50 protein-coding genes, 1 tRNA gene and 2 pseudogenes (1 of these 53 running past the window's edge) are annotated in these 57671 nt (G+C 62.2%); 26 read left to right on the top strand and 27 right to left on the bottom strand.

The window, feature by feature from the left end; translation table 11 throughout:
• From nirB to NKH01_RS11585, 7 genes are all read right to left on the bottom strand, one after another.
• Positions 1-229, bottom strand: partial view of a nitrite reductase large subunit NirB gene (nirB, locus tag NKH01_RS11615; protein ID WP_023718002.1) — the 5' portion only. The gene continues 2222 nt to the left of window position 1, outside the view; the window shows 229 of its 2451 coding nt (coding positions 1-229); its start codon is at positions 227-229; the stop codon falls past the left edge of the window.
• Between the two features lie 19 nt (positions 230-248).
• Positions 249-1550, bottom strand: coding sequence for an MFS transporter (locus NKH01_RS11610; RefSeq protein ID WP_352483961.1), 1302 nt, complete (start codon positions 1548-1550; stop codon positions 249-251).
• A gap of 543 nt (positions 1551-2093) precedes the next feature.
• Entirely contained in the window at positions 2094-2891 is a 798-nt protein-coding gene (locus NKH01_RS11605) for an ABC transporter ATP-binding protein (RefSeq protein WP_352918860.1), read from the bottom strand.
• Positions 2892-2902: 11 nt separating this feature from the next.
• Positions 2903-3799, bottom strand: a complete 897-nt coding sequence (ntrB, locus tag NKH01_RS11600; protein WP_352483959.1) for a nitrate ABC transporter permease — start codon at positions 3797-3799, stop codon at positions 2903-2905.
• Between the two features lie 74 nt (positions 3800-3873).
• Positions 3874-5190, bottom strand: a complete 1317-nt coding sequence (locus NKH01_RS11595) for a CmpA/NrtA family ABC transporter substrate-binding protein (RefSeq protein WP_352717849.1) — start codon at positions 5188-5190, stop codon at positions 3874-3876.
• Between the two features lie 357 nt (positions 5191-5547).
• Complete coding sequence (locus NKH01_RS11590) at positions 5548-6786, bottom strand: CmpA/NrtA family ABC transporter substrate-binding protein (protein ID WP_352483957.1); 1239 nt, start codon at positions 6784-6786, stop codon at positions 5548-5550.
• 2 nt (positions 6787-6788) lie between these two features.
• Positions 6789-7388, bottom strand: a complete 600-nt coding sequence (locus NKH01_RS11585; protein WP_353020257.1) for an ANTAR domain-containing response regulator — start codon at positions 7386-7388, stop codon at positions 6789-6791.
• Between the two features lie 147 nt (positions 7389-7535).
• Between NKH01_RS11585 and NKH01_RS11580 the strand changes: the two genes are divergently transcribed.
• The gene (locus tag NKH01_RS11580; RefSeq protein WP_353020256.1) at positions 7536-7682 is read left to right on the top strand and encodes a hypothetical protein; all 147 of its coding nucleotides are present in this window, start codon (positions 7536-7538) and stop codon (positions 7680-7682) included.
• Between the two features lie 407 nt (positions 7683-8089).
• Positions 8090-8929: a hypothetical protein gene (locus NKH01_RS11575; protein ID WP_023718009.1), complete on the top strand. Its 840-nt coding sequence runs from the start codon at positions 8090-8092 to the stop codon at positions 8927-8929.
• A 289-nt stretch (positions 8930-9218) separates the two neighbouring features.
• Here NKH01_RS11575 and NKH01_RS11570 read toward each other — a convergent pair.
• From NKH01_RS11570 to NKH01_RS11540, 7 genes and pseudogenes are all read right to left on the bottom strand, one after another.
• Positions 9219-9695, bottom strand: a pseudogene (locus NKH01_RS11570) (ATP-binding protein); the annotation flags it as partial.
• Between the two features lie 267 nt (positions 9696-9962).
• Entirely contained in the window at positions 9963-11093 is a 1131-nt protein-coding gene (gene ampH / locus NKH01_RS11565; protein ID WP_352847805.1) for a D-alanyl-D-alanine-carboxypeptidase/endopeptidase AmpH, read from the bottom strand.
• A 379-nt stretch (positions 11094-11472) separates the two neighbouring features.
• The gene (locus NKH01_RS11560; RefSeq protein ID WP_353020255.1) at positions 11473-12972 is read right to left on the bottom strand and encodes a helicase HerA domain-containing protein; all 1500 of its coding nucleotides are present in this window, start codon (positions 12970-12972) and stop codon (positions 11473-11475) included.
• Between the two features lie 203 nt (positions 12973-13175).
• Entirely contained in the window at positions 13176-13790 is a 615-nt protein-coding gene (locus NKH01_RS11555) for an alpha/beta fold hydrolase (protein WP_353020378.1), read from the bottom strand.
• Positions 13694-14062 carry an alpha/beta hydrolase gene (locus NKH01_RS11550; RefSeq protein ID WP_353020253.1) on the bottom strand — a complete coding sequence of 123 codons (369 nt, stop codon included), beginning with the start codon at positions 14060-14062 and terminating at the stop codon, positions 13694-13696. The genes NKH01_RS11555 and NKH01_RS11550 overlap by 97 nt, the downstream gene beginning before the upstream one ends.
• Before the next feature lie 78 nt (positions 14063-14140).
• On the bottom strand, positions 14141-16180 hold the full coding sequence (locus tag NKH01_RS11545; protein WP_353020252.1) for a PAS domain-containing hybrid sensor histidine kinase/response regulator: 2040 nt from the start codon (positions 16178-16180) through the stop codon (positions 14141-14143).
• 52 nt (positions 16181-16232) lie between these two features.
• Positions 16233-21938, bottom strand: coding sequence for a HAMP domain-containing protein (locus NKH01_RS11540; RefSeq protein WP_352483997.1), 5706 nt, complete (start codon positions 21936-21938; stop codon positions 16233-16235).
• A gap of 288 nt (positions 21939-22226) precedes the next feature.
• Here NKH01_RS11540 and NKH01_RS11535 point away from each other — a divergent pair, with 288 nt between their 5' ends.
• Positions 22227-22532: a hypothetical protein gene (locus NKH01_RS11535; protein WP_031193686.1), complete on the top strand. Its 306-nt coding sequence runs from the start codon at positions 22227-22229 to the stop codon at positions 22530-22532.
• Positions 22533-23778: 1246 nt separating this feature from the next.
• Positions 23779-25086, top strand: a complete 1308-nt coding sequence (locus tag NKH01_RS11530) for an aspartyl protease family protein (protein WP_353020250.1) — start codon at positions 23779-23781, stop codon at positions 25084-25086.
• Positions 25087-25259: 173 nt separating this feature from the next.
• Here the strand turns inward: NKH01_RS11530 and NKH01_RS11525 are convergent, their stop codons facing one another.
• Positions 25260-25739, bottom strand: a complete 480-nt coding sequence (locus NKH01_RS11525; RefSeq protein ID WP_353020249.1) for a hypothetical protein — start codon at positions 25737-25739, stop codon at positions 25260-25262.
• A gap of 296 nt (positions 25740-26035) precedes the next feature.
• Here NKH01_RS11525 and NKH01_RS11520 point away from each other — a divergent pair, with 296 nt between their 5' ends.
• Together NKH01_RS11520 and NKH01_RS11515 are read left to right on the top strand one after the other, a co-directional pair.
• Positions 26036-26260, top strand: coding sequence for a hypothetical protein (locus tag NKH01_RS11520; RefSeq protein WP_127807885.1), 225 nt, complete (start codon positions 26036-26038; stop codon positions 26258-26260).
• Between the two features lie 190 nt (positions 26261-26450).
• Positions 26451-26708: a hypothetical protein gene (locus tag NKH01_RS11515; RefSeq protein ID WP_353020248.1), complete on the top strand. Its 258-nt coding sequence runs from the start codon at positions 26451-26453 to the stop codon at positions 26706-26708.
• A 164-nt stretch (positions 26709-26872) separates the two neighbouring features.
• On the opposite strand, the gene NKH01_RS11505 is transcribed toward NKH01_RS11515, so the two are convergent.
• The 4 genes from NKH01_RS11505 to NKH01_RS11490 form a co-directional block, all read right to left on the bottom strand.
• Positions 26873-27196 carry a c-type cytochrome gene (locus NKH01_RS11505; protein WP_353020247.1) on the bottom strand — a complete coding sequence of 108 codons (324 nt, stop codon included), beginning with the start codon at positions 27194-27196 and terminating at the stop codon, positions 26873-26875.
• Positions 27197-27531: 335 nt separating this feature from the next.
• Entirely contained in the window at positions 27532-27822 is a 291-nt protein-coding gene (locus tag NKH01_RS11500; protein WP_352620563.1) for a hypothetical protein, read from the bottom strand.
• A 143-nt stretch (positions 27823-27965) separates the two neighbouring features.
• Complete coding sequence (locus NKH01_RS11495) at positions 27966-28193, bottom strand: hypothetical protein (RefSeq protein ID WP_353020246.1); 228 nt, start codon at positions 28191-28193, stop codon at positions 27966-27968.
• A 480-nt stretch (positions 28194-28673) separates the two neighbouring features.
• Entirely contained in the window at positions 28674-29429 is a 756-nt protein-coding gene (locus NKH01_RS11490) for an SDR family NAD(P)-dependent oxidoreductase (RefSeq protein ID WP_352938540.1), read from the bottom strand.
• A gap of 266 nt (positions 29430-29695) precedes the next feature.
• Between NKH01_RS11490 and NKH01_RS11485 the strand changes: the two genes are divergently transcribed.
• From NKH01_RS11485 to NKH01_RS11455, 7 genes are all read left to right on the top strand, one after another.
• Positions 29696-30292, top strand: coding sequence for a L,D-transpeptidase (locus tag NKH01_RS11485; RefSeq protein ID WP_352959637.1), 597 nt, complete (start codon positions 29696-29698; stop codon positions 30290-30292).
• A gap of 203 nt (positions 30293-30495) precedes the next feature.
• A complete protein-coding gene (locus NKH01_RS11480) occupies positions 30496-30636 on the top strand; it encodes an ABC transporter (RefSeq protein WP_352938545.1) in 141 nt (46 codons plus the stop codon).
• Between the two features lie 142 nt (positions 30637-30778).
• Positions 30779-31378, top strand: coding sequence for a hypothetical protein (locus NKH01_RS11475; RefSeq protein WP_352959639.1), 600 nt, complete (start codon positions 30779-30781; stop codon positions 31376-31378).
• A 161-nt stretch (positions 31379-31539) separates the two neighbouring features.
• Positions 31540-32127 (top strand): protein-S-isoprenylcysteine O-methyltransferase, encoded by a 588-nt coding sequence (locus tag NKH01_RS11470; RefSeq protein ID WP_353020376.1) that lies wholly within the window; start codon positions 31540-31542, stop codon positions 32125-32127.
• A 10-nt stretch (positions 32128-32137) separates the two neighbouring features.
• Positions 32138-32917, top strand: coding sequence for a hypothetical protein (locus NKH01_RS11465; RefSeq protein WP_352938550.1), 780 nt, complete (start codon positions 32138-32140; stop codon positions 32915-32917).
• Positions 32914-33804, top strand: a complete 891-nt coding sequence (locus NKH01_RS11460) for an SDR family NAD(P)-dependent oxidoreductase (RefSeq protein WP_353020245.1) — start codon at positions 32914-32916, stop codon at positions 33802-33804. The genes NKH01_RS11465 and NKH01_RS11460 overlap by 4 nt, the downstream gene beginning before the upstream one ends.
• 570 nt (positions 33805-34374) lie before the next feature.
• The gene (locus NKH01_RS11455; RefSeq protein ID WP_353020243.1) at positions 34375-34842 is read left to right on the top strand and encodes a hypothetical protein; all 468 of its coding nucleotides are present in this window, start codon (positions 34375-34377) and stop codon (positions 34840-34842) included.
• Positions 34843-35048: 206 nt separating this feature from the next.
• Here NKH01_RS11455 and NKH01_RS11450 read toward each other — a convergent pair whose 3' ends face one another.
• The 3 genes from NKH01_RS11450 to NKH01_RS11440 all read right to left on the bottom strand — a co-directional run bounded on the left by NKH01_RS11450 (position 35049) and on the right by NKH01_RS11440 (position 36216).
• Entirely contained in the window at positions 35049-35375 is a 327-nt protein-coding gene (locus tag NKH01_RS11450; protein WP_353020242.1) for a hypothetical protein, read from the bottom strand.
• A gap of 213 nt (positions 35376-35588) precedes the next feature.
• A tRNA-Ala gene (locus NKH01_RS11445) sits at positions 35589-35664 on the bottom strand.
• A 162-nt stretch (positions 35665-35826) separates the two neighbouring features.
• Positions 35827-36216, bottom strand: coding sequence for a TIGR02300 family protein (locus NKH01_RS11440; RefSeq protein ID WP_023676282.1), 390 nt, complete (start codon positions 36214-36216; stop codon positions 35827-35829).
• Between the two features lie 194 nt (positions 36217-36410).
• Here NKH01_RS11440 and aroA point away from each other — a divergent pair, with 194 nt between their 5' ends.
• The 4 genes and pseudogenes from aroA (at position 36411) to rpsA (ending at position 40627) form a co-directional block, all read left to right on the top strand.
• Positions 36411-37769 (top strand): 3-phosphoshikimate 1-carboxyvinyltransferase, encoded by a 1359-nt coding sequence (gene aroA, locus NKH01_RS11435; RefSeq protein ID WP_353020240.1) that lies wholly within the window; start codon positions 36411-36413, stop codon positions 37767-37769.
• Positions 37766-38044 (top strand): annotated as a pseudogene (locus NKH01_RS11430) (DUF6881 domain-containing protein); the annotation flags it as partial. The gene aroA and the pseudogene NKH01_RS11430, both read left to right, overlap by 4 nt.
• A gap of 30 nt (positions 38045-38074) precedes the next feature.
• Positions 38075-38725, top strand: a complete 651-nt coding sequence (gene cmk / locus NKH01_RS11425; RefSeq protein ID WP_023718022.1) for a (d)CMP kinase — start codon at positions 38075-38077, stop codon at positions 38723-38725.
• A 204-nt stretch (positions 38726-38929) separates the two neighbouring features.
• A complete protein-coding gene (rpsA, locus tag NKH01_RS11420) occupies positions 38930-40627 on the top strand; it encodes a 30S ribosomal protein S1 (protein WP_023676278.1) in 1698 nt (565 codons plus the stop codon).
• A gap of 90 nt (positions 40628-40717) precedes the next feature.
• On the opposite strand, the gene NKH01_RS11415 is transcribed toward rpsA, so the two are convergent.
• Genes NKH01_RS11415 through NKH01_RS11405 form a run of 3 tightly spaced genes read right to left on the bottom strand, consistent with a single transcriptional unit; the run spans position 40718 to position 43908 of the window.
• Positions 40718-41425, bottom strand: coding sequence for an SDR family NAD(P)-dependent oxidoreductase (locus tag NKH01_RS11415; RefSeq protein WP_023718023.1), 708 nt, complete (start codon positions 41423-41425; stop codon positions 40718-40720).
• A gap of 57 nt (positions 41426-41482) precedes the next feature.
• Positions 41483-43063: a 5-guanidino-2-oxopentanoate decarboxylase gene (locus NKH01_RS11410; RefSeq protein WP_023718024.1), complete on the bottom strand. Its 1581-nt coding sequence runs from the start codon at positions 43061-43063 to the stop codon at positions 41483-41485.
• Positions 43060-43908 (bottom strand): dimethylarginine dimethylaminohydrolase family protein, encoded by an 849-nt coding sequence (locus NKH01_RS11405; protein ID WP_031193690.1) that lies wholly within the window; start codon positions 43906-43908, stop codon positions 43060-43062. Before NKH01_RS11405 ends, NKH01_RS11410 begins: the two co-directional genes overlap by 4 nt.
• Before the next feature lie 218 nt (positions 43909-44126).
• On the opposite strand from NKH01_RS11405, the gene NKH01_RS11400 reads away from it, so the two are divergent.
• The 5 genes from NKH01_RS11400 (at position 44127) to NKH01_RS11380 (ending at position 48487) form a co-directional block, all read left to right on the top strand.
• Positions 44127-44936, top strand: coding sequence for an ABC transporter ATP-binding protein (locus tag NKH01_RS11400; protein WP_023718026.1), 810 nt, complete (start codon positions 44127-44129; stop codon positions 44934-44936).
• A gap of 54 nt (positions 44937-44990) precedes the next feature.
• Positions 44991-45785 (top strand): transporter substrate-binding domain-containing protein, encoded by a 795-nt coding sequence (locus tag NKH01_RS11395; protein WP_352483947.1) that lies wholly within the window; start codon positions 44991-44993, stop codon positions 45783-45785.
• Between the two features lie 126 nt (positions 45786-45911).
• On the top strand, positions 45912-46643 hold the full coding sequence (locus NKH01_RS11390; protein ID WP_036244431.1) for an ABC transporter permease: 732 nt from the start codon (positions 45912-45914) through the stop codon (positions 46641-46643).
• Positions 46643-47452 (top strand): ABC transporter permease, encoded by an 810-nt coding sequence (locus tag NKH01_RS11385; RefSeq protein WP_353020239.1) that lies wholly within the window; start codon positions 46643-46645, stop codon positions 47450-47452. Before NKH01_RS11390 ends, NKH01_RS11385 begins: the two co-directional genes overlap by 1 nt.
• Positions 47453-47485: 33 nt before the next feature.
• Positions 47486-48487 carry an Ldh family oxidoreductase gene (locus NKH01_RS11380; protein ID WP_023718030.1) on the top strand — a complete coding sequence of 334 codons (1002 nt, stop codon included), beginning with the start codon at positions 47486-47488 and terminating at the stop codon, positions 48485-48487.
• Positions 48488-48544: 57 nt separating this feature from the next.
• On the opposite strand, the gene NKH01_RS11375 is transcribed toward NKH01_RS11380, so the two are convergent.
• Positions 48545-48814: a hypothetical protein gene (locus NKH01_RS11375; RefSeq protein WP_353020238.1), complete on the bottom strand. Its 270-nt coding sequence runs from the start codon at positions 48812-48814 to the stop codon at positions 48545-48547.
• Between the two features lie 243 nt (positions 48815-49057).
• Between NKH01_RS11375 and NKH01_RS11370 the strand changes: the two genes are divergently transcribed.
• Positions 49058-50032 carry a complex I NDUFA9 subunit family protein gene (locus tag NKH01_RS11370; protein ID WP_353020236.1) on the top strand — a complete coding sequence of 325 codons (975 nt, stop codon included), beginning with the start codon at positions 49058-49060 and terminating at the stop codon, positions 50030-50032.
• Positions 50033-50059: 27 nt separating this feature from the next.
• Here the strand turns inward: NKH01_RS11370 and NKH01_RS11365 are convergent, their stop codons facing one another.
• Positions 50060-51433 carry a cytochrome P450 gene (locus NKH01_RS11365; protein ID WP_353020235.1) on the bottom strand — a complete coding sequence of 458 codons (1374 nt, stop codon included), beginning with the start codon at positions 51431-51433 and terminating at the stop codon, positions 50060-50062.
• 184 nt (positions 51434-51617) lie between these two features.
• On the opposite strand from NKH01_RS11365, the gene NKH01_RS11360 reads away from it, so the two are divergent.
• The 3 genes from NKH01_RS11360 to gyrB all read left to right on the top strand — a co-directional run bounded on the left by NKH01_RS11360 (position 51618) and on the right by gyrB (position 57530).
• Complete coding sequence (locus NKH01_RS11360) at positions 51618-52187, top strand: NADPH-dependent FMN reductase (protein ID WP_023718034.1); 570 nt, start codon at positions 51618-51620, stop codon at positions 52185-52187.
• A gap of 58 nt (positions 52188-52245) precedes the next feature.
• Entirely contained in the window at positions 52246-54912 is a 2667-nt protein-coding gene (locus NKH01_RS11355) for a caspase family protein (RefSeq protein ID WP_353020233.1), read from the top strand.
• A 146-nt stretch (positions 54913-55058) separates the two neighbouring features.
• Positions 55059-57530: a DNA topoisomerase (ATP-hydrolyzing) subunit B gene (gene gyrB, locus NKH01_RS11350; protein ID WP_352849160.1), complete on the top strand. Its 2472-nt coding sequence runs from the start codon at positions 55059-55061 to the stop codon at positions 57528-57530.
• The last annotated feature ends 141 nt before the right edge of the window (positions 57531-57671 follow it).

Genomic DNA, 57671 nt, shown 5'->3' with positions numbered 1-57671 from the left:
TGTAGAGGGTGATGCCGTGCTTGATGTACCAGCCGTCGCCATGGATGATGATCTCTTCATAGGCCTTTTCGCCCGACAGAACCGGCGACAGCATGATGCGGTCGTAGTTCACGCGCGGCTCGGCGTTGAAGATGGTGACCTGGTAGCGCCCAGGCGCCTTTTCCAGGAGGTGCTCCAGCATGCGCCCGGGGGCCATGCCGTTGCCAATGATAACGAGTTTCTCGGTCATATCCTGATCCACTCCGGTCTCACTCAGCCGCGTAGGAAAGGCCTGAAGCTTCGTCAGACGCCGTGCGCTCCATCCGCCGGATGGAAAAATGCATCCAGGCAAAGCAGGTGGCGACGATGACGAAGAGCAGCATGAAGCAGCTCGACCAGACGCCGGTGAGGTCGTTGAGCGCGCCGAAGACGATTGGCAGGATAAAGCCGCCGAGCCCGCCAATCATGCCGACAACGCCGCCGACCGCGCCGACACTCTGCGGATAGTAAGCCGGGATGTGCTTGTAGACGGCAGCCTTGCCAAGGCTCATGAAGAAGCCGAGCACACAGGCAACGGCTATGAAGGCGAGCGGGCCGACCTCGAAATGGAAGGCGATCGGCCCGCTGACACCGCGCACGACGTAGTCTGCCGAGGGGAGAGACAGAACGAGAGTCGCGGCGGCACTGACAGCGAAGGTCCAGTAGAGCACGGTGCGGGCGCCGATCCGGTCGGAAAGCACGCCGCCATAGGCGCGGAAAATACTTGCCGGAATTGAATAGGCCGCGCCGATCATACCGGCGGTCGCAAGCCCGAAGCCGTAGACGCCGATCAGGTAGCGGGGCAGCCATAGCGAGAGCGCCACGAATGCACCGAAGGCGAAGAAATAATAGAAGGCGAAGCGCCAGACCTGCAGGTTCTTGAGCGGCGCGAACTCCTGCCAGAAGCTTCTCGAGGGCGCGGCCTTGCCGGCGCGGCGCTCGCGGATGACCGGATCGTCGCCGGTCGTGAACCAGAAGACGGCGGCCATGACGACGAGTGCTGCCGCCCAGATCAGCGCGACCGACTGCCAGCCCCAGGAGAGAAGCACGAACGGTGCCAGGAACTTGGTGACCGCGGCGCCGACATTGCCGACACCGAAAATGCCAAGCGCCGTGCCCTGCTTGCCGGCCGGGAAGAAGCGCGAGACATAGGCGACACCGACGGCGAAGGAACCGCCAGCGAGCCCGACGCCCAGCGCAGCGACCAGCATCTGCCCGTAGGTGTGCGCAAAAGCGAGCAGAAAGGTCGCGACCGCCGCCGCAAGCATGGTCGCGGTGTATACCAGCCGTCCGCCAAAACGGTCGGTCCAGACACCGAGCACCATACGCACGAGCGAGCCGGTGAGGATCGGCGTGCCGACGAGCAGGCCGAACTCCGTCTCGTTCAGCCCCAGCTCCTGCTTTATGCGCACGCCGATGATTGAAAAGATCGTCCACACCGCGAAGCAGACGGTGAAGGCGATGGTGGACATGACAAGCGCCTGCCGGGGAGCACTGTCCTGGCTGGGCGCGGCTGGGAGATTTGCGGTCATTTTCTGGCTCCGGTTTGCGGCGTGGGAAGCACCGCCCTTGTGCTGTTCGTTCGCGACTGTCAGCGGCGCGGCATCGCCCTCAGCGCGCTGACGGCCAGAAAATCGCGGCGCGTGAAGTCCGCGAGGGACGCGCCAGTTCCGATCCGTTTCATCATCGTCGTCTCCGGTTGGGCGCTTGGGACCAGCGCCGTCGATTGCGTCAAAACAAAAAAGCCGCCGGCCAGGTCTTCGCGTCCGGGTTCCGGGAGCGCGTGTGGACCTGAGCGGCAGCTTTGCCTGTGGCGCCCGCCATTGGACGCCGTGTCACTTGGCCCTTGCGGACCTACATGTTGAAAAGCAGGAAGCGTGCCAATTCGACAGCGCTCTGAATTATCGAATGAAACCAATGTGAACCGCAGCCGCGCGACTTTTGACCAAGCTCGGCAGCGGATCAAAGATTAGTCAGAATGCCTTGCACAGCAGCATAATATTTGTGCAATGCGGTAGATTGCCCATTGCCGATGCAGATTGCCAATGATGATGACGAGTTTTCCGGTTATTGCCTTACTCCGCGGCTTCGACGAAGCGGTGGCGTTCGTAGAGGAATTTCAGCACCGCCTCGCGGCAGCGCAGGAAGGTGCGGTCGGAGGAAAGCTCGATGCGCCGACGCGGCCGGGCCAGCGGCACGGGAAGAACCTCGCCGATGGTGGCCGCCGGGCCGTTGGTCATCATGACGATGCGATCGGACAACAGCACCGCCTCGTCGACATCGTGGGTGATCATGACGGTCGTCGAGCCGAGCCTCGAATGGATATCCATCACCGCGTCCTGAAGATGGGCGCGCGTCAGCGCGTCGAGCGCGCCGAAGGGCTCGTCGAGCAGCAGGATCTTCGGCTCCATGGCCAGCGCCCGGGCGATGCCGACGCGCTGCTTCATGCCACCCGAAATCTCGGCCGGACGTTTGTCCTTGGCATGCGCCATCTGCACGAGATCGAGATTGCGCATGATCCATTCATGCCGCTGGGCCCGGCTCTTGCTCCGGCCAAAGACCTTCGTGACTGCCAAATTGATGTTCTCGTAGACGGTGAGCCAGGGCAGCAGCGAGTGATTCTGGAACACCACGGCGCGTTCCGGGCCAGGGCTGTCGACTTCCGTGTCCTCGAGCAGCACGGCGCCGGCCGAGACCTTGGTCAGGCCGGCGATCAGGTTGAGCAAGGTCGACTTGCCGCAGCCTGAATGGCCGATGATCGAGACGAATTCACCTTTGTCGATGGTCAGCCGGATGTCCTTCAGCACGTCGCTGACCTGGCTGCCGCGGGCGAAGGATTTGTCGATGTGGTCGAGTTTCAGATAGGCCGTCATCGTCCCTCTCCTCACTTTGCCGTTGTGCCGCGGGTGACGAAGACGCCGACCGCCGCGACCAGGCGGTCGAGGCAGAAGCCGGTGACGCCGATATAGGCGAGCGCGACGATGATGTCGGGCAGCCGCGATGAGTTCCACGCGTCCCAGATGAAGAAGCCGATGCCGACGCCGCCGGTCAGCATTTCGGCGGCGACGATGGCGAGCCAGGACAGACCGATGCCGATGCGCAGGCCGGTGAAAATGTAAGGTGCAGCTGCCGGCACCATGATCTTCACGAAGAATTCGAACTGGTTGAGCCTGAGGATGCGGGAGACGTTGCGGTAGTCCTCAGGGATGTTGCGGACGCCGACCGCGGTGTTGATGATGATGGGCCAGATCGAGGTGATGAAGATGACGAAGATCGCCGACGGGCTGGAATCGCGGAACGCCGCCAGCGACAGCGGCAGCCAGGCGAGCGGCGGCACCGTGCGCAGGATCTGGAACACCGGATCGAGGCCGCGCATCGCCCAGATCGACTGACCGACAAGCGCGCCGAGCGCAACGCCGACGATCGCCGCAAGGCCGAAGCCGACGGCGACGCGCTGCAGCGAGATCAGCACCCGCCAGGCGAGCCCGATATCCTGCGGGCCGTTGTCGAAGAACGGATGGGCGATCAGGTCATAGGCCTCGTTCCACACCTGGCTTGGCGGTGGCAGGCTGGCTGTGGGCGACGAACAGGCGACCTGCCAGACGACGAGCATGATGGTGATGACAATGACCGGCGGCACCAGCGTGCTGGCCAGCTTGCCGGCGATCGCGGCCGGGTCGAAGCGGCGCCGCGCCCTGGCGGTGAAAGCGATGACCTCGGCGGGCTTGGCCGGCGCGGGGAACGGCTTCACCTTGCTGTCCTCGATGGCTTGGATAGACATTTCTCGAAAACTCCTTGGCAGCACATGCACAACGGGCGGCGTTGCCAACGCACTGTCGCGCATCTATGTCGGGCTCAGGCCGACGCCTTGATCTTCAGGCTGTCGAGATAGGCCGACGGATTCTCCGGATCGAAGATCTTGCCGTCGAAGAAGGTTTCGGTGCCGCGCGACGAAGACGCCGGAATATCGGCCGCGGCGACACCAAGATCCTTGGCCGCCTCGCGCCACAGATCCTCACGGTTGACCTGGCCGACCAGTGCTTTGATGTCGGTGGTCGGCGCGAACTTGCCCCAGCGGATGTTCTCGGCGAGGAACCAGCTGTCGTGGCTCTTGAAGGGATAGGACACGCCGCCCTGCCAGAACTTCATGTAGAGATCGGTGCCGTTGGCGACGCGGCCATTGCCGTAGTTGATGTCGCCCTTGAGGCGGCCGATGATGTCGGCGGTCGGCACGTTCATCCACTGCCGCTTGCCGATGATGGCGGCCATCTCGTCCTTGTTTTCTTTTGCCTCGCACCATTGCTGGGCCTCCATGACGGCCATCAGGATCGCCTTGGTGGCGTTCGGATATTTGTCGATGAAGGCGGCGCGCAGGCCGAGCGCCTTTTCCGGATGGCCCTTCCACAGTTCGCCGGTGGTGGCGGCGGTGAAGCCGACGCCCTGATGGACGAGCTGCTCGTTCCATGGCTCGCCGACGCAGAACACGTCCATGTTGCCGACCTTCATGTTGGCGACCATCTGCGGCGGCGGCACGACGATGGTCGAGACATCCTTGTCGGGATCGATGCCGCCGGCAGCCAGCCAGTAGCGCAGCCAGAGGTCGTGCGTTCCGCCCGGGAAGGTCATGGCGGCCTTGACCTCCTTGCCCGCGGCCTTCTTGGCGGCGAAGGCTTCCTTCAGCTTTGAGGCATCGAGGCCGACGCCGGTGGCGGCATATTCCTGGGCGACGGAAATGCCCTGGCAGTCGTAGTTGAGCCGGGCCACGATCGCCATCGGCAGCGGCTGTTTGTTCTGCGTCACCTTGCCGGTGTGCATCAAATAGGGCATCGGCGTCAGGATATGGGCACCGTCAATGCCGTTGGCTTCGCCGCCGAGCACCAGATTGTCGCGCGTTGCGCCCCACGAGGCCTGCTTGAGCACCTCGACATCGGGCATGCCGAATTTCTCGAACAGGCCTTTTTCCTTGGCAATCATCAGCGGTGCCGCATCGGTCAGCGCAATGAAGCCGAGCTTGGCGCCGGTGACTTCCGGCGCGGCGGGTGCCGCATAGGCGCCGGAGGGCAGCAGCGCACGCGCCGCCGCCAGCGTTGCCGCGGTGGCCGCGCTGATCCTCAGGAAATCGCGGCGGCTGATCGCCGGTTGGGCGGAATGGCTATTGGTGCGTTTCGTCATCGTCATCTCCGGTTGGGCGCGGCTTGGGATCGGCGCCGTCGATTGCGTGTTCGACCAAAACAAAAAGCCGCCAGCCAGGCCGCGCGCGTCCGTCATCCGGGATCGCGTGTTGACCTGAGCGGCAGCTTTGCCTGTAGCGCCCGCCATTGGACGCGTATTCCGTGACCCCGAGAAGAGTCTGCCTATTGCAATGCAGGAACCGTGCCAGTTTCGGAATGGATGGCAAACATCAATTAGATCAATGACATACCACAATCGTCGGCGCGCCGGCCCGCTGGGCGCGCAAGCTAAGAATTGTTCATTAGCGCAGTTGCACGCACATTTTTTGTGCAGTGCACAAGAATGGCGCGGAAATGATCAGGCTTCGGCGCGCGCCAATTTCTGGCCGGCAATGTAGGCGTCGATCTCGTCGGGATCGAAGATCTGGCCATCGAAGAACCCGTCGGGACCGAGCACCAGGCTTGCCCCCGCCGAACCAACTGGAGTCGCGGCCTTCAGCGCGCCCTCGACCTTGGCATTGGCACCGGGAAGCGCCACGCCAAGCGGCTTCAACGCCGAGCGGTAGAGATCGGGGCGGTAGCAGTCGCGGGCAACAGCGAGGTTTTCCGGCGTGTGCGCGACATGCCCCCAGCGCACCATCTGCGTGTAGAACCACAGCGCATGGCTCTTCCACGGGAAGTTTGCCGCCTTGTCGAAGGGCAGAAAGAAGTCGCCGACGCTCAGTTCGGCGCCGCCGCCGAGCGCAAGATGACCGCTGAGGATTGGCATCTGCAGCGCCGGCGCCAGGCCGAGGAGGGCCGGCTGCGCCATCAGGGCCGTGAGTTCGCCGCGGTTTGCCGGATCCTGGCACCAGCGCGCCGCATGATGCAGCGCGCGCAGCAGGGCCGAAAGCGCGTCCGGCTGTTTTTCCGCCCATGCCTTGCGCACGCCGATGACTTTCTCCGGGCTGGTCTTCCAGATGGCCGCCTTGACCGTGGCGATATGGCCGGTGCCGGCGACGACAGAGGCGCTGTTCCAGGGTTCGCCGACGCAGTAGCCGTCGATCCTGCCGGCGGCGAGCGCGTCCGCCATGAAGGGGGGCGGCACGATGACGATTTCGATCTCATGCGACGGGTCGATGCCGCAGGCGGCGAGCCAGTAGCGCAGTTCGTAATTGTGCCCGGAGTGCGGATGGACGACGGCGAAGCGAAGCGGATCGCCGCCGGCATTCGCCCGTTTGCGGATCAGCGCCCCCAACGCCCTGCCGGCCCGCGCCGGATCGAGGTCGGGTCGGGCGCCGTGCGCGGCCATGCCCGCCCAGACCGCGTTCGAAACCGTGACGCAATTCCCGCCAAGGCCGAGCGAGAACGGCACGACCGTGTCGGAGGCGAGCGGCGTCAGCCCCAGATTGCAGGCGATCGGCATCGGCCCCAGCATATGCGCGAGATCGAAATGGCCGATGGCGATGCGGTCACGGATGTTGGCCCAGGATGTTTCCCGGTTGAGCGTCAGATCGATGCCTTCGCGCAGCGCGAAGCCGATTTCCTTTGCCGCAACGAGGACAGCGCTGTCGAAGAGCGGCATGAAGCCAGCATTGATCCGGTGCTCGGCCGCCATCGTCAACTCTCCTCGGAATCCAGAAGGCCTGCCGCCGTCACCAGGCTCTGGGCGATTTCGCCGATCTTGCGGTTCTGGTTCATGGCGGTCTTGCGCAGCAGCGTATAGGCCGCGTCCTCCGACAAGCCGCGCGACTTCATCAATATGCCCTTGGCGCGATCGATCACCTTGCGGCTTTCCAATTCGCTGCGGGCCTCTTCCAGTTCGCGCGCCATGCGCGAAAACGCGTTAAAGCGGCTGATCGCCATGTCGAGGATCGGCTTGACCCGCTCCTGACGCAGGCCGTCGACGACATAGGCTGAGACCCCCGCCTCCACCGCTGCCTCGATCGAAGCCTGATCCGAGCGATCGACGAACATGGCGATCGGCCGCTTCACCACGCGCGAAAGCTGGAACATGTTTTCGAGCATGTCGCGGTTGGGATTTTCGAGGTCGATGACGATTACGTCGGGTTCGATCTCGGCGATCCGCCGTGCTATGCCGGCGACGTCATGGATGACCGTGACCTGCCGATGCCCGGCCTCCCGCAGTCCTGCTTCGATTATCGAAGCGCGGATGTGGTTTTCATCGATCACCAGGACAGTGAGGGATTTGCGGATCATGCCGCATTTTGCGCAGGCGACGCGATTGTGCAATGCGGCATGGCGAGATTCACGCAAACAAAGCCGGTGTCCAGGCGCCGCCTGAGGCATTAGAGGCAACGGCCGCAGCGACCAACTTGACGCCGGGCGCCGGCACCAGCCTTCACCTTGAGCCGCACCGGCTTTGACCGCCTTCTCTATGCCGTCGGCGACAACGAAGCGGATTTTGTTGGGCTGATCGTGCTGTTTGTGGCGGCGGCTGTTTGCGGATTGTGGAGGAGAGATAGGGGGCGCGACACCACCAGCTGCTTTTGACCCGAAGCCGACCGTCGCAGACCAAATCCTGAATGGCTGCTTTTCACGTAAGCGGACTGGCCGCTTTTAGGTCCTTGACCATCGATCCGGCCTCAGTTCGGATCTGCCGACGTTGCTTTCGACCGGTCCTGTGATTACCGCGGCTTCTACCGGATCGCCAGGGAAGCGAGGCAAGCGAGGGAAGGCAGCGTCACGTCGAGCCAGAGATTAAGAAGAACGGAGCCATCGCCGCATAGGCGTCTGCCTCCGTGGGTATGGACGGATTCACTCATGCGCAATATGGATGGGGAGGCCTGCCGTGGCGTTCACATTTTCGCCGCGTCGCTAAGGCAGGTGACGATCGTTCAATGACGCTACGCAGGGCGGGTTGCCGCCCGCAGAAGTGTCGATATCAGGGGATCTGGTCGATGACCGACAACAAGCCAGACGTTACCAAGGATTGGCAAGCGACGCAGGGCCAGAAGTCCTCCGCCACGCGTCTTCGCCTTTTCGCCGCACTCTCGTGGATCGTCGCCATTGGCGGCGAGATCTACGGGGTTATTCTGCTTCGCCAGAACAAGTTCGACCAGGGACACCTGCCGCTGATCATCGGCCTTCTGGTCGGCATCGCGATTTTCGCAATCGCCGGCAACTTGCTGTGGAAGGCGGCCAACAGGCACGATCCGGCCCGTGCATCCGACGCGGCCAGGTTCTTCTTCCAAAACCAGCTCGGCGCAATCATCACGCTGATTGCCTTCCTTCCGCTGGTTTTCCTGATCCTCACCGACAAAAACATGGATCCGCAGACCAAGAAGGTTGCCGGCGGCCTCGGCGCTGCGCTGGCCGTGCTCGCGACGGTCATGGGGATCAGTTTCAAACCCCCATCGGTCGAACAGTACACCCAGGATATGAACGCATGCGCAGCTCAGATCAAGTCGGGGCAGCCCACCACCGCCTGTTCGCCCGACGTCGCCGCTCAGGCGCAGGCGATCGCGACGGACACCGCCGCGGTGGCGGCGGCGACGCGGGACGCGAGCCACCCCGCCGGTCAGGATGTCGTCTACTGGATCGCGCCCGAAAACGGAGCCGCGAAGTCCACCGAGCCGCATGTTTTCCACCTCTGCGCAGGCGTGAGTCCGCTGAAGGACAAGACCGTGAATAGTGGCTCCGTGACGGAGGCCTACGCACAGAACGCCGTCCGCATCACGAAGCAGATCGATATGGAACAGAAGCAGTGCGGGTTCACCCCCACAACCAGCACCAACTGAACCCGCCTGCGCTCGATCGCGTCCAGCCGTTGGTCTTGTCGAGAGGGATGACGCGTAAGCGCAGGCTCAGTATTGACTCGCCGAAGCAACGCTAAATACCGGGATCGCCCCGGCTGGCCATTATTGTCCAGCTGCAAACTTATCCGCTGCGGGCAATGACTGGGCGTCCTTCCGCACGGCAGCTTCCGGCCTGAGCGCTTCGAATGGAGAATGACGTTAATGCGGCGCAAAGCAGACTTCACCCCGGCCTGATCCAGCGGCGCTTTCTCAGCGCGCCTGCCCCGCCGCTTCACCCCACGGCACGCCCCTGCTCCGCCTCCGCCGCATTCGGATCGCCCGGTGCCGTCGCCCAGGCGAGCTCCACCAGCGTCACCGTCCGCCGCCCGACCCCGTCGAGCTGGCACACGATCAGCCCCTGCTCCTCGATGTAGGTCAGCAGGCGCCGGGCGCGGCGTAGCGAGTGCGAGCCGTAGGCACGGGCGATCGCGGCATCGCTTGGGCAGGGCCAGCCCTCCTTGGCGGCGCGGGCGATCATCATGAACACGCCTTGCATGTCCTCGGGCAGCAGCGAGGCGCGCGCCGAGACGTCCTGCCAGGCGTCGTTGCCTGCCATGTCGGAGCCGAGCCCGGCGCGGGCGCGGGTCAGCATGCGGCGAAACTCCGGCAGGTCCGGCACGACCGCGGCGAGGCCCTCGATGCGGCAGCGGACCACGAACTCCTGATAGAGCACGCCGATGACGCGGAAGCCGGCATCGGGTTGCGCCAAGAGGCGGCTGATGGTGTCGGGACTGCGAGCAGCGCGGCATTCGCGGTCGGCTACGAAAGCGGGATGCCGAAGAGGCGAGAGGCAGAACCTTGGCCGCAGCATGAGCAGGCCGTGAGCAGCGATGAAGCCGGCAAAGGTCATCCTCAGGAGGCTAAGCGGTCGGCCGGAAATAGCCGATGTCGCGCTTGCCTTGCCGGGAAATATACCGTCCGTCAGGTCCCTCCATAGCGCCAATCATCGCGCACGTCCTCCCGATCAGCGCGAAAATCAGCGTGGAGCGATCTCTGCGACGAGATCGTTCGTCGTCTTGACCCCAGCCATGAAGCCGGCGGCATTGAATTCGTTCATGACGAAGAAAGCGCCGACGCCGCGTGTCGGTGCAATCGCAACATAGAGAAACATCCCTTGCAGGCCGCCGCTCTTCTGGAGGATGAGCGGGCGATGCTCGTTAGGGAGCATGATGACCCATCCGAGACCCATGGCGTCCATCGGCCCGCCGTCATCCAGCCCCATCACCGACGCGAGCCCGTCCCGGTACAAAAAAGCCGCGTGGTTCAAAAGGCGCAACTCGGCGTCGGCCGCGGAAGGCTTGTTGTCGACATGCCAGTTCATCCAGCGCAGCAGGTCGTCCGCGGTCGAGTACAATCCACCGGCGCACTCCATGGCTGTGCTCGTCGGCACGATTGGCATGGGGCTGCCGTCGAAGTTATGGCCCTGCATCAGGCGCGGCTCGTCCTCCGGTCTTGGGTTGAAAACCGTGTCTTTCATGCCGAGGGGATCGAGGACACGCTCTCGAAGGACCTCGGCATAAGGCTTTCCAGAGACATTAGCGAGCGCCGCTCCGAGGAGGTCGTATCCGAAGTTCGAATAGAGAACGGCGGTGCCCGGCGCGAACAGCAGCGGATTGTCCTTGAGGGCGGCAATCTGCGCCTCTTTGGTGTTCGTAGAGAAAGGGTCTGAGGGGGGCGCCTCGGCCACTGGCACCTCCCGCGGAAGGCCGGAAGCTTGCGCGACGAGATCGATCAGGCGGAGGGCGCGGCCGTCCTTCTCCGGGAGCGTGACGTCCCAGCCAAGGCGATCCTGCAGCCGGTCGGTGAGTTGTACCTTGCCGTCGATCGCCAGCGAGGAAAGCACACCGCCGCAGAACACTTTGCTCACGGACGCGATGCGGAACATTGTGTCGCCGTCGGGCACTTTTTCACTCCCGTCGGCAATCTTGCCGAAACCGGCCAAGGCCGTCTCGCCGTTGCGCACGGCGCCGAAGATCAGGCCAGGCACCTTGGTGGAGAGATACAGGATCGTACCGTTGAACTGCACCGCTTCCGTCAGCAGCTTGTCCTCGGCATGTCCATAAGAGGGAAGCGTGACGGCTGCGATTGCCGTCAAAGCGATGGCCATAAGTCGGCGCGATCGAGACAAACGCATTGCCAAAATCCTTTGATAAAGCTGCAGAATAAAATCTTCGGAAAAAGGGCCGCCGCGTAGTATCTTACCATCTCTCCAGAAGCAGGAGATGTCAACAGAATGAACCGAAGGGGTAATCGGCGGAGGTAGCGTAGGTTCGGCGGATATTTGCGCTACAGTCCTGCCGTATTTCTTGTCTTCGTCAGTTGATCGCGGCTGATCTCTTCATTGGCAAACCGACCCGCTGGTAATTTAGAAGATATGTAAAGCGCCGTCGGCAAGAGGGAGTGCTGTAGCGTCGAACAACTTACAATAGCGGATCTGCGTCGCGCCAATCGTCGTCGTATGATGAAGACCGCGCTCGGCCGCCGCCTCACCCCACCGCACTCCGCTGCTCCGCCTCCACCGCATTCGGATCGCCCGGCGCCGTCGCCCAGGCCAGCTCCACGAGCGTCACCGTCCGCCGTCCGCCCCCGTCAAGCTGACACACAATCAGCCTCTGCTCCTCGATATAGGTCAGCAGGCGCCGTGCGCGGCGTAGCGAGTGCGAGCCGTAGGCGCGGGCGATCGCGGCGTCGCTCGGGCAGGGCCAGCCTTCCTTCGCCGCGCGGGCGATCATCATGAAGACGCCTTGCATGTCCTCGGGCAGCAGCGAGGCGCGCGCCGAGACGTCCTGCCAGGCATCGTCGCCTATCATGTCGGAGCCGAGCCCGGCGCGGGCGCGCGTCAGCATGCGGCGGAACTCCGGCAGGTCCGGCACGACCGAGGCGAGGCCTTCTATGCGGCAGCGGACGACGAACTCCTGATAGAGCACGCCGATGACGCGGAAGCCGGCATCGGGCTGCGCCAGCACGGCGCGCAGCACCCGGTCGACGCGCTCGCGCCGCTCCGCCAGATCCTCGGCGCTGATCGGCGGCTCCACCGGTTCGGGGCGGATTTCCAGCGCCGCCGATTTCGCCGCCATCAGCTGATCGAGCAGGTCCGGCGAGGAGCGGCGCTGCGGCCGGACGGTTTCCGGCGGCGGGGCCGCCAGGATGATCGCGCGGGCATCCTCCAGCGCCGATTCCGGCAGCGGCATCAGGCGCGGGGTCGCGTTGCGCGGACTCGTATCGGTCGGGCCGATGCGCAGACCGAGCGGACGGCGCGACAGCGCCGGGCCGAGCGCCATGAACTGCCCGCGCTCGAGGTCGCGAAAAGCCTCCGCCTGGCGCCGCTCCATGCCGAGAAGATCGGCGGCGCGCGCCATGTCGATGTCCAGAAAAGTCCGGCCCATGAGGAAATTGGAAGCCTCGGCGGCGACGTTCTTGGCGAGCTTGGCCAGCCGCTGGGTGGCGATGATGCCGGCCAGCCCGCGCTTGCGGCCACGGCACATCAAATTGGTCATGGCGCCGAGCGAGAGTTTGCGCGCCTCGTCGGAAACCTCGCCGGCAACCGCCGGCGCGAACAGCTGCGCCTCGTCTACCACCACCAGCATCGGATACCAGTGGTCGCGGGCGACCTCGAACAGCCCGCCGAGAAAGGCGGCGGCGCGCCGCATCGGGTTCTCGGCGTCGAGCCCTTCGAGATTGAGCACCGTGGAGACGCGGTGGATGCGCGCCCGCTCGCCGGCGCTCTGCAGGCCGCGCTCGGTATGCTCCTCGGCATCGATCACCAGATGGCCGAAACGGTCGCCAAGCGTGACGAAGTCGCCTTCGGGATCGATGATGGTCTGCTGTACCCAGGGCGCACTCTGCTCCAAGAGCCGGCGCAGCAGATGGGATTTGCCGGAACCCGAATTGCCCTGCACCAGAAGCCGCGTCGCCAGCAGTTCCTCAAGATCCAGCGCCGCCGGGGCGCCCGCGCTCGTCTGGCCCATCTCGATCGCAACGGTCATGTCCGACTCTCCTTGGGGAGAGGGCTTATCAACCGCATCACAGCCCGTCGAGCGCGCCATGGCCGGCGCTCCGTGTTGCGCACAGGCTGGATGCTGCTAGGGTCAAAGATACGAAACGTACCGTTTCGATTCGAGACTGCCGCTAAGGGGTGGATTCCTGTCCTTGGCATCGGCAACCGGATCAAACCGATCGCCCAAAGCCTTCATTGACGCGATGGAGATCGAGCGGCCGAAGCCGGTTTTTTGCGGACATTTGCCCGCTCCTCCAGGTCTCGCCAGAAGCCAAGCACTGTCGCCACGATCGCTTCCGGCGCGTCCTCCTGCATAAGATGCTTCGCGTTCGGCACGACATGGAAGGAAGCACTCGAAATGCGGCGCGCGAGCTCGCGACCGTCATCGATGGGAATCCACTGGTCGTCCTCGCCCCACAGGATGGCAACGGGGCAACGAATCTCGCCGTAGCGCCACTCGACCTCTTGCGAGTATTTGTCATCCATCTGAGCGACCTGGCGCCAGAAAGCTTTTTGACCTTCGGCTCCCAGCCACGGCGCGAGGTAGAGCGCCATCTCTTCCTCGCGCAGCGCATTCGCTACGGCGGCGCCGATGTAGGCGCGCAGGATTGCTTCATGAATGTAGTGCGGAAGGCCGGAAAAGACCGCCTCGTGTTTCTTGGCGGCCTGAACAAGTGGTGAGCCTTGCGGGCTGATTGCGACCGGATCGATCAGCACCAGCGACCGATAGTCGAGCCCATTGAGCAAATGACCGCGTAACGCTGTTGAGCCGCCGAAATCATGCGCGACGACATCGGGGGCACGCAGGCCCCAATGATCGTAAAGGGCCGCGAAAAGCTCTTCTGAATGCCACGAGACACGTCGCTATCGGGTTTATCAGATCGACCATAGCCGAGCATGTCAAAGCAATAGATTCGCCTCTGTTGGCCGAGCAAAGGCGCAATTCTACGCCATGCCGACGATGAGAAAGGCGTGCCATGCAGCAATACCGCGGGTGAGCCCTCGCCCATCGCGCCCCAGGCGATCGAGTTCCCTTGAAAAGTGAAGCGTTCAGGAAGAGGCCAGTCCGCTGTCGCCATCAGTCTCTCCTCCGATCCTAGCGCAGCCAGAGACCTACCCAACGGCAACCCATGGATCAGGTTCCAATGGTCCGCCTTTCACCGGCTGGCCTGCTTGGTCCTCGGCGATCCGGCGCGCGCAGCCGCTGCAAGAATGCTCTCCATCAGGTCCTTTTCGCGCAGCGGTTTGCCGAGCAGCGGCACGTCGGGGGGCCGGTCGGCGATCGCGTCGGCGTCGGCATATCCGGTTATCATCACCGCCGGCCAATCGGACCGCAGATTGCGGGCGAACCGGATGACCTCGAGCCCCGAGACGAGCGGCATGGCAAAATCGGTGACGATGACATCGAAATCGTACGGCGCCCGCTCGATCATCGCCAGCGCTTCCGCACCGCCCCCGGCGCAGGTAACCGCAAAGCCATGTTGGCGAAGCGATTGCGCCGTCAGTTCCCGCAGTACATTGCTGTCGTCAATCAGCAGGACCGACGGATAGTCCTCGCCGGCATTCACGACGGTGTTGTCGGCATCGGACTTGTCGGCGATTTCCACCGGGCGCTCGATTGAACGCGGCAGCCAGAGCTGGACGGATGTTCCACTGCCGACGGTGCTCTCAATGCGGAGCGTGCCGCCCGATTGCTTGACGAAGCCATGCACCGTGCTCAGACCGAGGCCAGTGCCCTTGCCGACCGGTTTTGTGGTGAAGAACGGTTCGACGACCTTGGCGAGAATGTCGGCCGGTATGCCCGACCCCGTATCCTTGACGGTGACCACGACATAGTCGCCCGCCGAAATATCCTCGGCTGCACTGCCTAGCGTTCGATTTTGCGCCTCCACGATTATCGTGCCGCCGGACGGCATGGCATCGCGCGCGTTGAAAACCAGGTTCATCAGCGCCAGCTCCAGCTGGCCGGCATCGACATGCGCCGGCCACACCGTGTCGTCGACAAGCCAATCGAAACGGATCAGGCCGCCCAGAACCGGGGCCACCAACCCGTTCATGGTGCCGCCAAGCGCAGCGAGGCGCACGGCCTGCGGCCTCAGTGTCTGGCGGCGCGAGAACGCAAGCATGCGGTTGACGAGCTCGGCGCCTTGTTTTGCCGACCGGCGCGTCAGTTCCAGAACTTGCCTGGCCTGTCCATCGAACTCGGCGTGGCGCTCGAGCAATCCCAATCCGCTGAGAATTGCGGCAAGCAGATTGTTGAAATCATGCGCCAGGCCGCCGGTAAGCTTGCCAATCGCGTCGAGGCGCTGCGATTGCAGCAGCTGGTTCTCAAGCTCGCGCCGCTCGGTAACGTCCAGCAATGTGCCGAGGATCTCGGGCCTCTGGCCATCGGAACCGTTCGACAGGACGCCCTGGTCGAGGAAAATCCGGTAATTGCCGTCGGCGCATTGCCAGCGGAATTCGCAGGTGTAGGAGCCGATGGCCTTGGCTGCGAGCAGGGCTTGCCTCACTCTCGGCAGATCGTCGGGATGAACCCGGCTTAGGCCGAAGCCTGGATCGGAGGTCAGCCGTTCGGCAGGAAAGCCGGTCAAGCGTTCGACCCCTTCGGTGACAAAGCTGGCGCCGAACGGCGGCTCCGCCGCCCTTGCGTGGAAGCAGACCGGAAGAGAGCTCAAAATGGCATGCTGCCGCTCCTGGGCGCTACGCAGCGCCCGCTCGGCCTCGAGTTTTTCCTGCTGCGCCTGCAGTGCCTGGGCCAGCAGCCGTTGCTCGGCAGCCGCCTTTTGCTGGATTTCGAGCGTCTTCTCATGAAGTTCGACGAACACGGCTACCTTGGAACGCAGCATGGCCGGGTCGAAGGGCTTGAACACGTAATCCACCGCGCCGGCGTCATAGCCGCGCAGCATGTGGGCGTCTTCCTTGTTGATGGCGGTGAGAAAGATTATCGGCGTTCGCCTGGATTGCTCGCGCTGGCGAATCAATCCAGCGGTCTCGTAGCCGTCCAGCCGAGGCATCAGCACATCCAGCAGGATGACTGCGAAATCCTCTTTCAGCAGAGCGCGCAGCGCCTCTTCGCCCGACTGCACGCAGACGACTTCGCCGACAGGGGCCAGAACCTCGCCGATCGCCAGCAGATTGCGCTCGTCGTCATCCACGGCCAGGATGCGCGCCTTTGCCGGCCCTGTCGCCGGGGCCATAACCTCCAGCTTCCTCGCTCCGTTTCTCGACAGTTTCTGCATCGAGCGGCCGTCAGTTCACTGCCATGAGCGTCTTTTCCGGACGATGGACACGGGATCGCGAGCGGCCGATCCAGACACGCAGCAAGGCCAGCAGCAGGTCGAGGTCGACCGGCTTGGCGATATAGTCAGAGGCGCCGGCGTCGAGGCACTTCTGCCGGTCGCCCTTCATTGCCTTGGCGGTAACCGAGATCAACGGGATATGGGCGATTGCCGGCATGCCGCGGATCTGCCGCATCGTCTCGTAGCCGTCCATCTCCGGCATCATGATATCGATCAATGCGGCGTCGATATCCGGGCTCTGCTCCAGAAGCGCAATACCTTCCCTACCGCGCTCCGCGTGCAGCACCTGGATGTCATAGGTCTCAAGAACGCTGGTGAGCGAATAGATGTTGCGGATGTCGTCGTCGACGATGAGGACCTTTGCGCCGGCGAGGTCGAATTTATCCGGCTGTTCGGCTGCCGAACTGTCGTGGCCTCGCCCCGGGAGCGTTGCGGATATCAGGAGAGCCAGCTGCGCGAAATTCTCCGCCCGCGGAACGTCCGCCAATGCCGGATGCAAGGCGAGCGACTGTTGCAGCGCTTCCGGATGCGGCGCGAAGAACAACAGTCGCGACACGGACTGCCCGAACAGGACGGCAATCTCATCCAGCATCTGGGCGTTGTCCTTGGCCGAGCGGCCAAGGCCGAGCACAACGGCATCATAGCCGGCGATGCCGATGTCGTCGGCATTGGCCGCGACGCGGCCGATCGCGGTGACCGAGGTGACGCCGTCGCGGATCGCCTCGATCAACGAGAGACGGCGCTCGGGATCGGTATCGGCAATCAGAACGCGGCGCTGGACGCGGAGCTTTCTGGAGTGAATGTCCTGGAAGACCTTCATCAGTTCGTCCGCCGACACGGGCTTGGTTGAAATGGTGGATGCGCCCTTGCGGGCAAGCACCTCGATATCTTCGGCACCCGAGATGACATGGACGGGAATGTCCTTGGTTTTCGGGTCATGGCGAAGCAGATCGAACAACACCCAGCCGTCGATATCCGATAGTCCGAGATCCAGCGTGATCGCATCGGGAACCAGCTTGCGGGCCAAAGCCAGCGTGCCAGAGCCCGCGGTCGACAGGACGCCCTTCAGCCGGGCCGAACGCGCCAGGCCGAGCAGCAAACCGCCAAAGGTCGGGTCGTCCTCGACGATCAGCACGACCCTATCTTCCGGTGAGATCGTATCGCGGTCATCAAGCAATTCGGAGGATGGCGGGCTCGGCTGCGCCGTCGTCGCGACCACCTCCATCGCCGGCAGCAAGGCCGCTTGCGGGGCCAAGGCCATCCGAGGTCCGTCGAACGGGATGACCAGCGTGAACGTCGAACCCTTGCCCGGCGTGCTCTCGACCCGCAATTCGCCGCCGATCAGCCGGGCGATCTCCCGGCTGATCGAGAGCCCAAGCCCGGTGCCGCCATATTTGCGACTGGTGGTGCCGTCGGCCTGCTGGAAGGCCTCGAAAATCAGCTTCTGCTTGTCCTGCGGAATACCGATGCCCGTATCGGTGACCGCGATAGCGAGCGCTTCCATCGGTTGCACCGAGCCGTTGTGACGGCCAGTCTTTTCGGCCCGGAAATTCAAGCTGACTTCGCCCTCGGAGGTGAACTTGAACGCGTTCGACAAGAGGTTGAGCACAATCTGCTGCAAGCGCTTCTCGTCGGTGCGGACGGTCTCCGGAAGCTCGGGATCGACGTTGATGGCGAAGCCAAGCCCCTTGTCGGTCGCCAGCTGCCGGAAGGTTCGCTCCATATGCTGGCGAAGATGCACCACCGGCATGTCGTTGATATCGATCGAGACGGTACCCGATTCGATCTTCGACAGATCGAGGATATCGTTGATGAGGCTCAAAAGGTCGGTGCCGGCCGAGTTGATGGTGCGCGCGAACTCGACCTGCTTGTCGTTGAGATTGCCTTGCTGGTTGGTTGCGAGCAGGTTTGAAAGGATGAGCAGCGAGTTCAGCGGCGTACGCAGTTCGTGGCTCATATTGGCGAGGAATTCCGACTTGTATTTCGAGGTAAGCGCCAGCTGCTCGGCCTTCTCCTCCAGCGCACGGCGCGCCATCTCGATTTCGAGGTTCTTGTTCTCCACCTGCTTCTTTTCGTTCTCGAGCAGCTGCGCCTTTTCCTGCAGCTCCTCGTTGGTGGCGTGCAGCTCTTCCTGCTTTTTGGTCAGCTCGGTCTGACGCGCCTGCAGCTCCGAGGTCAGCAGCTGCGACTGCTTGAGCAGGCCTTCGGTGCGCATGGTGGCGGCGATGGTGTTGAGAACGATGCCGACGGATTCCATCAGCTGGTTGAGGAATGACTGGTGCGTGTCGCGGAATTCGCTGAACGAGGCGAGTTCGATGACGGCCTTCACCTCGTCCTCGAACAGAGCCGGAAGAATGATCACGTTGGCCGGCGCGGCATTGCCAAGGCCCGACGTGACGCGCAGGAAATTCGGCGGCACATTGTCCAGCATGATGGCGCGCTTGTCGGCGGCACTTTGCCCGACAAGGCCTTCGCGCAGATCGAGGCGTTGCTTGATCTCCGCCTTGCTTTCGGCGCCATAGGAGGCGGCGAGTTCCAGATAGAATTCATCCTCGTCGCGGTTGGTCACGTAGAACACGCCATATTGCGCATTCACCAGCGGCGCGAGTTCGGACATGATGAGACGCGAGACCGTTGCCAGGTCGCGCTCGCCCTGCAGCATGCGCGAGAACCGGGCGAGATTGGTCTTCAGCCAGTCCTGCTCGGCATTCTTCAGCGTCTGGTCCTTCAGATTGCGGATCATCTCGTTGATGTTGTCCTTCAGCGCCGCGACCTCGCCGGAGGCCTGGACGCTGATCGAGCGGGTCAGATCGCCCTTGGTCACCGCAGTCGACACTTCGGCGATGGCGCGCACCTGGGTGGTCAGGTTGGCCGCAAGCTGATTGACGTTGTCGGTCAGGTCGCGCCAAAGGCCGGCGGCGCCGGGCACGCGGGCCTGGCCGCCGAGCTTGCCTTCGATGCCCACCTCGCGGGCGACGTTGGTCACCTGATCGGCGAAGGTCGCCAACGTCTCGATCATGCCGTTGATGGTGTCGGCGAGCGAGGCGATCTCGCCCTTGGCATCGACCGTCAGCTTGCGCTTGAGATTGCCTTGCGCGACCGCGGTCACGACATCGGCGATGCCGCGCACCTGGTTGGTCAGGTTCGTCGCCATCAGGTTGACGTTGTCGGTCAGGTCCTTCCAGGTGCCGGCGACGCCCTCGACCCGTGCCTGGCCGCCGAGCTTGCCCTCGGTGCCGACCTCGCGGGCGACACGCGTCACTTCGCCGGCAAAGGAGTTCAGCTGGTCGACCATGGTGTTGATGGTCGATTTCAGCTCCAGGATCTCGCCCTTGACGTCGACCGTGATCTTCTTCGACAGGTCGCCGCGCGCCACAGCCGTCGTCACCTCGGCGATGTTGCGGACCTGGCCGGTCAGGTTCTCGGCCATTGAATTCACATTGTCGGTCAGATCTTTCCAGGTGCCGGCAACGCCGCGCACCTGCGCCTGACCCCCGAGCTTGCCCTCGGTGCCGACCTCGCGCGCCACGCGCGTCACTTCCGAGGCAAAGGAATTCAGCTGGTCGACCATCGTATTGATGGTGTCCTTCAGCTCGAGGATCTCGCCGCGCACGTCGACCGTGATCTTCTTCGACAGATCGCCAAGCGCCACCGCAGTCGTCACCTCGGCGATGTTGCGCACCTGCCCGGTCAGGTTGGCGGCCATCGCATTGACGTTGTCGGTCAGGTCCTTCCAGGTGCCGGCAACGCCGCGCACCTGCGCCTGGCCGCCGAGCTTGCCGTCGGAACCGACTTCGCGCGCCACGCGCGTCACCTCGGAGGCGAAGGAATTCAGCTGGTCGACCATCGTGTTGATGACGTCCTTGATCTGCAGGATCTCGCCCAATGCATCGACCGTGATCTTCTGGGTGAGGTCGCCGGTCGCAATTGCCGTCGCCACCTTGGACACGTCGCGCAACTGCACGGTCAGATTGCCGGCCATGGCATTGACGTTGTCGGTCAAATCTTTCCAGGTGCCGCCGACACCCTCGACATGCGCCTGGCCGCCGAGCTTGCCTTCCGATCCCACTTCGCGCGCCACACGCGTCACTTCGGAGGCGAAGGAGTTCAGCTGGTCGACCATCGTGTTGACGGTGTCCTTGAGCTCCAGGATTTCGCCCTTGACGTCGACGGTGATCTTCTTCGACAGGTCGCCGCGGGCCACGGCGGTCGTCACCTCGGCAATGTTGCGCACCTGGCCGGTCAGGTTGGCGGCCATCAGGTTGACGTTGTCGGTCAGATCCTTCCAGGTGCCGCCGACGCCCTTCACCTCGGCCTGGCCGCCGAGCTTGCCTTCGGTGCCGACCTCGCGCGCCACACGCGTCACTTCCGAGGCGAAGGAGTTCAATTGGTCGACCATCGTGTTGATGGTGTCCTTGAGCTCGAGGATTTCGCCTTGCACGGCGACGGTGATCTTCTTCGACAAGTCGCCCGAAGCAACCGCGGTCGTCACCTCGGCGATGTTGCGGACCTGGCCGGTCAGGTTCTCGGCCATTGAATTGACGTTGTCGGTCAAGTCCTTCCAGGTGCCGGCAACGCCGCGCACCTGCGCCTGGCCGCCGAGCTTGCCCTCGGTGCCGACTTCGCGGGCGACGCGCGTCACTTCGCCGGCAAATGAGTTCAGCTGGTCGACCATGGTGTTGATGGTTGATTTCAGCTCGAGGATCTCGCCCTTGACGTCGACCGTGATCTTCTTCGACAGGTCGCCAAGCGCCACAGCAGTGGTCACCTCGGCGATATTGCGCACCTGGCCGGTCAGGTTCTCTGCCATCAGGTTGACGTTGTCGGTCAGGTCCTTCCAGGTGCCGCCGACACCTTCGACGCGCGCCTGGCCGCCGAGCTTGCCTTCTGTACCGACCTCGCGCGCAACGCGCGTCACTTCCGAGGCGAAGGAATTGAGCTGGTCGACCATCGTGTTGATGGTGTTCTTGAGCTCGAGGATTTCGCCCTTCACATCGACGGTGATCTTCTTCGACAGGTCGCCGGAAGCGACGGCGGTCGTCACCTCGGCGATGTTGCGCACCTGCCCGGTCAGGTTCGTCGCCATGGCGTTGACGTTGTCGGTCAGGTCCTTCCAGGTCCCGGCCACACCTTTCACGCGGGCCTGGCCGCCGAGCTTGCCTTCGGTGCCGACCTCGCGCGCCACGCGCGTCACCTCCGAGGCGAAGGAGGCCAGTTGCCCGACCATGGTGTTGACGATCTTGCCGATGCGCAGGAATTCGCCGCGCAACTGCCGGCCGTCGATTTCGACCATCATCGTCTGCGACAGGTCGCCTTTGGCGACCGCGCCGATGACGCGCGCCACTTCGGCCGTCGGCTGAACCATGTCCTCGATCAGATCGTTGACGGAACGGACGCTCGATTCCCAACTGCCGGTAGCGTTGCGGACACGGCCGCGTTCGCCGATCCGGCCATCCTTGCCGACGACCTTGCTGAGGCGTTCGAACTCGCGCGTGACCTGATCGTTGAGTTCTACGATTTCGTTGAAGGTGTCGGCGATCTCGGAATCGAGGCCGGTGTAGACATTATCGATGCGAACGGAGAAATCACCGCTCCGAAAAGCCTTCAGCGCGTTCAGTATTTGACGGTGGTCCAATTGCCTTGTGGATGCAAGCACGCTCACAGCGCCCCTCCCAGCTCACGGATTTCTTGAATGTCCTGGTGAAACTGTCCCCTGCGGCCGACACAACTCCCCGCAAGCGCGATAACGCGGCATGCTCGATTTGGTTCCAGACGAAATTGCCGCTATGCGGCAGGAATTTCGCAGCCGCATTCACGAAACGACGAGCAACAAAGATCCATAATGGTTGTATCGATCACTATTTATGCCAAACGGAACATCTCGAAAAAACTCTCGTTGGGTATAGATCGCGATAGAGCGATGCAACTCGATGGAGACACTAAGATGATGAAAATTCTCTCTGCATTCCTACTTGCTATCGGCCTGGCCACATCTGCCATGGCACAATCGATGGGCTCCGGGACCGGTAGCGCCGATGGCAATACCGGCGTCAACACAGGCACTTCCGGCGGCAACATCGGGACCGGCAGCGCAACTACCCCGAACACGATCGATCCGAACGCAACGAACGCCACCACGCCGCAGACAAACGGTATGGAGGACCGCTGCAAGGATACGGCGGGCAGCGATACCGACAACAATACCCCCAGCGGCGCCATGACGTCGGATATGCAGAACTGCAACAAGTAACGGAGTTTTGCTCAGCGGTCATTTCAGCCCGCTGCCTGGTTCAGACCCGGCGCTCGCGGTTCAAACCACAGCCAGAAAAATGCACTGACCGGGCACGGGCTCACTACTTTTGGACCGGCGAGCCCAAGCCGGGCGGCCGACTACACTAGTCTCAGCTAGGTTCCGCGATAGGCGGCGGGCAGCCCGGGAGCGCAAAGAGTGGGGGAGTCATTTCCAAGCCAGTTATATGCGACGATGGCTTAGTCCAATTTAATGGACGATTTCGGTTAAGCGCTGCAACTGATAAAACAGTTAGGAAACAGTTGGCACTCTCGCTGAAAACAGCGGCGGAACAGTGTCCGATGCGCACTGAAAACAGTGAAGGAACAGCGACCCGGGCAAGGGAATTTCATGCCTGAAAACAGACCGGAAACAGACGGGACGCGACCCTGGATTCTGGCGCACTATATCCAGACTCCAATAGCGCGCGACGAATGGGATTCGCGACCAGTACGCGCGCCAGGGGAGTTAGCTCAAAGAACCTGTATTAGGTGGCAGTTAGATAGTGTCTCAGTTTGAAATTTTGCCGCTCGCCGCTCGCCTGTCGCACCGCGCACGGCGCACGACCGGCCGAACCAAAGAAGAGGCGCGCTCCCTTGTTTCGCGCCGTATCCCCATCTAGCCTGCACTACTTTCAGTTGTGGGGATCGGGTATGAAACAGAATCAGGTTGGCACTCGGCGATCATTCGCAGGCAACGCATTGGCCATCGGGCTTTTGATGTCGAGCATATCTCTGGCAGGGTGCACTACAGTTTCGACTAGCGGCGCGGATGGATGGCTTACGAAGCGAACTGCTTACGGGGTTTCCGACGCAATGGCTAAGAAGGGCATGATGCCCGTAGCCGTCGACTGCCGGTTCGATAGAACAGATCCGGACAATGCGGCCTTTGGATCCAAGGTTACGTGGAAACCTGCCCCACCACACTTCCTCTGGCAGTGGCATGTCGGCTATCCCGATTACGTTGCGACGAAGGAAGCTAGATCACGCGCAATGGGCCTCCATCGCGTGTTTTCGAAAAGGGTTCGTGATCAGGCAACGGGTCAAGTGGTTCAGTGTTCGATCTGGACGAATTGAAGCCGCTCGGCCTCGGCCCGGCTGTAGTGGAACGGCATATCAGCAGCGAAGTAGTTCCGCCGCGGCCGCTTGGCTGATATGCTTCGCTCATCGCACCGCCCCTCGCTCGCCTCCCTCGCCGGTCTGAAACAATGAAATTAGCCAGAATTTGCCTCGCACTCCTAGTGATGCTCGCGCCTTGCGCACTCTCGGGACAGGCGACAGCGGAGGAGAAGCCATCGCCGGTCGATTCCGCCGACCAGTTCTTCAAGGCCGGGGAGTTTGCTAAGGCCGGCGAACGATACGCCAAAATCACCGCCGACCACCCCGATGACTATTCGGCAACGCTCCAGTTGGGTCGGATCGCGCTGCTTTCCAACCGGCTTGATGATGCCGAGCATTGGCTGAAAAAGGCCATCGACCTCGGGCCCGGCGAGGCCGACCCCAAGGTCATGCTCGCCGAGGCCTATTATCGCCGCGACGATTTCGAAAAGGCGGCGGCTGCGCTGAATGGCGTCGACGTGGGTACTAACCAGTTGATCGTCGATCAGTATCCGACACTCAATGTTGCGAAGTTGCAGAGTTTCAAGGGCCAGACACCCTATGAGGTGCAGGGCGACGGGCAAATCATGCGTCTCAAGTTCCTGAGGACAGATCCGCTGCCGTTGGTCAGTATCCGCGTAAACGGGGGCGACGAGGTCACTTTCTTCATCGACACCGGGGGCTCGGAGGTTGCACTCGACACGGACTTCGCCAAGGAGCTTGGCGTCCAACTATTCGGAACGGTGCAAGGCACTTTTTCCGGCGGCCAGACCACCGAGGTTCAGCAAGGGCGGACCGAATCGCTTACGATCGGCGACTGGACGGTGAAGAACCTGCCCGTCGCGGTGCTACCCCTCCGCCAGCTCTCCGAAGGCCTCCAAGCCAAGCGGATCGACGGTATCATTGGCACCACGCTCTTCTACCATTTCCTTGCGACCCTCGATTTTCCGAACGGCGAACTCGTCCTCCGCCGGAAAAACGCGGCAAACCTCAAGGAATTCATGGCTGCCTCGGGCAAGAGCGTCGCGGTCCCTTTCTGGATTGCAAGCGACCATTTCATGGTGGGCCGGGGGCGCGTGGAGACGCTTCCACCTACGCTTCTCTTCGTCGACACAGGGCTGGCTGGCGCGGGAGTCAAGCTGGCGGCGTCTGTGATCAAGGAAGCCGGGATAAAGCTTGAGGAAGACAAAGCTACTTCAGGGGCGGGCGCTGGCGGGACGCTGAAGACCGTGCCCTACGTCGTGCATCGCCTCTCCTTCGGAGAGGTGCAGGAAGAGAACGTCCCGGGCCTCTACGATGGGCCATTCCCCTGGGAGAACCTTTTTGGCTTCCACCTCGCGGGCATGGTCGGCCACGATTTCTTCATGCCTTATGCAGTTACCTTCGACTTTGAAAATATGAAGATCCTGTTGCAGTAGGGGCTTCGATCCGATGGCTTGAGGGGTGTCCTGTATGGGTCATTTTGCGAAGTAGCTGGGCGGCGCGGCCATATCCACTTTGACGGCGACTCCGGAAGTTGATTCCAGCTCCCCCAACAATCGGAGCACGTCGGCGGGGCGTTTCTGGCCTTTAGGTCCGGTGGGCATATTTGTCAATTCTTCGGCATTTGGGGTGGCACAAGTTGAACGTATGGCGTCGTCGGTTCCTCATCAGAGCGAATGCGGCTGGGGGCCGGCTTCCCGTGTTTGCCGAGCGACCTGATGTATTGATAGAGCGATTGCATATCGCTCTCCTCCATCGCTCGAAGATTGTACCAAGGCATCGGTGGAGACGTTCTAATGCGCTTCAGCATCCCTACGAATCCACGCTCGCTCATTACCGCTGCATCTATCCGAAGATTGGTCGCATAGGTCGTGCCCCAGGGACCGCGCCAACCGACCGAGTTGCCCATTAAAGCCTTTTCAGGGTCAATCTTGCCTTCTGTTTCGCTATAGCCTTCGGTATGGCAATCGTGACACCCGCCGATGATTGATACCTGCAACCCTCGTTCGACCGATACTTCGCCTTGAGCGAAGGCTGCAATTGGCATCGTGAGGCCGGCTAGTAGGAAAAACAGGCTTGTGACGCGCATCCTTCCCTCCCATGCGTGCCGCTAAGCATAGGCGGTTTCGCCTATGGCTTCAAACGCCGCTCGCATTTTTGAAGTTCAAACTGACCCACTACCGGTTCCGCCGCTGTTTTCAGACGTGCCGGCTCCGGGGTTAGTCGCTGTTTCTCGATGTATTATCAGGGGGAGAGAGGCATCGGCGATCAGCGGCCGAAAATTCGACTGCAGTGCCTCAGTTTGAAATCTGACGGAATGCAATATGCATTTCCCATATCGAGCCGACCTCCTATATGCTTAGCGGAAAGCATGAGGTGGTGGCGATGGAAAACGCACAGGAATTGAGCCCGCATTTGAAGTGCGATGTAGAGTTGGAACTGACCGGCCCCAACGTAGGCACGTTAAACAAATGGGCAGCAGACGCCTTGCGCGCGTTGGCCGACCGCTTAGAGCGCGGAGAGTTCGAAGACGGGTTCAGCGACGCGAAAGATAACGTTGGGAAGAAAATCGGGTCGATCTACGTAGATTACTCTGAGGCGAATTTCTGATGCCCACCGGACCTAAAGGCCAGAAGCGCCTCACATTTCACGATCAGTACGCCAAATGCCGGTTTTCCCTGCTTCGGCACTGGCAAAGCCCCAGCCATTCTGGCCCCACCTATGGTGCTGATCCATGCTTGAGCCCGCGTTCATCCAATCGATGGATGAAGCCCATCTTGGGCCGGTGCTACTTTGACGCATGGCGCGACCTAACCCCCTCATTGCTATCGCTTTCCTCGCGATCAGCGTCGGCTATGCCGAAGCCAAGGACCGTAAGGTCGAAACCGCGACCCTGGGCACGTACGCCAATTCGAAGAACCTGCCGGTTTGCACCGCATCAAGCTCACTCTACGAAGTCCTCGGAGACAAGTGTTTTCTCGTCAAAGGTTCGATGATCTATGGCGACATCGCCGAGCTTTCCGAGCTAAGCATTTGGGCTGGTAGCGGAGGCTGGTAGCGGACGCTTCGATCCCGCCAGACATCCGCATCCAGTTCAGCCAGGGCGCTCCCCGGCGACGCCACGGCGATTTATCACCTCGTCGACCAGATAGGCCTTGAGGGAATGGTGTCCAAGCGTCGAGACAGCAAATATCGCAGACTACCGCCGGACTTGGTTATTTGTCACTGCGGAACTTCGACGGTAATCTTGATCGCGGCATAGTAAGCCGCAACATTGGCGATGTCTTCATCGCTCAGGCTCTTGACGACGCGCGACATCATTGGGCTCTTGCGGTTGCCGGCCTTGTAAGCCATCAGCGAACGGACGAGATAGTCCTGCTTCTGCCCGGCGATGTTGGGCGACCAATACTCTATGGCGAGGCCATCCTTGCCGTGGCACGATTGGCATTGCACCATGACTTTCCGGCCGGCGGTGATGTCGCCTGCTGCCTGCGCAAATGGCGAGGTGACCACGAGGGCAGCCAGGCCAAGGATCAAACCACGCATACTATGCTCCGTGAATGCTCCGTAGATCGGACGACAAGGCACCCTACACCCGGCGAGACGGCATAGCGAATCTTCCATGGTCGAAGATCGGAGACACTGCCCAATTGCGCGTCAGATTTCAAACTGAGGCACTGCAGTCGAATTTTCGGCCGCTCGTCGGCGATGCCTCTCCCGCTGTCCAGCTAGCCCTGTCGCAAACCCCCGCCACTCCTACGCCAATTGCAAGGCCAGTGGCGAGCTTGCCGGCCAAGTCTAGGGCAATGACGCCCACCAGGGCGCGCACGTCTCCCTGGCCGCCAACTGAGGCGGCCTCGCAGGCCGCGCGGCTAGTAGCGCTACTTCAATTGAAGAACGATCGAGCCCTCAGAGACTGTGGGTGCGCCGACGCCAGTGTTGGACGCGTTCTCCTTGATCCAGTCTCTCGCTTTCTGGAGGCTTTCATCCGTGCCGGCCTTGTTACTGCAGACCGTGACGGAAATGCCGCCATCTGCCGTGTGGATGAGCGAGTAACTCACAAATCCCTTCACCGACCGTATGAGGCTCTCAACGTCCGTCTTGCGCTTCTCCAGCACGTCGAAAAGCTCTTTCGCTCCCTTGCCGGAATAGGTTCTTACGACTGCGTGCATGCCCATTCCTCCCTTTTGGCCATCCACCCGCGATAATTATACTCCCCTCGCCCGTGATTTCCAAATTTAGGCCACGCCCACCAGACTTAGGACACTAGGCCTAGAGCGGCGCTGGCGAGGTTGCAGCGCTTCCTCGCTGCCCGCTAGTTCGCCGTCCCCGTCCCGTGCCATCGGATGAAAGCTGCATCCTTGCCGGTAATGTCCTTCACCGATCTCAACAGGGTTTCATGGACCGCTCGAAGCGCTCGATAGTGGTCGCAGGTAGGCGATAACAGCGGCCGGACGATGCTCTTGTGAAGCTCTTCCGCAGCCGCCATGAAGCGGTCGATCTCGACCTGTGAAAGTTGCTTAGAAAGTTTGTGTCTGGCCATTTTTGCGATCTCCGTTTGAGGATCGCCGCAACGGGGCTATGAGGACCATATTCCTATTGTCTCAGCAAGGGGCGACTGAGAATTTTCCCCAAGGCTAGTTCTCTGCCTGAGCGACTTTCGCGCCAACTGAGCGCAGCGCCCATCTTCTCCACGCTGCGACGCGAATGGCATCTGGCGGACCGATGCGTCCTTGCATTAGCAAACTCTTAAATACGTTGCGGCACTCTTTCTTGTATTTCATTACGGTTACAACGTGGGCGGGAAACAAGGTTGCGAAAGGACGCGCGATGAACCGACATGGCCCGAAGGACTGGGATACCCAACGACCGCGCTGGCTACTGCCGCTTTTTGCGTTCACCATCATAGTGGGTGCTGGCTTTGGCGCCGCCTTGGCCTTCGTCACCTAGCTGACACGCCACGTTTGCTCGTCGTTCTGCGCCTTGAGGCTCGCCATGCAGGCGCCATTTACGGGCCATCCACCTAATGGGCGGTGTAAGCTCCGTCCACCAGATGGTAGCTCCCAGTGATAAAGCTGGCCTGATCGGACAAGAGGAAGCACACAAGAGCCGCTACCTCTTCCGGTTTCCCGCGCCTGCCCATCGGCTGAAGGGCTGCCATGCGCCGGATGGCTAATGCCTCCATTTGCTCCGATAAAAGAGGCGTTTCGATCCAGCCGGGGCCGACGACATTGATCCGGATGCCCATCCTCGCATATTCAATCGCCGCAACCTTGGTTAGTCCAACGACCCCGTGTTTCGCTGCCGTGTATGCGGACGCAGTTGGCAAGCCGACGGAACCGAGAACGGAGGACATGTTCACGATGGCGCCTCCGCCTCGATCCAGCATGGCGGCGATTTCGTACTTCATGCAGTAGAAAACGCCAGTTAGGTTGACGTTTATCAGCTTGTGCCAGTTGTCGAGCGGATAGTCTGCCGTTGCTTTTCGAACGCCGTCCATACCTGCATTGTTTACCGCCATATCCAGTCCGCCGCATTTCTGGACAGTGAACTCGATCAGCTTTTCCACGGCTGCCGCATCCGTGACATCGACCGCAAAGTCGTAGGCCCTGCCTCCTTGCGAGCGTATCTCGGCGGCTTTGCAGTGCGCGGCCTCGGCATCAAGGTCGGCGACAACAACCTCGGCTCCTTCTTGCGCGAGTTGCCGTGAAACAGCCGCTCCTATTCCGGAGCCTGCGCCGGTCACAATCGCGACTTTACCACGGAAGTCAGGCTTCATCGTCTCTATCCTATGCCCATTGTGACATAACCGAACAGAGGCAGACGGTTATCGCAAGAAGTTTCGCTCCAATTCGCTTGTCAATCCTGTGAATTCACCTTGCCCCTTACCATCTCACCTGCGGCCGCCTAGCGCTGGCAAACGGTTACACCAAGCAACCGGCCTGACTGGATTTCAAGGCACCACACAGCGAGACTTGGCCCGCATGCCTTGGAATGTTAGAGACGAGGGCGGCGGTAAGTTGACCAGTTTCTTAGCAGGTAGAAATGGAAGAACACCACATAGCGCGCCGGGGGCTCGTGCTGGGTAGTCTGGCTCTGATGGTTTCCGGATGTACGTCAGCGTTACGACAGGCGGCTGAGCCGATTTCATCCGCGTTCGCACCAAGGCGTGGCCTGGATCCTCGTTACCGACGGCAGCATGTGCGGTACTACGGAAACGAGCCGGCTGGAACGATCGTCGTCGATACTTCGCAACGTTTCCTCTATGCCGTCGAGACGGACGGGTGGGCGACGCGCTACGGCGTCGGCGTCGGCGAGCAGGGACTTTCGTTCAAGGGTACAGCGACCGTCGGCCGCAAGGCGGACTGGCCGTCGTGGACACCCACCGCCAGCATGATGAAGCGCAAGCCGCGCCTGGTGCAGTATGCAGGGGGGGTCCCTGGCGGACCAAACAACCCGCTTGGTGCGCGTGCCCTTTATCTCTATCGCGACAGGCGCGACACCCACTTCCGGATACATGGTACAAACGAGCCATGGACGATAGGCACAGCGGTATCGAACGGGTGCATCCGTTTGATAAATGACGACATTATTGACCTCTACGACCGTATCCCTTTGGGCACGACGGTGGTGGTTATTTGATGGTCTGAGATGCCCGGGCAGGCCTGATCTCCGTTGTGGTGAACCCTGCCAGCACGTCACCGTAAAGGTGCCGCCGGCAACCGGGTGCCAACTGTGTCATTTCTGCACTAGGCTTTGGTGTAGATCGCAGGTAACTTGGCGGGGCTGCATATTATTTGTGGCGCTTCTATAGGCTATTCCGCCCCCGGGGAAAGGATTGCTTGATGAGCAGGATCTTGATTGCAATGGTTGCCACGCTCGCCGTTGCCAGCCTGAGCGGCTGCGCGAACGGCTGGATCGGCAAAGGAAAGGGGAAGGCTCCTCCACCGGAACCCGCTCCGGTAGAGCAGCCCGTGATTAAATAAGGACCGGCTTTCGGTAAGTATGGGAGGGGCCGCCAGGCCCTTCCCCGTCGATACGCAGGGGCCAAGGCCGGATTCGTAGCCTACGTGCGGTTAGCGGGCATAGGCGGGCACTAGGTCTGCGGTCCTCGGAGTTCGGGATGAGATGACGCTTGTAAGTGGCCGTTCAACAATTGTGGCCCTGCTCGCGCTTGCCGCAGCGTCATGTCAGTCGCAGGACAACAAGCCCCAGCCGAGTTTCGTGTCCAATGATCGGGCACTAAGAACCGCGGCGATGCCGGCGAGCGCGGCGGCATCAACTCAAGCCCAACGGCATTTCATCGAGTTCCGCTCCCGGTACGCCCTTACCTACGGCCATTCCTTCGTGATTTTTGGACGATTGAACCAGGCGGGACGGATGGTCAACCCCGAAGTCGCGGGGCTCGCTCCGAAGTCCAGTGATCCCAATGTCTATGTTCTCGGCCATTTGGCGCCCGTGCCAGCCTCGACCGGGTGGACGGACGGCGACCTGGAAGATGCCTACCGATCGGCAAGCTGGCGAGTTTTGCTGACCGAAGCCGAATATAGGAAAGTCGTCGCGAGCATACGAAGGCTGCAGGCCAGTTCTCCGCTTTGGCACGCGTCGCTCTACAACTGCAACGCTTTCGTAGCGGACATCGCCAGATCCATGGGGTATAAGACCCCCGGTACCTGGCTCCGGCCGCAACAATTCATAACCAAGCTTCGGGAGATGAACGGGGGTTGAAATGCGATTGGCAAAACCCGCTTTCGCGCCTCGTTCGCCCCGTTAAGTCCGAAAGGAACGCGCTCCGAATGTCTATCGGTCGACAACTCGGACGGTGACATCGTTGCGACGGCTTGCCGTGGTCCCAGATCGAGAAAAGGCTCCGGTGACCTGAAGTGAGCATTGCTGTAGCCTCAGTTGGCGAGATCATATGGGTGATCGGCATCGTTGCCTGGTACGTGACCCGGTATCCCTTCGAGCGCCGGGCAAGGCGCGTGCGAATTGTAGCGGGCGGCCGCTCAAGTTCCGACACCGTCGGGCTTGCATCGGCTCTCCTTGGCCTCGCGATCCTGCCTGGCTTCTATGTCGCCACCGGCATCCCCGGAGCGGCTGACCATCCGGCCAGCGCGTGGTCCGTGGCGCTCGGAACCATGATCTTCTGCTCCGCGCTGTGGATTTTTCGCATATCCCACAAGGAACTTGGCCGTAACTGGTCGATTACGCTGGAGATTCGCGAACGCCATGAACTGGTCTGCGCCGGGCCATACGCCTTGGTCCGCCACCCGATGTACACCTCGTTCCTGCTCATGGGGCTCGGCCAGGTCTTTCTGCTGTCGAACTGGGTTGCGGGCACTTCGGGTTTGATTGGTTTCGCAGTCCTTTTTCTGCTGAGAGTGGATAAGGAAGAGCGTATGATGCTGGAGAAGTTCGGCTCGCAATACCGTGCCTATATGGAAAAGACCAAGCGAATAGTCCCTTATCTTTACTAGAGGTCTTTTGATGCGAGGCCGAGCCCTCAAGCTTTCGGCGCCCCGGCGCCTTGTTGGCGATCTGATGAGGTTTTCGATCGGCGTGCCACGGGTCGCGGTGCAGCGTCAGATGAACCTCGGTCCACTCGTAAGGGCTAGAATGGCGCAGCAGACCAGGCCCTCTTGGACCGCGATCTTCCTGAAGGGATACGCGCTTCTCGCCCGAGAGATGCCGGAGCTGCGGCGCGCCTATGTCAAGTTGCCCTGGCCGCAGCTTTACGAGTATCCGGTAAGCGTAGCCTCGATTGCCCACGAGCGCGAATATGACGGCGAGCCGGCCGTTCTGTTGAGCCGCATCAAGTGCCCGGAGCGCTACTCTATCACGGAACTTGAGGAATCCATCCATGCGGCTCGATCACGGCCGATCCTGGAGGTCCCGGAGTTCCGGCGTGCCTTGCGGATGGCACGTGCGCCCGCGCCCCTCAGGTGGCTGCTTATGTGGCTAGGGCTGAATATCGGTCGGCAAAGGGCAAATTACTTCGGTACCTTCCAACTGTCCGTCTATTCGGGTCTCGGTGCGGAATCACTCAACCCGCTGACACCATTGACCACGCTTCTAAACTACGGTCCGATCGGCAAAGACGGATCGGTGAATGTCCGCATCCACTACGATCACCGGGTAATGGATGGAGCGAACGTCGCACGAGCACTGGAGAGATTCGAACAGATTCTGAACGGCACTGTCGCCAATGAAGTGGTGCTGCTCGGTCAAAGTGTTGCCGCTCCTGCAAGAAAGAGGAACGCGACATGATTTCGCACCGTGAATTCCGGCCAGCCGTCGTCGTGATTGGCGGCTCGGGTGGAATTGGCCGGGCAATTGCGAGCGTCGCTGCACGGGAGCGCGGTGCGGTTGTGCTGGTTGCCCGCTCGCCCGAGGGTTTGGCCGCCGCGGCGGCTGAGGTTCGGGAGGGGGGTGGCGAGGCATTCACGCTCGAGTTGGATCTCGTGGCAGGCGATGCGCCAACGCGCCTAGAGGACTTTCTGTCCGCACACGGCCTGGTCTGTGATGTCCTGGTCAACAGCGCCGGCTATGGCCTGCGGGGCGCGGCGACGGCGCTGCCTATTGATGGTCAACTCGGCATCATCGATCTCAACATACATTCCCTCACAGAACTGACCCTCCATTTTCTGCCGGGAATGGTGGCGCGCCGACGGGGCGGGGTGCTCAATCTCAGTTCCGTGGCCGGGTTCGTTCCCGGGCCTTATATGGCTCTGTACTTCGCTAGCAAAGGTTTCGTGCGCTTCTTCTCAGAGGCGCTTCATCAGGAGTTGCGCCGAACCGGTGTGACGGTCACATGCCTGGCACCAGGTCCGGTGTCGACGGAGTTTCTCGCAAGGTCAGGCGCCTATCAGACGGTGCTCTTCAACATCTTGCCCAAGGTGGATCCGGAGTATGTGGCCGAACGTGCGTGGCGAGGGTTCAAATCCGGTCGTCGCCTCGTCGTACCGGGAATCTCGGCCAAGTTGGCTGCCCTTGCGGCGGCGCTCCTGCCTTCCGCAGCGATGCTGCCCCTGGTCGGCCGGCTGCAACGCGGCGGCAATGATCCATGTCCTTGCGGTTCAGGTATGAAGTTCAAGAAATGCTGCGGTACCCGCCAGATCCAGCTACGCCGGGGCCTTCGGGGAATTATCCCCTGACCGGACCAGCACGCCACCGCTCGCCATTTCAGGAGTCGCTGATGGTCTTGGTTGCGGCTCAACGAACAAACGCCTTTCCGCTTGACCTGAGGTGCAGGGCGCATGGAGTTGCTCTCGGCTGGCGAGACCAAAGCCCAACTTTCCAACCCTGGCGCCCTCCAAGTCATTGAGATTGCTTACATCTGAACCTGAGAACCAAAGATGCGAGGTTGACAGCTTTGGAGAATATTGGCCAGAGAACGCCCACGAGGAATAGCCGGCACGCGGTTGCCAGCTTTTCTTGAAAAGCCCGCAGTTCCGCGGGATATCGATCCTCCTGGGTCGAGGCAGAGAAAGTTGGGGCAGGGTGCGTTGGCGGAGGGAGAGTAACCGAAATCCAACCTTGCATGCTTATTGTGCCCTGGCCGGTCCCTCCGTCTTCCGTCCAATTCGTGCGGCTCGCTGCTTCCGGCAGCGGGCCGCTTCTTTCGCGCACGAGGCTGAAATCAGCGGCAGGTCGTCTGCTACTTTTTCTTTGTCGCCAATTGTGTCCGTCTGGACAGTATATGACGCGACGCTAATTTAATGCCAATGGCACGTTTTCTGTTGAGCCTCGTTTCGATTTTATTTTGCTGCACGCTTCTCCAAGCGCAAGCGTGGCAGCTTTTCGGCTTCAGGCAGTTTGGCTTCATATTCGAAGTTCCCCCTGGCTTTGTCCTGACGCAGCGTTCGGACCAGGGCGCGGAATTTCGGGGTGAAAACGATGCCCTTCTTACCGTGTGGGGCGCAAGGCTCGGCAAGCACAGTTTTCGCGCCGAGATTGAGCACCGCATGGTCGAGGATGAAAAGGAGGGCTGGAAACTGACCTATAGGCGCGTCACGCCGAGATGGGCCAGCTACTCGGGTATGAAGAACGAACAGATCCGATATGTCCGCGCCATTGCGGTCTGCAACGACCGTGCCGCGCTCTTTGTCATAAATTACAGCAGCGATGAAAAAATCCCGTACGATCCGATTGTGGTGCGAATGGTGCAGTCCCTGAGGGCGGAAGGTTGCTGAGAACCGTTAAACCGTCCATCCATCTCAAACCCGTCATGGCGCTTTCCGCCGTTGCTTCGAATACTGATCGTCAGCCGGTCCATCGCCATGCTTCTTCACAATCATTCCTGACTACGAAGGCCAGCAGCGGGCAGCGCAATCGCGATTGGAAGCCAACTTTCGAACGAGGGGGCTGAAAGTGGCCCCTCTTTGGCCTGATGCAGAAACTAACTGCCCGTGCAACGCGCGAGTTCCTTTTCCTCTCGAATGGTGATGTCAAAGTGCATTTCGTTCTCTTGCTGCTGCCTAGATCGAAGGAAGGCGATTAGGGCCGAGAGCGAGAGCGCGCCTAAGCCGCCATCGACATTCGAGGTCGAGCCTAGGGAAAGCTCCCTTTCCGCTTCCAGCTCTGGAATTAGTTTGGCCGGATCTCCGCCGCCGCTGGCCAGCATGGAATTTGCTGCGTTGAAGATGGTCCGCGCGAATAGCCAGGCAGCGGCCGGCGCGTCTGCTTTAAGCGCGTGAAACTCTGCCCGCAATTCGAGGATGGCCAATAGACGCTCTTGCTGGCGCCTCGCTGTCCCTAGTCCGAACATTTCCCATCCCCTCGCCTTTCGGCAAATCTGGCGGAAAACGGAGACTAGGGCAAAAAATAATTTTGCGACCCAATAAGCGTCTCGGGGTGCCCCGGCGGTGCCCCGAAGGGTTCCAGGAAAAAGAGCCCCGAAGGGCTGACTGGTAAATATCGGAAAAGACTAGAGAATTTTTGGTGGAGCCAATCGGAATCGAACCGACGACCTCTTGAATGCCATTCAAGCGCTCTCCCAACTGAGCTATGGCCCCACTCCGGCAGTTCGCCGGCGCCGTTTCCGGCGAAGAGATCCGGCGCGGGTTGAGACCGCGTCGTTAGTGCAGGCGGCTTCTAACCCCGCCTTCAGTCAATATCAAGCCTTCAAGAACCGCTTTTTCTAGGCAGCGCCGCGAAAGCCGGCGAATGCGGTTCGCTCAGACTTCGTCGTCGTCTTCGCCGACGCCGATCATGTCGGCAACGTCGTCGTCTTCTTCCTCCTCGTCGGCAAGGAACGTGTCATCCTCGTCATCGCCAAGGTCAACGTCGTCCTCGTCATCGCCGAGATCGGGAAGCTCGTCGGCCTTCGCGTCCTCGTCCGCCTCTTCGAGAGAGACGACCTCGACGCCCTCTTCCTCCTCGGCGTCCACTTCCTTCTCGGCAACTTCCTCTTCCTCCTCGAGGGCGGCTATCTTGCCTTCCTCGAAATAGGAGCGCGGATAGCTCTTGCCCGTGTAGGGCGAGACGATCGGGTCCTTGTTCAAGTCATAGAATTTTCGACCCGTCTCCGGGTCGATGCGTTTGGTGCCAAGTTCGGGTTTTGCCACAGCAAGCCTCGTCGATGAAAGTTTGGTCCCCTTAACCAGAGTTTACGGCGCTGTCAAAGCGAAAAGCCGGCGTCCCAAAAAGCTTGAATTCGAAGGCCTTCGTACCAAGGGGATGACCATCTCGATCCGCCATGATAGGAGACCGCGCAAACCACAAGAAAATGGCCGGCCGCCGGCGTTTCCAGGAAAGAACCATGTCGCACACTGCCGCCCCGAAGCAGGCCACCGCCCGAAAATCATCTGGTCTTTCCGGCGCGGCACGGGTGCCGGGCGACAAGTCGATCTCGCACCGTTCCTTCATGTTTGGCGGGCTGGCCTCCGGCGAAACCCGCATCACCGGACTACTGGAAGGCGAGGACGTGATGCGTACGGGCGCTGCCATGAAGGCGATGGGCGCTCATATCGAGAAGCATGGCACTGAGTGGGTGATCCGCGGAACCGGCAATGGCGCGCTGCTGCAACCGGAGGGCCCGCTCGATTTCGGCAATGCCGGCACGGGCTCCCGCCTCACCATGGGCCTGGTCGGCACCTATGACATGGAAACCACCTTCATCGGCGACGCCTCGCTGTCCGGCCGGCCGATGGGCCGCGTGCTCGAACCGCTTCGCCAGATGGGCGTGCAGGTGCTGAAGGCGACACCCGGCGACCGCATGCCGATCACGCTGCGCGGGCCCAAGCACGCCGCGCCGATCACCTACCGCGTGCCGATGGCATCGGCACAGGTCAAGTCGGCGGTGCTGCTGGCGGGGCTGAACACGCCGGGCATCACCACCGTCATCGAGCCGGTGATGACGCGCGACCACACCGAAAAGATGCTCAAGGGATTCGGCGCCAATCTGTCGGTCGAGACCGACGAGCGCGGCGTGCGCCACATTTTCATCGAAGGCCAGGGCAAGCTCACCGGCCAGACCATCGCGGTGCCTGGCGACCCCTCCTCGGCCGGCTTTCCGCTGGTGGCGGCGCTGATCGTGCCGGGCTCGGACATCACCATCGAAAACGTGCTGATTAACCCGACCCGCACGGGGCTTCTTTTGACGCTGCAGGAAATGGGCGCCTGGATCGACATAATCGATCCGCGCAACGAAGGCGGCGAGGACGTCGCCGACCTGCGCGTACGCTATTCCGAACTGAAAGGCGTCACCGTGCCGCCCGAACGGGCGCCGACCATGATCGACGAGTATCCGGTGCTTGCCGTGGCGGCGAGCTTTGCCGAGGGCGAAACGCTGATGCTCGGGCTTGAAGAACTGCGGGTGAAGGAATCCGACCGGCTGTCGGCGGTCGCCAACGGGCTGAAGCTCAACGGCGTCGATTGCAGCGAGGGCGAGGCCACACTGGCCGTGCGCGGAAAACCTGGCGGCAAGGGCCTCGGCCAACACCCCAACGGACAGGGCACCATCGTCCAGACCCATCTTGACCACCGCATAGCCATGAGTTTTCTGGTAATGGGGCTGGCGACGGAAAAGCCCGTGACCATCGATGATCAAGCGATGATCGCGACAAGTTTTCCGGAATTCATGGGCCTGATGAAGGGGCTCGGTGCGGCGATCGAGTGAGATACTTTTACGTTTATTGGAAACATAGCATACCGGAGGAGCCGTCCCATCTCTGGTATGAAGTTGCCGACGACAATTTCCAGAACCGGACTATAGAGTTCTATGCCGATGGCTCCGTGGGTTTTGCCATTCGCGGCGCTGCCCTCGACGGGTCGGAGGATATTGAGATCGGGGGCACCAGAAATTCCGTAGAAGGCTTTCCCGATCTCACAGAGATCAATTCCGACAATCAGTTCGAGGCCTCGGAGGTCAACGCGGTTGACTTCGAGCGCCGATGGAGTGAGGCACTTGCATCGAGGTTTCGAATGACGACAGGCTTCACCATCGCCATCGACGGCCCTGCAGGCGCTGGAAAGGGCACCCTTGCCCGACGGCTCGCCGATCACTACCGGCTAAACCTGCTCGACACCGGCCTCACCTATCGCGCGGTGGCGCATTCGCTGCTCCGGCTCGGCCTGCCGCTCGACAATGTCTCGGCCGCTGAAACCGCGGCTCGTCAGGTCGATCTGGCAAAGCTCGACCGCGCCGTGCTTTCGGCACACGCCGTCGGAGAGGCTGCCTCGAAAGTGGCTGTCATCCCGTCGGTGCGGCGCATCCTGGTCGACAAGCAGCGCGACTTTGCAAAAACCCCACCGGGCGCGGTGCTCGACGGCCGCGACATCGGCACTGTCGTCTGTCCCGATGCCGACGTAAAACTCTATGTCACGGCCAGTGCCGAGGTGCGGGCAAAGCGGCGGCTGGACGAAATCGAGAGCATCGGCGGCACTGCCAATTTCGATGAAATCCTTGCCGATATCGTGCGTCGCGACGAGCGCGACATGGGCCGCATGGACTCGCCCTTGAAACCGGCAGCCGATGCGCACTTGCTCGACACGTCGGAAATGGCTATAGAAGCCGCGTTTCTGGCAGCTCGGGCGATCATCGATGACGTCCTGGCCAAGAGAAACGAAGCCTGAGCCGGGTTTTCCTGCCGCCGCCGATTGCCGGCGACAAAAAGAATTCCCATATTGGGCATGAACCAGCCTGCCAGCATTCTTCATGCGCCGGAATTGCCGCCCAAAGGCGGCCAGGGCTTTTTGCCCGGAACGCCGGCAGGCCAACGCAACGCTAACCCACGGCGCCCGCCCCGCGACAGATTGCGGGGCATTCCAGGAGAAACTATGTCAGTTGCAAATCCCACTCGCGATGATTTCGCGAGCCTGCTCGAAGAATCATTTTCCGCCGGCCATTCCGGCGAAGGCCAGGTCGTCAAGGGCATCATCACCGCCATTGAGAAGGACATGGCCATCATCGACGTCGGCCTCAAGGTCGAAGGCCGCGTGCCGCTGAAGGAATTCGGCGTCAAGGGTAAGGACACGACGCTCAAGGTCGGCGACACGGTCGAGGTCTATGTCGAGCGTATCGAGAACGCGCTTGGCGAAGCCATGCTGTCGCGTGAAAAGGCCCGCCGCGAAGAGAGCTGGGTCCGTCTCGAAGAGAAGTTCACCAAGGGCGAACGCGTCGAAGGCGTCATCTTCAACCAGGTCAAGGGCGGCTTCACCGTCGACCTCGACGGTGCCGTGGCTTTCCTGCCGCGCAGCCAGGTCGATATCCGCCCGATCCGCGACGTCTCGCCGCTGATGCACAACCCGCAGCCCTTCGAGATCCTCAAGATGGATCGCCGCCGCGGCAACATCGTGGTGTCGCGCCGCACCGTACTCGAGGAAAGCCGCGCCGAACAGCGTTCGGAAATCGTGCAGAACCTCGAAGAAGGCCAGGTGGTCGAAGGCGTCGTCAAGAACATCACCGACTATGGTGCGTTCGTCGACCTCGGCGGCATCGACGGCCTGCTGCACGTCACCGACATGGCATGGCGCCGCGTCAACCATCCGACCGAAATCCTCAATATCGGCCAGACGGTCAAGGTGCAGATCATCCGCATCAACCAGGAAACCCACCGCATCTCGCTCGGCATGAAGCAGCTCGAGAGCGATCCGTGGTCCGAGATCGGCACCAAGTTCCCGATCGGCAAGAAGATCAAGGGTACCGTTACCAACATCACCGACTACGGCGCATTCGTCGAGCTGGAGCCGGGCATCGAAGGCCTCATCCACGTTTCGGAAATGTCGTGGACCAAGAAGAACGTGCATCCCGGCAAGATCCTGTCGACGACGCAGGAAGTCGACGTGGTGGTGCTCGAAGTCGATCCGGCCAAGCGCCGCATCTCGCTCGGCCTCAAGCAGACGCTGGAGAACCCGTGGGAGGCCTTCGCGCGCAGCCATCCGGTCGGCAGCCAGGTTGAGGGCGAGGTCAAGAACAAGACCGAGTTCGGCCTGTTCATCGGCCTCGAAGGCGATGTCGACGGCATGGTCCACCTTTCCGACCTCGACTGGACCCGTCCGGGCGAGCAGGTGATCGAGGAGTACAATCGCGGCGACATGGTCAAGGCGCAGGTGCTCGACGTCGACATCGACAAGGAGCGCATCTCGCTCGGCATCAAGCAGCTGGCCAAGGACACGGTCGGCGAAGCGGCGACGTCAGGCGAACTGCGCAAGAACGCAGTCGTCACCTGCGAGGTTATCGGCGTGAAGGATGGCGGTCTGGAAGTGCGGCTGGTCGACAGCGGCATCGAGACCTTCATCAAGCGCTCCGACCTCAGCCGTGACCGCGACGAGCAGCGCCCCGAGCGCTTCACTGTCGGCCAGAAGGTCGACGCCCGCGTCATCGCCTTCGACAAGAAGACCCGCAAGCTGCAGGTCTCGATCAAGGCGCTGGAAATCGCCGAAGAGAAGGAAGCGGTCGCCCAGTACGGTTCGACTGACTCCGGCGCTTCGCTGGGCGACATCCTGGGTGCCGCGCTGAAGAAGCAGGGCAGCTAAGCCAACACTGCGCCTCGCGCAGGTTGTAAACGAAACAAAAAGCCCCGCCGGAGCGATCCGGCGGGGCTTTTTTTGCACCCGACCTGAATTTCAGGCCCTGCCGTAAAGCGGCACCAGCGTGCCGCTCATCGCCAGATTGGCCGGCGAAGCGAGGTAGGCAATGGCCTCCGCGGCTGCTTCCAAGCTGACCCATTTGCTGAAATCGGCGCCCGGCATGTCAGCCCGGGTGGCCGGCGTGTCTAGGGTCGAGGGCGCCACGGCGTTGACCAGTATGCCCTTGCCCTTCAGCTCTTCGGCCATCGCCACGGTCATCGCGGCGACCGCCGCCTTGGCGGCAGCGTAAGCCACCTTGCCGGAGCCGCGCCGCGGATCGAGCCCGGCTCGCGCGGTGACATTGACGATGCGGCCCGATACGGAAGATTCCAGCATCGAGCGTATCGCCGCGCGGCAGCACAGGAAGGTGGTGCGGGCGTTGGTGTCCATCATCTCGGCAAAGGAGGCGGGCTCGATCTTCTCGACCGGTGCGGCGGTGAAGCCGCCGGCCAGATGCACCGATGCCCACAAATCCGGAACGCTAGCATAGAAGGCATCGACCTTGGCAGCGTCGGCGAGGTCGACATTGTGCGCCAGCCTGACGCGGTCATGTGCCGGGAAGGGAAAATGGGCAGGCGCGGCAGCGTGGGCATTGGGCACATGGCAAATCGCGCCCTGCTCCAGCAGTTTCCCTACGACCGCGCCGCCAAGCGCCCCGGTGCCGCCGGTCACCACGATATGTCTGCCGTCCAGTGTTTCCGTCATATTCGACCGCTCCGTCGTTGCGCGCCGCCGATGCGGAAGGTCGCGCCTTTCGCGCGATCACTCAACCGAAATCTCGATGACGTAGGGTCGTCCAGCCGCCCGCGCGCGCCGTAGCGCGTCCGCCAAGCCGCCGGCGCCGGAAATCCGCTCGGCGGCAATGCCATAGGCTTCGGCCAATTTGCAGAAATCCGGCGGTGCCGGGGAGACGCCGACCGGCTCGACGCCGACATCGAGCATCGAGGTTTCGATCTCGCGGTAGCCGCGATTGTTCCAGACGGCGAAGATCACCGGCGCCGCCGCGTCGAGCGCCGCGCCCAGTTCCGGCAGGGTGAACTGGAAGCCGCCGTCGCCGGTGAGACAAACGACCGGCGCCTCAGGCCTGGCAAGGGCAGCACCGATCGCCGCCGGCGGGCCATAGCCGAGCGCGCCGAAGCCGGTAGCGGCGTTGAACCAGCCGCCCGGCCGGTCGTGATCGTAATAGAGGTTGGCGGCGTAGACCGGCTGGGTCGAATCGCCGACGATGATCGAGCCAGGCAGCGCATCACGGATCGTCTCGACGGCGCGCAATTGCGCCTGCATAGCTGGGCCAATCTCGGCAAAGGCCGCTTGCCGCGTCGCGGCCGCGCGAGCGGCGCCGTCGCCTGATTGCGCCTGGCCCATGCCGAGTTCGGCATGCAGCGCCTCGAGCGCTGCGCCACAATCGGCCTGGATCGAAATCCGGGCCGGCCGCCTGGTAAGTTGGTCGGCGCCGATGTCGATGCGGATCAGATTGGCGGGCAGGACAAAACCGCCGTCGCCATAGCCGTCATAATCGGTCGGACCGAATTCGGTACCGGCGGCGATGACCAGGTCGGCATCGGCCATCAGCGCACGCACCGCCTTCAGGCTGGGGCTGGCCGGCACGCCAAGCGGATGGCGATAGAGCAGGCCGCGCGCATTGGCGGTCTGGACGACCGGCGCTCCCAACCTCTCGGCCAGGCGCTGCAACGGCGCTTCGGCAGCTTTGGCGCCGCCGCCGGCCAGGATAAGCGGCCGGCGGGCGGCAGCGCAAAGCCTGGCTGCCTCAGCGATCACCGCGGCGCCCGGCTCGGGCGGGGCCGAATTCCGCAGCAGCGCCACGATGCCGGTGGCGGGCATGGTCATGACATCGGTCGGGATCTCGATATGCACTGGCCCCGGACGCGAGGATGAAAAAAGTGCAAAAGCGCGGGCGAGCACGCCGGGCAATTCGCCGGCCTCGGTGACACGGTGCGAAAACAGCGCCACCTTCTCCATCATGCCGCGCTGGTCCGGCAGTTCATGCAGATGGCCAAGGCCCTTGCCCAGCGTCGGCGTGGCGTTGACGCCCGAGATTACCAGCATCGGCACCGAATCGGCGCGCGCCTGGCCCATGGCGGTGATGGTGTTGGTCAGCCCCGGCCCGGTGATGACGAAGGCGACACCCGGCTTGCCGCTGGCGCGCGCATAGCCGTCAGCCATGAAGCCGGCGCCCTGCTCGTGGCGCGGCGTGACGTGACGGATCTTCGACCGCGCAAGCCCGCGGTAGAGCTCGACCGTGTGCACGCCGGGAATGCCGAAGACGGTGTCGACGCCGTGCGCTTCCAGCAAGGTGATGAGCGCTTCGCCGATCGTCGTCATTGTCTTAGCACCGGGCGCGTGAGGCAGGTTGGGCCGCCCTCGCAGGCAATGCACAGCGCATCGGCCTCGAATGTCGAGACCGTACAGCCGGCGGCCTGCATGGCAGCCGCCGTCTTCGGAAAACCGGCAACGGCGATAACCTGGCGCGGCGCGGTCGGCAGGACGTTCAGGCTGAGCCCGCTCGAGGCGAAGAATTCGTCGGCGTCGCCCTCGACCAGGCGAATGCCATGCGCACGCAGCATCTGGTGGAAGGCGACCGGCAGGAGCGGCCCATAGACCAGCGCCAGATCGTCGGCGAGCGGGCTGATCACCGACATCAGATGCAGGCAGGCGTCCTCGCCTTGCCAGAGCGGCAGGTCGAAGCCATAGACCTGGATGCCTTTGGGTGAAAGCAGGTTGGAGAGCTGCTGGATGCCGTGCTGATTGGTGCGTACGCCGCGGCCGACCGCCAGTGTGTTTGCATCCATCCACACGCAGTCGCCGCCCTCGACCTGGCCGGGAGTCTCGATACGGCCGAGGACAGGTATGCCCATGCGCCCATAAGCTGCCTCGTGCAGGCCGGGCTCGGGCCGGCGCAGCGCCTTGCCCATGGCAAGGATGACCGCGCCATGGTCGGTCATCAGCGAGGGATCGTGGGTAAAGACAGAATCGGCAAGCCCGTCATCGGCGTCGCTCAGCCATTCGATCTCGGCGCCTGAGCCGGAAATCAGCCCGGCCAGCGCTTCATGCTGGGCCGCCGCTTTTTGCGGATCGAAGCCGGGACCGTAGTGCCATTCCAGTGCTTCGGCCCGATGCATGGCGCTGGCGGCGGAGCGCATCAGCACGCGCTGCAGCGGCCCGGCCATCGACTGCGACCCGTATGCTTTGCCCACTAAATTCTCCTGAAACGCGCTCCCTCCTGCCAATAGCCACTCGGCAGGCCGTGATCAATGGTCCAAAAACTGCGGTTGACGGAGGCAAGCGGAACGGTCCATCTTGAGAATCGGAACGCTGTCCAGTGACGGGTAATGGGTAATAAATTCCAGCAAGGACTGCCTCGGCTGCTCCGCGGGGCACCGCGACGATGACAGCGCCGGCCACCGCCCTGAAGCATACGGTGCAGAACGGCGCCGCCGAAGCCATCCACGTCGAGAACCTGCACAAGAATTTCGGCAAGCTGCACGTATTGAAGGGCGTTTCGCTGTCGGCGCGCGATGGCGAGGTGATCGCCATCATCGGCGGCAGCGGCTCGGGCAAGTCGACGCTGCTGCGCTGCATCAATTGCCTGGAGAACCCGACCAGCGGCATCATCCGCGTCAATGGCGAAGAGATAAAGCTGAAGGCCGACAGCCACGGCCACACCGTGCCCGCCGACCGCAAGCAGATCGAACGCATCCGCTCCAAGCTCGGCATGGTCTTCCAGAACTTCAATCTTTGGAGCCACATGACGTTGATCGAGAACGTCATCGAGGTTCCCGTGCATGTGCTCGGCGTCAAGCGCGATGTAGCGATCGGCGAGGCGGAAAAGCTGCTCGCCCGCGTCGGCCTGGCCGAAAAACGCGACGTCTACCCCGCCTATCTGTCGGGCGGCCAACAGCAGCGCGCAGCGATAGCCAGGGCGCTGGCCATCAATCCGCGCGTCATGCTGTTCGATGAGCCGACCTCGGCGCTCGACCCGGAGTTGGTCGGCGAAGTGCTGAAGGTGATCGGCGACCTGGCGCGCGAAGGCCGCACCATGGTGCTGGTCACGCATGAGATGAAGTTTGCCCGCGAGGTGGCGACGCATGTCGTCTATCTCCATAACGGGCTGGTCGAGGAAGAAGGGCCGCCGGAACAGATCTTCGGCGCACCAAAATCCGAAAGGCTGAAGCAGTTTCTGCGCAATGTTGGATGACTTGCGAGAAAAGCAGACGGGAACGTCAAAACCAAAAAACGGGAGAACTGAAAAATGAAACCTTTTCTCAAAACGGCGCTCGCGGCCACGCTGATCGCATTGTCGGGCGCATTTTCGGCAAGCGCCGAACAGATCAAGGTGGGTTTTTCGCCGGAAGCCTATCCGCCGTTTTACTCGCAGGATGCTTCCGGCAAGTGGGGTGGCTGGGAAGTCGACATCGTCAACGCCATTTGCGGCGAAGCCAAGCTGGATTGCGCATTGACGCCAGTCCCGTGGGACGGCCTCATCCCGGCGCTTAAAACCAAGAAGATCGATGCGATCATGAATTCGATGTCCATTACCGACGAGCGCAAGAAGGAAATCGACTTCTCCGACAAATACTATAACACGCCGACTGCGGTGATCGGCGCCAAGGATCAGAAATTCGATGCGACGCCAGAGGGGTTGAAAGCCAAGATAGTCGGCGTTCAGGCGTCTACGGTGCACGCCGCCTACGCCAAGAAGCACTTCACCGACGCTGCGGAAATCAAGGAATACCAGACGCAGGACGAGGCAAATCAGGATCTCGCCGCCGGCCGGATCGATGCCACTCAGGCCGATTCGATCGCGCTCGACGCGTTTTTGAAGTCGGACCAAGGCAAGGCGTGCTGCGACCTCAAGGGTTATGTCGCGCCGGACCTTGAAGTGCTCGGGCCGGGCGTCGGCGCCGGCATGCGCCAAGGCGACACCGAGCTCAAGGACAAGATCAATGCCGCCATCAAGGCCATTCGGGCCAATGGCAAATATGCCGAAATCACCAAGAAGTACTTCGATTTCGACATCTACGGCGAAGCGTCGCAGTCCAACTGACGGCAACGGCGTCAAGCCGGGCATGCCTAGCCGCCGTCGTCGCGGTGGGCATGTCCGGCTTGACGCATCATTGGCGCCTCAACCCGCAAGTCCAGGGGACATAAGCTGAGCGACGTTCTCGCCACCATGTTCGGAGCCAGTTCGCTGGAATTGCTGTCCTTCGAACCGCCGAACGGCAGGGGTCTCAGCCTTCTGCATGGGCTGGCAAACTCCGTCGGAATTGCTTTCGGTTCCTTTGGGGTTGGTCTTTTGATCGGCGTCGGCGGCGCCTATGGCAAGCTCTATGGCGGGCCGGTGGTCCGTGACCTGCTGGAAGTTTACACCACAGTGGTCCGCGCCGTGCCCGAGCTGGTGCTGATCCTGCTGCTTTATTTCGCTGGTACCGACCTCATCAACCAGTTGCTTACCGCGCTCGGCTATGCCGCGATCGACATCAACGGGGTTGTCGCCGGCATAGGCGTGCTCGGGGTCGTGCAGGGCGCCTACTCCACCGAAGTCTTGCGCGGCGCAATCCGCGCCGTTCCGCAAGGCCAGATCGAAGCCGCGCGGGCCTATGGAATGCCTCCCGGCCTGCTTCTCAGGCGTATAACGCTGCCGGCGATGCTGCCCTTCGCCATTCCGGGGCTGGCAAATTTGTGGCTGATCGCCACCAAGGACACCGCGCTTCTCGCGATCGTCGGCGTCAATGAACTGACCCAAACCACACGGACGGCAGCCGGCGCGACGAAGGCTTATTTCACCTTCTTCATGGCGGCGGGCGCGCTTTATCTCGTTCTGACCCTCGTCTCCAACGTCGTCATCGGGCGGGTTGAGCGCTGGGCGCGACGCGGCATGCCGTCGATCGCGGGATCGCACTGATGGCGACCGAAACCCCGGTCATTGACGCCGCCGCACGGGCCTCGCTCTGGATGCAGCCACACCGCATAGCTCTGATCCTGATCGCGCTGGTTGTCGTACTGGCATCGATTTTCCTCATGCGCTGGGATTGGCTTCCCACCTATCTGCCGCTGGCTTTGCAAGGCATATGGCGGACCATCTGGCTGCTTGTGGTAACGTCGGCTCTGGGCATCGCGCTCGCCATCCCCCTCGGCCTGGCGCAGGTGATCGGCCCGCCGATCTTGAGCGTGCCGGCCAAGGTGTTCTGCACGATTGTTCGCGGCACGCCGCTGCTGCTCCAGCTCTGGCTGCTCTACTACGGACTGGGTTCGCTGTTTCCGCAATTTCCGTGGATACGCGAGTCGTTCCTCTGGCCCATTCTAAGGCAGGCATGGCCCTACGCCGTTCTTTCTCTGACGGTCTCGTATGCCGGCTATGAAGGTGAAGTGATGCGTGGCGCCTTCGCCGGTGTACCGCACGGCCAACTCGAGGCGGCCCGCGCTTTCGGCATGAGCCGTTGGAAAATCTTCGGGCGAATATGGCTCCCGCAGGCGATCAGCCGGGCGCTGCCGACGCTGGCGGGTGAAACCGTTCTCCAGCTGAAAGCAACACCGCTGGTGGCAACGATAACCATGGTCGACATCTATGCCGTAGCCTCGCGGGTGCGCCAGGATCTCTTCGTCACCTACGAACCCTTGCTGCTTCTGGCGTTGGTCTATATGTCCATCACCGGTATCCTGGTGTTCGGCTTCCGCCGGCTCGAGGCACGGATCCCGAGCAAGCTAGGCTAAAGCTGTTAAAGTCGCGAATTCAGGGCAGCTACCATGCAACTCAGTCTCGACCAGGCGACAGGGCTGTGCCGGATGGCCGCACTTGGCGCCGGCGCCAACGAAGAGGCGGCGCAGTCGCTGGCTGCCTCGATCGTCGCGGCCGAGGCTGAAGGACTATCGACCGTCGGGCTGTCGCATTTCATTGATTATCTCGAAGCGCTGGAAGCCGGCCGTATCGACGGCAATGCCGATCCTGTCATCACCAGGCCAGCGCTCGCGGTTTATCTCTCCGATGCCCGCGGCGGACTGGCGCATACCGGTTTCGACCGCACGATCGATGACCTCGCCAAGGCGGCGCGGCTGTTCGGCGTTGCCATCTTTTCGCAGAAGAATGCCTATACGTGCGGCGCGCTCGGCTATTTCACCGGACGGCTGGCCTCGCAGGGATTGGTATCGTTCGCCGCGACCAACGGCCCGGCCGTGCTTGCCGGCTCGGGCTCGGTCAAGCCGGTCTACTGCACCAACCCGATGTCCTTTGCCGCACCGGCCGCGGACGGGGCGCCGCTGGTCATCGACCAGTCGTCGAGCGCCACCGCCTTCGTCAACATCCGCAAGGCGGCCGAGGACGGCAAGAAGATCCCCGAAGGCTGGGCACTGGACGCCAGCGGCAATCCAACCACGGACCCGGCAGCCGCCATGAAAGGCGCCATGCTTGCCTTCGGCGGCCAGCGCGGCGCCAACATCGCGCTGATGGTCGAGGTGCTGGCTGCCGGCCTGTCGGGCGCCAACTGGTCGCTCGATGCGCCATGGTTCGACGGCGGGCAGGACAGTCCGGGGACCGGCCTGTTCGTGCTCGCCGTCGAGCCCAAGCTGCTCGATCCGGACTTCGAGAAACGGATGAAGGACCAGCTCGACCGGTTGCGGCGGCGCTATGGCGTGCATGTGCCGGGGCGTGCCCGGGCCGAGGCCGCGGAGAAGGCGGCGGCGCGCGGCATAAGCGCGCCGAAAGCTGTGGTGCAACGCATTTCCGAATTCGCCGCGCGCTATTCGTCCTGAAGAAATTCGTTTGTCCGATGAGCGGCTGAGGAGGCCGGCCGATCCGGCAGCGCGAGCCTACTTCCCGCAATAATGATCGTTGATGACGTTCGCCGCATTCGCGTCCGGTCCTACCCTGTTGTAGGAGCAGGGTTCGGCGGCTGTCGTGAACAGGTGGTTGTCATAGTAGCGCGGGCCACCGAACAGGAACTCGATGATGTCGCCGTTGGCGGGAACATAGCGTTCGGGTTGAGCTTGGTGGTGATCCCGGTTTCCGGCGAATGCCGAGGCGCCAATGCTGCAGCCTGCTGCTAATGCCAGAGCGAAGATCGCAACGCGTTTTGTCATTGGCAATATCCTTCATTCGGAATCAAACCATACATCTAAAATCGCCGACCGAACAAAGGTTCCTGTTTCGAATGGAGTTACCGCAAAGCCGGGCCTCGGCGGAGTTTTCTGCCGTTTCGAGCGGATCCGGAAAATCATGCTTCAACAATGCCGGGCGACCTATGGTCGCCCTTTGCCTTTGGCGCGAAACGGACTATGAAACGGCTTCAACCAAGCCATCTGGATAGCCCGCCGGAGCCAGCCATGACCGAAATCCTGCAGACCCCAAAGCTCGTCGTCGTGTTCGGCGGCTCCGGCTTTGTCGGTCGTCATGTCGTGCGGGCGCTGGCCAGGCGCGGCTACCGCATCCGGGTCGCCTGCCGTCGGCCCGATCTCGCCGGCCACCTGCAGCCGCTCGGCAATGTCGGGCAGATCCAGCCGGTGCAGGCCAATGTCCGGGTGCGCTGGTCGGTCGACCGCGCCGTGCAAGGCGCGGACCATGTCGTCAATCTGGTGGCGATCGCGCATGAGGCCGGCCGGCAGAAATTCACTGCCGTCCACGAGTTCGGCGCGCGCGCGGGCGCTGAAGCGGCGCGCGCCGTCTGCGCCGGCCTCACCCACATCTCGGCTCTGGGCGCGGATCTCCACGCACAATCGGACTATGCGCGCACCAAGGCGCTTGGCGAAAAGGCCGTTCTTGAGACGGTCCAGGACGCTGTGATCCTGCGGCCATCGATCAATTTCGGGCCGGAGGACGGTTTCTTCAACCGCTTTGCCAACATGGCCCGCTTTTCCCCAGTCCTGCCGCTGATCGGCGGCGGTCAGACGAAATTCCAGCCGGTCTATGTCGGCGACGTCGCCGAAGCGGTGGCGCACTCGGTCGACGGCAAGGTCCAGGGCGGCCATATCTATGAGCTCGGCGGGCCGCAGGTGCTCACTTTCAAGGAATGCATGCAAGAATTGCTTGTTATCATCGAACGCAAGCGGTTTTTGCTGCCTATGCCGTGGTGGCTGGCGAACCTCCAGGCATCAATTCTCGGGCTGCTGCCCAATCCGTTGTTGACCAAGGACCAGGTCCTGCTGTTGCGCCAGCACAATGTCGTGTCGGATGCCGCCGTCAAGGACAACAGGACGCTCGCCGGCCTCGGAATCCAGCCACGGTCGATCGGAACCATCCTGCCCAGCTATCTCTGGCGCTACCGCGCCGCGGGCCAGTTCCAACGCAAGTCCGCCGCATAATACCGGCGCGAATGGACGTTCAGCCGCTTACGAGGCGCGCCGGGTGACTTGCATCGGCAGCCCGCCTTGCGGTTGCGTCGTCAGCTTCTGCACCGGCCAGGGGCGGGTCTCCGCGGTGGTGTCGAAACGGTAGCGCAACAGCATGATCGCCAACGCAATGATCGCCTCCTGCATGGCGAAGCTGGCACCGATGCAGACGCGGGGGCCGGCGCCGAACGGCAAATACTGGAAACGGTCGATCTTTTCGCGATTCCCCAGATGAAAGCGCTCCGGCATGAAAGCGTCCGGCCGGTCCCATAATTTCCTGTGGCGATGGACGACCCACGGCATCACCAGCACCGCGGCGCGTCGCGGTATATAGAGGCCGTTCCAGGTTTCGGGTTCGATCGGTTCGCGGTTGATCGAGGGCGCGGGCGGATAGAGCCTGAGCGCCTCGTCGAAGGCGGCACGGGTCAGCGGCATGGCGTCGAGCCATTTCGTCGGGTCGGGCTCACGCGCCAGCACAGCATCGATCTCGTGCTCGATCTTTTCGCGCTCCCATGGCGCTTCGGCGAGACAGTAGAGCGTCCAGCCGAGCGCCCTGGCTGTAGTCTCGTGGCCGGCGCCGATGAAGGTGATGATGTTGTCCTCGACCTCGGCCCGGGTCAGCCCGCCCGGTCCTTCCGCCTTCAACAGCAGCGTGAGAAAATCCTGCGGCACCGTGTCCGGAGCGCGCCTCAGCCGCGCCTCGCGCATCTGCACCGTGTCGGTGACGATCTTGCGGAAGTAGGCCATGGTCTTGCGGCCGCGGATGCGGGTCAGGCGCGGCAGCCAATCGGGCGCACGCAAAAGGTCGAGCGGATCGACCCGGCCCATCGTCTCGAACAGGCGGTCAATCTCCTTGGCGAAGCTGCCCGGCTCGCCCGATATCTCGCCCGAAAACAGCGTCTCAGCCAGGATGTCGAAGGTGAGCAGCGTCATGTCGTGGGCGATATCCGACGTGCCACCTTGCTCGTAACGGGTGACGAATTCGAGCGTGCGTTTCAGCATCGGCTCGGCGAAGCCGAAAATGTGACGCGGCGTGAATACCGGCGCCATCGCCTTGCGCGAACGCCGCCACACCTCGCCTTCGGCGGTCAGCAGCCCGTCGCGCAGGATCGGCCGCAGGATCTTCTGGCGCACCGTCGCCATCTTGTAGTTCTTGGCGTTGTCGACCAGCACATGGCGGATGAGGCCGGGATCGTTGGCGATGACCAGCGGCCCACCGACGCCGTTCACCGAAATCCAGGGCTCGTTGTAGGTCGCCTCGCCCCACAGTTCGAGCGGATTGCGATAGACGATGCGGATCATCTCCAGCGTCGAAGGCGGCGCGGTGCGCGGCTTCGGCGCCGGTGGGACGAAGGGGACGGGCTGACTGTCCATGGTTTGCTCCGCTGACCCCTCAATGTAGTGGCTGGCAAGGCAAGCGTCCATGTGGCCGGACGACAAGGCGAAGCATCCGCTCTCTGGAATGTGACCGGGGCACCGGAAAGTGCCTGCTTGCTGTGTCCGGCTGTGTGTCTTAGGTGGCAGCACCACAGATGCCACTAACCGGCGGGAGCCTGCCTTGAAGCACCAGTTGAACGTCATCATCGGCAGCACGCGGCCGGGCCGCGCCGGACCCGTTTTCGCAAGGTGGTTGGAAAGTTTTGCGCGCGAACACGGCAAATTCGAGCCATTGCTCACCGATATCGCCGCCTTCAACCTGCCGGTGCTGGACGAGCCGCATCATCCTAGACTCGGCAGATACGAAAACAGCCACACGAAAGCCTGGTCGAAAGCAATCGACGCCGCCGACGCGTTCGTCTTCGTAGCGCCGGAATACAATTATTTCGCAGCCCCCGCGATCGTCAACGCGGTCGACTACCTGCTCAGGGAATGGCGATACAAGCCGGCCGCCATCCTCAGCTACGGCGGTGTCTCCGGTGGCTTACGAGCGGCGCAGGCGGTCAAACCGTTGCTGACCGCGGTCGGCGTCATGCCGATTCCGGAAGGCGTGGCGCTCCCGATGTACCAGAAGCTGCTCGACGAGACCGGCGCCTTCCTGCCCAGCGAGCAGGTGCTCGGCGGAGCCAAGACCATGCTGGACGAGCTGTCCCGCTGGAGCGAAGCGCTGAGGCCGATGCGCGCCAGCTAACAACGCGAACGGCCGGGCTTGCCGATGCCATAACTTGCTCATGCCATAAAGAGATGGAATGCTCCGGGAAATGACCGGGCCGGGGCGGTTCGATTTGCGTCTTCTGTTTGCTTTGCTGCTGATCCTCTCGATGGCCTCCGGTGCCATGGCGGAGCGGCGCGTTGCGCTGGTCATCGCCGAGAACGACTACCGGCTGATCCGGCCGCTCGCCAATCCCGTCAATGACGGCGAGGTCATGGAAACGGTGCTGAGGAAGCTCGGTTTCGAGGTCTTCCTCGAAACCAACCGCGACCTGCGGCGCATGCGCCGGGCGCTCGACGATTTCCGCGAGGATGCTAAAGGCGCCGACGTGGCACTGGTGTTCTTCTCCGGCCACGGCGTCGAGATCGCCGGCGAGAATCGGCTCCTGCCGGTGGATGCAGACGCGTCGTCGCTCGCTACGCTGGAAGGGACCAGCCTGCCGCTGGAGGAGATCCGCGCGGCCGTCGCCGCCACCAGCAAGGTCGGACTGATCGTGCTCGATGCCTGCCGCAGCGATCCGTTTGCTGCCACGGGCGGCGAAGGCCGCGGCGCAACGGCGCTGGTAAAAGAGGTCAGCGACAAGGTCCGGCCGGGTCTTGGCCGCATCGGGCGGGCAGAAAACATCCTGTTTGCCTTCTCGGCGGCGCCCGGCGAGACCGCCTCGGATGGGACCGGCCAGAATTCGCCGTTCACCGCGGCGCTGACGAAATACCTCGGCACCGAGGGTCTTGAGATCCGCTCCGTGCTGACGCTCGTGCAGCAGGAGGTCTACGATCTCTCGCGCGGCAGGCAATTGCCCTATGTCGAGAGCGGCCTGCCGCAGTTGTTCTTTGCCACGACAGCCAAGGAGAAACTGCCGGAGCGCGAACGCTTGTTGCTGGCCATGGCCGAGGTGACGCCCGCGATGCGTGGCGAGGTGGAAAAGATCGCCAGCGACGCCGACATGCCGCTGGCACCGCTCTATGGCGCGTTGATCAGTTCCGATGCCGGCCGCCTCTCCGCGGACAGTCTGAACGCCAGGCTGCGTGAGGCAGCCGACGCCTTCGTCAAGGTGCGGAGCGAAATGCAGACGCTTTCCTCCGACGATCTCAGAGTGGCAGCGTTGCGCCGGCAGGCGGAAGAGCAGCTTTCGCTGGGAGCGTTCGATGCCGCGCGGAAAAAGCTTGCCGAAGCAGCCGAGATCGACAATATCTCGCGCAACGCGCTGAAGGCCAATTTCGTCAGTCGCACGCTTTCCGAAGCCGCGACGCGCTATTTGTCCGGCGGGGCAGCGCGCGCCGACCTCGACTACGCCACAGCCATCAAGGATTATGAATCCGTGCTCACGCTTTATGGCGAAGCCGGACAGGTGGTGCTGTCGCTCGACGACGCCGACCGCTTGATCCGCACGCTGGACGAGCTCGGCAAGCTCTATACCACGGTCGGCAACATCGATGCTGCTGGCCGCGCCTTCGAGGCGCTGCAAGCCGATCTCGAGCGGCGGTCGCGCCACGAAACCGATCCCAACGTGAAGCGCGACTTCGCCGTCAGCCACGTCAAGCTCGGCAACGTGCGGATGGCGCAAGGCAATCTGCCGGCAGCGCTGCAAAACTATGAAACGGCCAAGACCATTCTGCAGGACCTGACCGAGGCAGAGCCGGACAATCTGGAGTGGTTCGGCGACCTCGCCATGACCGACGACAAGATCGGTAACGTGCTGGCGACGCAAGGTGATCTGGCCGGCGCCGCACAGGTCTATCAGGAAAGCCTGTCGATCAAGAAACAGCTCGCTGCCGGAGAGCCCGACCGTGCCGAACTGCAGCGCGACCTGACCATCACCTATGATGAGATCGGCCACCTTGCCCATGTCGCAGGTCAACTGGACAACGCACAGGCGGCCTATCAAGAGAGCCTGAAGGTGCGGCTGGCGCTGGCGGCGGACAGACCGGGAGACGCCGATCGGCAGCGTGACGTCTCGGTCAGCCACGATACGATAGGCGACCTGCTGCGCGAACGCGGCGACGCCGCTGGGGCGCTGACGGCCTACAAGGAAGGCCTGGCGATCGTCAAGCAACTGGCGAAACGCGATCCGGACGACACCGAGCTGAAACGCGACCTGTCCGTCGGCAACGCCAAGGTCGGCAACGCGCTGAGCGACCAGCAGAATTGGCCGGCGGCACTTTCGGCTTATCGTCAGGCACTCTCGCAAGCCAGCGCGCTCGCCGCCGGCGACCCGAACAACACCGATTGGCAGCGCGACCTGTCCGTGTGCCTCGAGAAGGTCGCCGGCGTCCTGGCGATACAGGGCGACCACAAAGGCGCACTGAAAGCCTATCTGGACAGCTACGCGATTGCGGAGAGGCTGGCGAAGCTCGATTCCGCCAATTCCGACTGGCAGCGGGACTTGTCGATAACGCTGTCCGAAGTCGCCACGCTCCGCCTCAGGCAGCGCGACGTCAGGGGAGCCCGGCAAGCCCTTCAGGACAGCCTTGCCATTCGCGAGAAACTTGCCCAGTCAGATCCGGACAACGCCACCTGGCAGCGCGACCTGGTGGTTGCCTATATCGACTACGCCCAAGTCGCAAAGGACCCGAAAGCCGTCCTTTCCAAGGCACTCGACATGACGCTGGAGCTCGACCGGACCGGTCGGCTGGCGCCGCGATACAAGTTCATGATCAAGTTTTTGCGTGAGCGGCTGGCCAGGATCGAAGCCAGGCGCCGGTAGCGGGTTCACGCGACGGTCATTCCGTTCGGAAATGCCTGCAAACCTTGGAAAAACCGCCTTTTGCGCCTATATCTACGACATTAGGAATGCGCGATTCGACGCCGATTTTTCGCGCTCTGCACACGGCACCAATCAGACAGGTTTTCATGAGCGACCAGACCGACATCGCCAACGGCGTTGAAGCCGAATACGGCGCCGATTCCATCAAGGTTTTGAAGGGCTTGGACGCCGTTCGCAAGCGGCCGGGCATGTATATCGGCGACACCGACGACGGCTCGGGCCTGCACCACATGGTTTATGAGGTGGTCGACAACGCCATCGACGAAGCACTGGCGGGCCATGCCGACCTGGTGACGGTGACGCTCAATCCGGACGGCTCGGTGACGGTCATCGACAATGGCCGCGGCATTCCGACCGATATCCACACCGGCGAAGGCATTTCGGCGGCCGAAGTGATCATGACGCAGCTGCATGCCGGCGGCAAGTTCGACCAGAACTCCTACAAGGTGTCGGGCGGCCTGCACGGCGTCGGCGTGTCGGTCGTCAACGCACTGTCGGCCTGGCTGAAACTGAAGATCCGCCGCAACGGCCAGATCTACGAGATGAGCTTCACGCATGGCGATGCCGACGCGCCGCTGCGCATCACCGGCAGTTATGAACAAGACAAGGTCCCCGGCACCTATGAAGGGCGCAGCGGCAGCGAAATCACGTTCTTGCCGTCGTCCGAGACCTTCACCATGGTCGAGTTCGACTATGGTACGCTGGAGCACCGGCTGCGCGAGCTCGCCTTCCTGAACTCCGGCGTGCGCATCGTTTTGACCGATGCCCGCCATGCCGACATCGTGCGCCATGAACTGCACTATGATGGCGGGCTGGAAGAGTTCGTCCGATATCTCGACCGAACGAAGAAGCCGTTGCTCGACAAGCCGATTTCGATCCGCGCCGAGCGCGACGGCATCACCGTCGAAGTCGCCATGTGGTGGAACGACAGCTACCACGAGAACGTGCTGGCCTTCACCAACAACATCCCGCAACGTGACGGCGGCACGCATCTCGCCGGTTTCCGGGGTGCGCTGACACGCCAGATAACCGGCTATGGCGACTCCTCGGGCCTGACCAAGAAGGAAAAAGTGGCGCTGATCGGCGACGATTGCCGCGAAGGCCTGACCGCGGTGCTGTCGGTCAAGGTTCCCGACCCGAAATTCTCCTCGCAGACCAAGGACAAGCTGGTGTCGTCCGAGGTTCGCCCGGTGGTCGAAGGGCTCGTCAACGAGGCGCTCGGCACCTGGCTCGAGGAGCACCCGACCGAGGGCAAGGCGGTCATCGAGAAGGTCATCCAGGCCGCTGCCGCGCGTGAAGCCGCGCGCAAGGCACGCGACATCACCCGCAAGAGCTCGCTCGGCGTCACCTCGCTGCCCGGCAAGCTGGCCGATTGCCAGGAGCGCGATCCGGCGAAATCCGAGATCTTCATCGTCGAGGGCGACAGCGCCGGCGGCTCGGCCAAGGGCGGCCGTTCGCGCCAGAACCAGGCCATTCTTCCGCTGCGCGGCAAGATCCTCAATGTCGAGCGCGCCCGCTTCGACCGCATGCTCGGCTCCGACATGATCGGCACGCTGATCACTGCGCTCGGCACCTCGATCGGCAAGGACGAGTTCAATGCCGACAAGCTGCGCTACCACAAGATCATCCTGATGACCGACGCCGATGTCGACGGCGCCCACATCCGCACCTTGCTGTTGACCTTCTTCTTCCGGCAGATGCCGGAACTGATCGAACGCGGTCATCTCTACATCGCGCAGCCGCCGCTCTATAAGGTGACGCGCGGGAAGAGCTCGCAATACATCAAGGACGAAGCCGCCTTCGAGGAATTCCTGATCGGCTCCGGGCTGGAAGAAGCGTCGCTTGCGCTCAGCACGGGCGAGGTGCGCGCCGGGCAGGATCTGCGCAGCGCCATCGACGATGCCTTGGCTGTCCGCCAGCTCATCAACGGATTGCATACCCGCTATAACAGAGGCGTGGTCGAGCAGGCGGCGATCGCCGGTGCGCTCAACCCGGAGATCTTTAGCGACCTCGGCCGCGCCAACGCGATGGCCGAACGTGTTGCCCGCCGTCTTGACATCATCGCCGAGGACACCGAGCGCGGCTGGACCGGCCGCATGTCGACCTCGAACGAGGGCATCGGCGGCTATGTCTTCGAGCGCACGGTGCGCAGCGTCAAGGAGTTCGCGCATCTCGATCTGGCACTGATCAATTCGGCCGACGCACGTCAGCTCGACCGCTATGCGCCGCGCCTGTCGGAAATCTATGGCGAGCCGCCGGTGCTGCGCCGCAAGGATGTCTCAGAGACCATCTCGGGGCCGCTGGCTCTGCTCAATGCCGTCTTTGCCACCGGCCGCAAGGGCCTGACCATGCAACGTTACAAGGGCCTTGGCGAAATGAACGCCGAGCAGCTCTGGGAAACGACGCTCGACCCGAATGTGCGCTCGCTCTTACAGGTCAAGGTTAATGACGCGACAGACGCCGACTCACTGTTTTCACGGCTGATGGGCGACGAGGTCGAGCCAAGACGCGAATTCATCCAGGAAAACGCGCTGTCGGTGGCCAATCTGGATATCTAAAGCCGGGATCCAGATACCCAACCGGCAAGCATGAAGTTGCATTGGTGCGCCTTAGCTGTGGAGCCTCAACAGGTTGTCCTCGGTTAGAGCGAGGCGACTGATAGGTGTTTTTGACTTTAGGCTGCCGTGGGGGCGATGCCA

The organism is Mesorhizobium sp. M1403 (assembly GCF_040317695.1).
Classification (GTDB): Bacteria; Pseudomonadota; Alphaproteobacteria; order Rhizobiales; family Rhizobiaceae; genus Mesorhizobium.
The sequence above is the reverse complement of the archived record's forward strand: the minus strand, read 5'-3'. Positions and strand labels throughout refer to the sequence as shown.

What these genes read in the sequence shown, in the direction of transcription:
- NKH01_RS11610 (WP_352483961.1), bottom strand. Translation starts at nt 1,550, where the DNA reads ATGACCGCAAATCTCCCAGCCGCGCCCAGCCAGGACAGTGCTCCCCGG.
- NKH01_RS11605 (WP_352918860.1), bottom strand. Translation starts at nt 2,891, where the DNA reads ATGACGGCCTATCTGAAACTCGACCACATCGACAAATCCTTCGCCCGC.
- ntrB (WP_352483959.1), bottom strand. Translation starts at nt 3,799, where the DNA reads ATGTCTATCCAAGCCATCGAGGACAGCAAGGTGAAGCCGTTCCCCGCG.
- NKH01_RS11595 (WP_352717849.1), bottom strand. Translation starts at nt 5,190, where the DNA reads ATGACGAAACGCACCAATAGCCATTCCGCCCAACCGGCGATCAGCCGC.
- NKH01_RS11590 (WP_352483957.1), bottom strand. Translation starts at nt 6,786, where the DNA reads ATGGCGGCCGAGCACCGGATCAATGCTGGCTTCATGCCGCTCTTCGAC.
- NKH01_RS11585 (WP_353020257.1), bottom strand. Translation starts at nt 7,388, where the DNA reads ATGATCCGCAAATCCCTCACTGTCCTGGTGATCGATGAAAACCACATC.
- NKH01_RS11575 (WP_023718009.1), top strand. Translation starts at nt 8,090, where the DNA reads ATGACCGACAACAAGCCAGACGTTACCAAGGATTGGCAAGCGACGCAG.
- ampH (WP_352847805.1), bottom strand. Translation starts at nt 11,093, where the DNA reads ATGGCCATCGCTTTGACGGCAATCGCAGCCGTCACGCTTCCCTCTTAT.
- NKH01_RS11560 (WP_353020255.1), bottom strand. Translation starts at nt 12,972, where the DNA reads ATGACCGTTGCGATCGAGATGGGCCAGACGAGCGCGGGCGCCCCGGCG.
- NKH01_RS11550 (WP_353020253.1), bottom strand. Translation starts at nt 14,062, where the DNA reads ATGGCGACAGCGGACTGGCCTCTTCCTGAACGCTTCACTTTTCAAGGG.
- NKH01_RS11545 (WP_353020252.1), bottom strand. Translation starts at nt 16,180, where the DNA reads ATGGCCCCGGCGACAGGGCCGGCAAAGGCGCGCATCCTGGCCGTGGAT.
- NKH01_RS11535 (WP_031193686.1), top strand. Translation starts at nt 22,227, where the DNA reads ATGATGAAAATTCTCTCTGCATTCCTACTTGCTATCGGCCTGGCCACA.
- NKH01_RS11530 (WP_353020250.1), top strand. Translation starts at nt 23,779, where the DNA reads ATGAAATTAGCCAGAATTTGCCTCGCACTCCTAGTGATGCTCGCGCCT.
- NKH01_RS11525 (WP_353020249.1), bottom strand. Translation starts at nt 25,739, where the DNA reads ATGCGCGTCACAAGCCTGTTTTTCCTACTAGCCGGCCTCACGATGCCA.
- NKH01_RS11520 (WP_127807885.1), top strand. Translation starts at nt 26,036, where the DNA reads ATGGAAAACGCACAGGAATTGAGCCCGCATTTGAAGTGCGATGTAGAG.
- NKH01_RS11515 (WP_353020248.1), top strand. Translation starts at nt 26,451, where the DNA reads ATGGCGCGACCTAACCCCCTCATTGCTATCGCTTTCCTCGCGATCAGC.
- NKH01_RS11505 (WP_353020247.1), bottom strand. Translation starts at nt 27,196, where the DNA reads ATGCGTGGTTTGATCCTTGGCCTGGCTGCCCTCGTGGTCACCTCGCCA.
- NKH01_RS11500 (WP_352620563.1), bottom strand. Translation starts at nt 27,822, where the DNA reads ATGCACGCAGTCGTAAGAACCTATTCCGGCAAGGGAGCGAAAGAGCTT.
- NKH01_RS11495 (WP_353020246.1), bottom strand. Translation starts at nt 28,193, where the DNA reads ATGGCCAGACACAAACTTTCTAAGCAACTTTCACAGGTCGAGATCGAC.
- NKH01_RS11490 (WP_352938540.1), bottom strand. Translation starts at nt 29,429, where the DNA reads ATGAAGCCTGACTTCCGTGGTAAAGTCGCGATTGTGACCGGCGCAGGC.
- NKH01_RS11485 (WP_352959637.1), top strand. Translation starts at nt 29,696, where the DNA reads ATGGAAGAACACCACATAGCGCGCCGGGGGCTCGTGCTGGGTAGTCTG.
- NKH01_RS11480 (WP_352938545.1), top strand. Translation starts at nt 30,496, where the DNA reads ATGAGCAGGATCTTGATTGCAATGGTTGCCACGCTCGCCGTTGCCAGC.
- NKH01_RS11475 (WP_352959639.1), top strand. Translation starts at nt 30,779, where the DNA reads ATGACGCTTGTAAGTGGCCGTTCAACAATTGTGGCCCTGCTCGCGCTT.
- NKH01_RS11465 (WP_352938550.1), top strand. Translation starts at nt 32,138, where the DNA reads ATGCGAGGCCGAGCCCTCAAGCTTTCGGCGCCCCGGCGCCTTGTTGGC.
- NKH01_RS11460 (WP_353020245.1), top strand. Translation starts at nt 32,914, where the DNA reads ATGATTTCGCACCGTGAATTCCGGCCAGCCGTCGTCGTGATTGGCGGC.
- NKH01_RS11455 (WP_353020243.1), top strand. Translation starts at nt 34,375, where the DNA reads ATGGCACGTTTTCTGTTGAGCCTCGTTTCGATTTTATTTTGCTGCACG.
- aroA (WP_353020240.1), top strand. Translation starts at nt 36,411, where the DNA reads ATGTCGCACACTGCCGCCCCGAAGCAGGCCACCGCCCGAAAATCATCT.
- cmk (WP_023718022.1), top strand. Translation starts at nt 38,075, where the DNA reads ATGACGACAGGCTTCACCATCGCCATCGACGGCCCTGCAGGCGCTGGA.
- rpsA (WP_023676278.1), top strand. Translation starts at nt 38,930, where the DNA reads ATGTCAGTTGCAAATCCCACTCGCGATGATTTCGCGAGCCTGCTCGAA.
- NKH01_RS11415 (WP_023718023.1), bottom strand. Translation starts at nt 41,425, where the DNA reads ATGACGGAAACACTGGACGGCAGACATATCGTGGTGACCGGCGGCACC.
- NKH01_RS11410 (WP_023718024.1), bottom strand. Translation starts at nt 43,063, where the DNA reads ATGACGACGATCGGCGAAGCGCTCATCACCTTGCTGGAAGCGCACGGC.
- NKH01_RS11405 (WP_031193690.1), bottom strand. Translation starts at nt 43,908, where the DNA reads ATGGCCGGGCCGCTGCAGCGCGTGCTGATGCGCTCCGCCGCCAGCGCC.
- NKH01_RS11400 (WP_023718026.1), top strand. Translation starts at nt 44,127, where the DNA reads ATGACAGCGCCGGCCACCGCCCTGAAGCATACGGTGCAGAACGGCGCC.
- NKH01_RS11395 (WP_352483947.1), top strand. Translation starts at nt 44,991, where the DNA reads ATGAAACCTTTTCTCAAAACGGCGCTCGCGGCCACGCTGATCGCATTG.
- NKH01_RS11390 (WP_036244431.1), top strand. Translation starts at nt 45,912, where the DNA reads ATGTTCGGAGCCAGTTCGCTGGAATTGCTGTCCTTCGAACCGCCGAAC.
- NKH01_RS11385 (WP_353020239.1), top strand. Translation starts at nt 46,643, where the DNA reads ATGGCGACCGAAACCCCGGTCATTGACGCCGCCGCACGGGCCTCGCTC.
- NKH01_RS11380 (WP_023718030.1), top strand. Translation starts at nt 47,486, where the DNA reads ATGCAACTCAGTCTCGACCAGGCGACAGGGCTGTGCCGGATGGCCGCA.
- NKH01_RS11375 (WP_353020238.1), bottom strand. Translation starts at nt 48,814, where the DNA reads ATGACAAAACGCGTTGCGATCTTCGCTCTGGCATTAGCAGCAGGCTGC.
- NKH01_RS11370 (WP_353020236.1), top strand. Translation starts at nt 49,058, where the DNA reads ATGACCGAAATCCTGCAGACCCCAAAGCTCGTCGTCGTGTTCGGCGGC.
- NKH01_RS11365 (WP_353020235.1), bottom strand. Translation starts at nt 51,433, where the DNA reads ATGGACAGTCAGCCCGTCCCCTTCGTCCCACCGGCGCCGAAGCCGCGC.
- NKH01_RS11355 (WP_353020233.1), top strand. Translation starts at nt 52,246, where the DNA reads ATGCTCCGGGAAATGACCGGGCCGGGGCGGTTCGATTTGCGTCTTCTG.
- gyrB (WP_352849160.1), top strand. Translation starts at nt 55,059, where the DNA reads ATGAGCGACCAGACCGACATCGCCAACGGCGTTGAAGCCGAATACGGC.